Annotated in this window: 55 protein-coding genes and 1 tRNA gene (1 of these 56 cut by a window edge); 32 read left to right on the top strand and 24 right to left on the bottom strand. The window is 72.7% G+C overall.

Features of this window, described 5'->3' with window-relative positions:
- The 3 genes from LEL83_RS03435 to LEL83_RS03425 form a co-directional block, all read right to left on the bottom strand.
- On the bottom strand, window positions 1–163 hold the 5' end (the start) of the coding sequence (locus LEL83_RS03435; protein ID WP_225557779.1) for an FAD-dependent oxidoreductase. The gene continues 1031 nt to the left of window position 1, outside the view; 163 of the gene's 1194 nt are visible here — the first part of the coding sequence; the start codon lies at window positions 161–163; the stop codon falls past the left edge of the window.
- 155 nt (window positions 164–318) lie between these two features.
- Window positions 319–1509: an acyltransferase family protein gene (locus LEL83_RS03430; protein WP_225557778.1), complete on the bottom strand. Its 1191-nt coding sequence runs from the start codon at window positions 1507–1509 to the stop codon at window positions 319–321.
- Between the two features lie 64 nt (window positions 1510–1573).
- On the bottom strand, window positions 1574–2146 hold the full coding sequence (locus LEL83_RS03425) for a TetR/AcrR family transcriptional regulator (RefSeq protein WP_225557777.1): 573 nt from the start codon (window positions 2144–2146) through the stop codon (window positions 1574–1576).
- 94 nt (window positions 2147–2240) lie between these two features.
- On the opposite strand from LEL83_RS03425, the gene LEL83_RS03420 reads away from it, so the two are divergent.
- On the top strand, window positions 2241–3161 hold the full coding sequence (locus LEL83_RS03420) for an SDR family oxidoreductase (RefSeq protein ID WP_198656644.1): 921 nt from the start codon (window positions 2241–2243) through the stop codon (window positions 3159–3161).
- 265 nt (window positions 3162–3426) lie between these two features.
- Here LEL83_RS03420 and LEL83_RS03415 read toward each other — a convergent pair whose 3' ends face one another.
- On the bottom strand, window positions 3427–4725 hold the full coding sequence (locus LEL83_RS03415; protein ID WP_198656643.1) for an NAD(P)/FAD-dependent oxidoreductase: 1299 nt from the start codon (window positions 4723–4725) through the stop codon (window positions 3427–3429).
- A gap of 104 nt (window positions 4726–4829) precedes the next feature.
- Window positions 4830–5378 carry a dihydrofolate reductase family protein gene (locus LEL83_RS03410; protein ID WP_198656642.1) on the bottom strand — a complete coding sequence of 183 codons (549 nt, stop codon included), beginning with the start codon at window positions 5376–5378 and terminating at the stop codon, window positions 4830–4832.
- A 130-nt stretch (window positions 5379–5508) separates the two neighbouring features.
- Between LEL83_RS03410 and LEL83_RS03405 the strand changes: the two genes are divergently transcribed.
- A complete protein-coding gene (locus LEL83_RS03405; RefSeq protein ID WP_225557776.1) occupies window positions 5509–6282 on the top strand; it encodes an alpha/beta fold hydrolase in 774 nt (257 codons plus the stop codon).
- Window positions 6279–7070 carry an esterase/lipase family protein gene (locus LEL83_RS03400; RefSeq protein WP_308009854.1) on the top strand — a complete coding sequence of 264 codons (792 nt, stop codon included), beginning with the start codon at window positions 6279–6281 and terminating at the stop codon, window positions 7068–7070. Before LEL83_RS03405 ends, LEL83_RS03400 begins: the two co-directional genes overlap by 4 nt.
- A 69-nt stretch (window positions 7071–7139) precedes the next feature.
- On the opposite strand, the gene LEL83_RS03395 is transcribed toward LEL83_RS03400, so the two are convergent.
- From LEL83_RS03395 to LEL83_RS03375, 5 genes are read right to left on the bottom strand one after another with little or no spacing between them, the layout of a single operon-like run.
- On the bottom strand, window positions 7140–8153 hold the full coding sequence (locus LEL83_RS03395) for a LacI family DNA-binding transcriptional regulator (RefSeq protein ID WP_225557775.1): 1014 nt from the start codon (window positions 8151–8153) through the stop codon (window positions 7140–7142).
- Window positions 8154–8194: 41 nt separating this feature from the next.
- Window positions 8195–9223 (bottom strand): Gfo/Idh/MocA family protein, encoded by a 1029-nt coding sequence (locus LEL83_RS03390; protein WP_225557774.1) that lies wholly within the window; start codon window positions 9221–9223, stop codon window positions 8195–8197.
- Complete coding sequence (locus LEL83_RS03385) at window positions 9220–10242, bottom strand: Gfo/Idh/MocA family protein (protein ID WP_225557773.1); 1023 nt, start codon at window positions 10240–10242, stop codon at window positions 9220–9222. The genes LEL83_RS03390 and LEL83_RS03385 overlap by 4 nt, the downstream gene beginning before the upstream one ends.
- Window positions 10243–10281: 39 nt before the next feature.
- On the bottom strand, window positions 10282–10662 hold the full coding sequence (locus tag LEL83_RS03380; RefSeq protein ID WP_225557772.1) for a VOC family protein: 381 nt from the start codon (window positions 10660–10662) through the stop codon (window positions 10282–10284).
- Window positions 10663–10694: 32 nt separating this feature from the next.
- Entirely contained in the window at window positions 10695–11348 is a 654-nt protein-coding gene (locus LEL83_RS03375) for a CatA-like O-acetyltransferase (RefSeq protein WP_225557771.1), read from the bottom strand.
- 41 nt (window positions 11349–11389) lie between these two features.
- On the opposite strand from LEL83_RS03375, the gene LEL83_RS03370 reads away from it, so the two are divergent.
- Window positions 11390–11947 carry a YbaK/EbsC family protein gene (locus LEL83_RS03370; RefSeq protein ID WP_225557770.1) on the top strand — a complete coding sequence of 186 codons (558 nt, stop codon included), beginning with the start codon at window positions 11390–11392 and terminating at the stop codon, window positions 11945–11947.
- Here the strand turns inward: LEL83_RS03370 and LEL83_RS03365 are convergent.
- From LEL83_RS03365 to LEL83_RS03335, 7 genes are all read right to left on the bottom strand, one after another.
- Window positions 11928–12296, bottom strand: coding sequence for a VOC family protein (locus tag LEL83_RS03365; protein ID WP_198656635.1), 369 nt, complete (start codon window positions 12294–12296; stop codon window positions 11928–11930). The genes LEL83_RS03370 and LEL83_RS03365 overlap by 20 nt on opposite strands.
- 19 nt (window positions 12297–12315) lie before the next feature.
- On the bottom strand, window positions 12316–16167 hold the full coding sequence (gene hrpA / locus LEL83_RS03360; RefSeq protein ID WP_225557769.1) for an ATP-dependent RNA helicase HrpA: 3852 nt from the start codon (window positions 16165–16167) through the stop codon (window positions 12316–12318).
- A gap of 39 nt (window positions 16168–16206) precedes the next feature.
- Complete coding sequence (locus LEL83_RS03355; protein WP_225557768.1) at window positions 16207–18039, bottom strand: thioredoxin domain-containing protein; 1833 nt, start codon at window positions 18037–18039, stop codon at window positions 16207–16209.
- A gap of 91 nt (window positions 18040–18130) precedes the next feature.
- Window positions 18131–18658, bottom strand: a complete 528-nt coding sequence (locus LEL83_RS03350) for an AAA family ATPase (RefSeq protein WP_225557767.1) — start codon at window positions 18656–18658, stop codon at window positions 18131–18133.
- 4 nt (window positions 18659–18662) lie between these two features.
- Window positions 18663–19730 carry an NAD-dependent epimerase/dehydratase family protein gene (locus LEL83_RS03345; protein ID WP_225557766.1) on the bottom strand — a complete coding sequence of 356 codons (1068 nt, stop codon included), beginning with the start codon at window positions 19728–19730 and terminating at the stop codon, window positions 18663–18665.
- A gap of 153 nt (window positions 19731–19883) precedes the next feature.
- Window positions 19884–20750: a sulfurtransferase gene (locus LEL83_RS03340; protein ID WP_225557765.1), complete on the bottom strand. Its 867-nt coding sequence runs from the start codon at window positions 20748–20750 to the stop codon at window positions 19884–19886.
- A gap of 315 nt (window positions 20751–21065) precedes the next feature.
- Window positions 21066–22607, bottom strand: a complete 1542-nt coding sequence (locus LEL83_RS03335) for an MFS transporter (protein ID WP_225557764.1) — start codon at window positions 22605–22607, stop codon at window positions 21066–21068.
- A gap of 168 nt (window positions 22608–22775) precedes the next feature.
- On the opposite strand from LEL83_RS03335, the gene LEL83_RS03330 reads away from it, so the two are divergent.
- Window positions 22776–23435, top strand: coding sequence for a TetR/AcrR family transcriptional regulator (locus tag LEL83_RS03330; RefSeq protein WP_198656628.1), 660 nt, complete (start codon window positions 22776–22778; stop codon window positions 23433–23435).
- Window positions 23436–23560: 125 nt separating this feature from the next.
- Here the strand turns inward: LEL83_RS03330 and LEL83_RS03325 are convergent, their stop codons facing one another.
- Complete coding sequence (locus tag LEL83_RS03325; RefSeq protein WP_225557763.1) at window positions 23561–25192, bottom strand: dolichyl-phosphate-mannose--protein mannosyltransferase; 1632 nt, start codon at window positions 25190–25192, stop codon at window positions 23561–23563.
- Between the two features lie 65 nt (window positions 25193–25257).
- Between LEL83_RS03325 and rsmI the strand changes: the two genes are divergently transcribed.
- The 7 genes from rsmI (at window position 25258) to LEL83_RS03290 (ending at window position 31630) form a co-directional block, all read left to right on the top strand.
- Window positions 25258–26079: a 16S rRNA (cytidine(1402)-2'-O)-methyltransferase gene (gene rsmI, locus LEL83_RS03320; protein WP_225557762.1), complete on the top strand. Its 822-nt coding sequence runs from the start codon at window positions 25258–25260 to the stop codon at window positions 26077–26079.
- Between the two features lie 121 nt (window positions 26080–26200).
- Window positions 26201–27769, top strand: coding sequence for a methionine--tRNA ligase (gene metG / locus LEL83_RS03315; RefSeq protein ID WP_225557761.1), 1569 nt, complete (start codon window positions 26201–26203; stop codon window positions 27767–27769).
- Entirely contained in the window at window positions 27766–28698 is a 933-nt protein-coding gene (locus LEL83_RS03310; protein WP_225557760.1) for a TatD family hydrolase, read from the top strand. Before metG ends, LEL83_RS03310 begins: the two co-directional genes overlap by 4 nt.
- A 2-nt stretch (window positions 28699–28700) precedes the next feature.
- A complete protein-coding gene (gene rsmA / locus LEL83_RS03305; protein WP_198656623.1) occupies window positions 28701–29552 on the top strand; it encodes a 16S rRNA (adenine(1518)-N(6)/adenine(1519)-N(6))-dimethyltransferase RsmA in 852 nt (283 codons plus the stop codon).
- Window positions 29553–29919: 367 nt separating this feature from the next.
- Entirely contained in the window at window positions 29920–30456 is a 537-nt protein-coding gene (locus tag LEL83_RS03300) for a type II toxin-antitoxin system VapC family toxin (RefSeq protein WP_225557759.1), read from the top strand.
- 41 nt (window positions 30457–30497) lie between these two features.
- Window positions 30498–31037 (top strand): hypothetical protein, encoded by a 540-nt coding sequence (locus LEL83_RS03295; RefSeq protein WP_182065109.1) that lies wholly within the window; start codon window positions 30498–30500, stop codon window positions 31035–31037.
- 53 nt (window positions 31038–31090) lie between these two features.
- On the top strand, window positions 31091–31630 hold the full coding sequence (locus LEL83_RS03290; RefSeq protein WP_225557758.1) for a hypothetical protein: 540 nt from the start codon (window positions 31091–31093) through the stop codon (window positions 31628–31630).
- 15 nt (window positions 31631–31645) lie between these two features.
- Here LEL83_RS03290 and LEL83_RS03285 read toward each other — a convergent pair whose 3' ends face one another.
- A complete protein-coding gene (locus tag LEL83_RS03285) occupies window positions 31646–32386 on the bottom strand; it encodes an SDR family oxidoreductase (protein WP_225557834.1) in 741 nt (246 codons plus the stop codon).
- 101 nt (window positions 32387–32487) lie between these two features.
- On the opposite strand from LEL83_RS03285, the gene LEL83_RS03280 reads away from it, so the two are divergent.
- The 5 genes from LEL83_RS03280 to LEL83_RS03260 all read left to right on the top strand — a co-directional run bounded on the left by LEL83_RS03280 (window position 32488) and on the right by LEL83_RS03260 (window position 37814).
- Window positions 32488–33330 (top strand): helix-turn-helix transcriptional regulator, encoded by an 843-nt coding sequence (locus tag LEL83_RS03280; RefSeq protein WP_182065106.1) that lies wholly within the window; start codon window positions 32488–32490, stop codon window positions 33328–33330.
- A gap of 106 nt (window positions 33331–33436) precedes the next feature.
- Window positions 33437–34435 (top strand): ATP-grasp domain-containing protein, encoded by a 999-nt coding sequence (locus tag LEL83_RS03275; RefSeq protein WP_225557757.1) that lies wholly within the window; start codon window positions 33437–33439, stop codon window positions 34433–34435.
- 86 nt (window positions 34436–34521) lie between these two features.
- A complete protein-coding gene (locus LEL83_RS03270) occupies window positions 34522–35568 on the top strand; it encodes an LLM class flavin-dependent oxidoreductase (RefSeq protein ID WP_225557756.1) in 1047 nt (348 codons plus the stop codon).
- Window positions 35568–36872 carry an O-acetylhomoserine aminocarboxypropyltransferase/cysteine synthase family protein gene (locus LEL83_RS03265; RefSeq protein ID WP_225557755.1) on the top strand — a complete coding sequence of 435 codons (1305 nt, stop codon included), beginning with the start codon at window positions 35568–35570 and terminating at the stop codon, window positions 36870–36872. The genes LEL83_RS03270 and LEL83_RS03265 overlap by 1 nt, the downstream gene beginning before the upstream one ends.
- Before the next feature lie 9 nt (window positions 36873–36881).
- Window positions 36882–37814, top strand: a complete 933-nt coding sequence (locus LEL83_RS03260; protein ID WP_198656617.1) for a 4-(cytidine 5'-diphospho)-2-C-methyl-D-erythritol kinase — start codon at window positions 36882–36884, stop codon at window positions 37812–37814.
- A 42-nt stretch (window positions 37815–37856) separates the two neighbouring features.
- Here LEL83_RS03260 and LEL83_RS03255 read toward each other — a convergent pair whose 3' ends face one another.
- A complete protein-coding gene (locus LEL83_RS03255) occupies window positions 37857–39509 on the bottom strand; it encodes a glycosyltransferase family 39 protein (RefSeq protein WP_225557754.1) in 1653 nt (550 codons plus the stop codon).
- Between the two features lie 95 nt (window positions 39510–39604).
- On the opposite strand from LEL83_RS03255, the gene LEL83_RS03250 reads away from it, so the two are divergent.
- From LEL83_RS03250 to LEL83_RS03225, 6 genes are all read left to right on the top strand, one after another.
- Window positions 39605–40660, top strand: coding sequence for a HesA/MoeB/ThiF family protein (locus tag LEL83_RS03250; protein ID WP_225557753.1), 1056 nt, complete (start codon window positions 39605–39607; stop codon window positions 40658–40660).
- A 65-nt stretch (window positions 40661–40725) separates the two neighbouring features.
- The gene (locus LEL83_RS03245; RefSeq protein ID WP_198656614.1) at window positions 40726–41142 is read left to right on the top strand and encodes a TOBE domain-containing protein; all 417 of its coding nucleotides are present in this window, start codon (window positions 40726–40728) and stop codon (window positions 41140–41142) included.
- A complete protein-coding gene (modA, locus tag LEL83_RS03240; RefSeq protein ID WP_225557752.1) occupies window positions 41139–41945 on the top strand; it encodes a molybdate ABC transporter substrate-binding protein in 807 nt (268 codons plus the stop codon). The genes LEL83_RS03245 and modA overlap by 4 nt, the downstream gene beginning before the upstream one ends.
- Entirely contained in the window at window positions 41942–42748 is an 807-nt protein-coding gene (locus LEL83_RS03235) for an ABC transporter permease (protein WP_225557751.1), read from the top strand. The genes modA and LEL83_RS03235 overlap by 4 nt, the downstream gene beginning before the upstream one ends.
- Complete coding sequence (locus LEL83_RS03230) at window positions 42745–43827, top strand: ABC transporter ATP-binding protein (RefSeq protein WP_225557750.1); 1083 nt, start codon at window positions 42745–42747, stop codon at window positions 43825–43827. The genes LEL83_RS03235 and LEL83_RS03230 overlap by 4 nt, the downstream gene beginning before the upstream one ends.
- Before the next feature lie 12 nt (window positions 43828–43839).
- Window positions 43840–44940, top strand: coding sequence for a calcium:cation antiporter (locus tag LEL83_RS03225; protein ID WP_198656611.1), 1101 nt, complete (start codon window positions 43840–43842; stop codon window positions 44938–44940).
- A gap of 74 nt (window positions 44941–45014) precedes the next feature.
- On the opposite strand, the gene LEL83_RS03220 is transcribed toward LEL83_RS03225, so the two are convergent.
- The 3 genes from LEL83_RS03220 to LEL83_RS03210 are packed head-to-tail and all read right to left on the bottom strand — an operon-like array spanning window position 45015 to window position 47646.
- Window positions 45015–45254 (bottom strand): MoaD/ThiS family protein, encoded by a 240-nt coding sequence (locus LEL83_RS03220; protein WP_225557749.1) that lies wholly within the window; start codon window positions 45252–45254, stop codon window positions 45015–45017.
- Window positions 45255–45257: 3 nt separating this feature from the next.
- Window positions 45258–46391, bottom strand: coding sequence for a GTP 3',8-cyclase MoaA (gene moaA, locus LEL83_RS03215; RefSeq protein ID WP_225557748.1), 1134 nt, complete (start codon window positions 46389–46391; stop codon window positions 45258–45260).
- A 1-nt stretch (window position 46392) separates the two neighbouring features.
- Window positions 46393–47646, bottom strand: coding sequence for a glycosyltransferase 87 family protein (locus LEL83_RS03210; RefSeq protein ID WP_225557747.1), 1254 nt, complete (start codon window positions 47644–47646; stop codon window positions 46393–46395).
- 63 nt (window positions 47647–47709) lie between these two features.
- Here LEL83_RS03210 and LEL83_RS03205 point away from each other — a divergent pair, with 63 nt between their 5' ends.
- The 4 genes from LEL83_RS03205 (at window position 47710) to pheA (ending at window position 51340) form a co-directional block, all read left to right on the top strand.
- Window positions 47710–49269 carry a molybdopterin-dependent oxidoreductase gene (locus LEL83_RS03205; protein ID WP_225557746.1) on the top strand — a complete coding sequence of 520 codons (1560 nt, stop codon included), beginning with the start codon at window positions 47710–47712 and terminating at the stop codon, window positions 49267–49269.
- Window positions 49266–49718, top strand: coding sequence for a hypothetical protein (locus LEL83_RS03200; RefSeq protein WP_225557745.1), 453 nt, complete (start codon window positions 49266–49268; stop codon window positions 49716–49718). The genes LEL83_RS03205 and LEL83_RS03200 overlap by 4 nt, the downstream gene beginning before the upstream one ends.
- A gap of 29 nt (window positions 49719–49747) precedes the next feature.
- Window positions 49748–50293 (top strand): MarR family winged helix-turn-helix transcriptional regulator, encoded by a 546-nt coding sequence (locus LEL83_RS03195; protein ID WP_198656605.1) that lies wholly within the window; start codon window positions 49748–49750, stop codon window positions 50291–50293.
- Window positions 50294–50383: 90 nt separating this feature from the next.
- Window positions 50384–51340 carry a prephenate dehydratase gene (gene pheA / locus LEL83_RS03190; protein WP_225557744.1) on the top strand — a complete coding sequence of 319 codons (957 nt, stop codon included), beginning with the start codon at window positions 50384–50386 and terminating at the stop codon, window positions 51338–51340.
- 81 nt (window positions 51341–51421) lie between these two features.
- On the opposite strand, the gene LEL83_RS03185 is transcribed toward pheA, so the two are convergent.
- The gene (locus LEL83_RS03185; RefSeq protein ID WP_198656603.1) at window positions 51422–52507 is read right to left on the bottom strand and encodes a diacylglycerol/lipid kinase family protein; all 1086 of its coding nucleotides are present in this window, start codon (window positions 52505–52507) and stop codon (window positions 51422–51424) included.
- Between the two features lie 142 nt (window positions 52508–52649).
- On the opposite strand from LEL83_RS03185, the gene serS reads away from it, so the two are divergent.
- The 5 genes from serS to LEL83_RS03160 all read left to right on the top strand — a co-directional run bounded on the left by serS (window position 52650) and on the right by LEL83_RS03160 (window position 56029).
- The gene (serS, locus tag LEL83_RS03180; RefSeq protein ID WP_225557743.1) at window positions 52650–53918 is read left to right on the top strand and encodes a serine--tRNA ligase; all 1269 of its coding nucleotides are present in this window, start codon (window positions 52650–52652) and stop codon (window positions 53916–53918) included.
- Window positions 53915–54778: an HAD family hydrolase gene (locus LEL83_RS03175; RefSeq protein ID WP_198656601.1), complete on the top strand. Its 864-nt coding sequence runs from the start codon at window positions 53915–53917 to the stop codon at window positions 54776–54778. Before serS ends, LEL83_RS03175 begins: the two co-directional genes overlap by 4 nt.
- A 72-nt stretch (window positions 54779–54850) precedes the next feature.
- Window positions 54851–54935 (top strand) — tRNA-Ser (locus LEL83_RS03170).
- A 2-nt stretch (window positions 54936–54937) separates the two neighbouring features.
- On the top strand, window positions 54938–55456 hold the full coding sequence (locus LEL83_RS03165; RefSeq protein ID WP_225557742.1) for a GNAT family N-acetyltransferase: 519 nt from the start codon (window positions 54938–54940) through the stop codon (window positions 55454–55456).
- A gap of 138 nt (window positions 55457–55594) precedes the next feature.
- Complete coding sequence (locus tag LEL83_RS03160) at window positions 55595–56029, top strand: GrpB family protein (RefSeq protein ID WP_308009853.1); 435 nt, start codon at window positions 55595–55597, stop codon at window positions 56027–56029.
- The last annotated feature ends 42 nt before the right edge of the window (window positions 56030–56071 follow it).

Below are 56071 nucleotides of genomic sequence, written 5' to 3'. Positions count from 1 at the left end.
CGAGCGATGGCGGGTGGATGCCGATCGCACGCGAACCGACGGGCGGATCGGTGCGGCGTTCCCAGACCCGGACGTCGATCCCGCGTTCGGCGAGCAGTGCCGCCAGGAACAGCCCGACCGGGCCGCCACCGACGACCAGGACGTCCGTCCGTTCCGTGTGCACTCCGGTGAGCCTACGGTCGGCGGGCGTCGTGGCACTCAGTGAGTGTCACGTGGTACCGAGCCGCCTGGCACCGAGCCGCGAGGCGCCCGACGTGCCGCGGGGCACCGAGTGAGCAGGAGACGACGGGTGCGGGCGGTCGACCCGGCGTCGTCTGCTCACTCGGTGCGCTGCGCGGAGCGTGCCGCTCGGGCCCGGGCACGGAACCGTTCGACCGGCACCTCGACGGCGTACGCCGCTCCGACGGACACGACCAGCACGGCCGCGACCAGACCGACCGTGCCCCACGGCCCGATCGCGAAGGTGCCGAGCAACGCGATGACGAGCGGGTGCCACAGGTACGCCGAGTACGACACCCGGCGGCCGAACCACGACACCGGCGTCCACGCGAGCACGGCGGACACCGGGGAGCGGACCGAGACCAGCCCGCCGATCAGGACCGCGGACACGAGCCCGGTCAGCGGCAGCACGACGCCGAACGTCGACGCGTGCCGGGTCCAGTCGTCGTCGATCCAGAGCAGCACCCCCACCAGCAACCCGAGGCCGAGCCAGGTGGCCACGCGCCCCAGCACACCCGCGGCGAGGACCCGCACCCGCTCGTCGTCCAGCAGCAGTGCCAGTGCGCAGCCGATCGCGAGCGGCACGACGCCCAGCACCGGCGAGAAGTAGACGTCCGGGGTGGCACCGCCGCTCGGCGTGCGGTAGCTCGCCCACGACAGCGCGGAGGCGCCCACGACCAGCACGCCGAGCCCGGTCAGGAGCCAGCGCCGCCGGACCCGGAGCGCCGCCAGCAGCACCAGGACGGGCGGCCACACCAGGTAGAACTGCTCCTCCATCGACAGGCTCCACGTGTGCGCGAAGACGCCCTGCGTGGTGTCCCAGAACGCGCGGAACAGGTTGCCCGTGTAGGTCAGCGCGATGAACGCCGCCTCACCCGCCGAGAACGACGCCCCCTTGTAGTCGCCGACCCAGTTCCAGAGCAGGAGCCCGACGACGACGAACGCGAGCAGCGCCGGGTACAGGCGCAGCAGGCGCTTCACCCAGAACGACCCGAGGCGCACGCGTCCGGTCCGCCGTCGTTCACCGAGCAGCAGCGTGGTGATGAGGAACCCGGACAGCACGAAGAACACCGTCACGCCGGTGAAGCCGCCCTCGAACTGCGGCACGTGCAGGTGGTACAGGACGACGGCCAGGATGGCCACGGTGCGCAGGCCGTCGAGCGCCGGCGCGCGGTGCGTCAGCGGGGGCGGTGGGGCCGGCGACGCGTGGTCTGCGCGTCCCGTGGTGGTGGCGGTGCGGAGCTGCGGCCGGTGCTGCGGCTGCGCGTGTGTCAGCGTGGTCGTGGCCATGGTCCCTTCCCCGCGGTGCTCGGATCGTGTGGACCCAGGCTGCTCCTCGTGGGTAAGAGCCGTCTCAACGAGCGGGGTGCACCAGGTTCGTCAGGGCGTCGACCCGCTCGTGCGCGATCTCGGCGAAGGGCCGGTCCTCGTCGGCGGCGATCCACCGGGCGAACGACAGGTGGAACACGGTGACGGCGGTCTCGGCGGCCATCGTCGCGACCGGCTCGGGCACCGCTCGGCCGCGCAGGACCTCGCCGAGGCGGGCTTTCAGGGTGGCGAGCTTGCCGAGCTCCCGCTCGCCGAGTGCCGCGTTCCCGTCGATGATCTCCTGCCGCGCGCGGGACCACGCCCGCCGCTCCTCGGGGAAGAACGCAGCGCTGGCGTCGAGCGCGAGGCGGACCAGGTCGAACGGCGGTGTGCCCTCGGGAGCGGCCACGATCGGGTCGGTGAACATCGCGAGGAACCCGTCCTGTCCCGCGAACAGCACCTCGGCCTTGTCGGGGAAGTGCCGGAAGAACGTCCGCTCGGTGACCTCGGCGGCTGCGGCGATCTCGGCGACGGTGGTCTGGTCGTAGCCGTGCGACGCGAAGCGCTGCAGGGCGACGGCCTGCAGTCGTTCTCGGGTGCCGGGTTGCCAACGAACCATGTCCGCAGTCTACTGATGACAGCGACTGACATCGAGTGCTACGGTGACGTCAGTCCATGACATCACCGTCGTGGACCACGCGAAAGGAACGCACATGCACGTCTTCGTCACCGGGGCCTCCGGCTGGATCGGCTCCCACACCGTCGACGACCTCCTCGCCGCCGGACACACCGTGACCGGGCTGGCCCGCTCCGACGCCTCGGCCGCCGCACTCGGGTCGAAGGGCGTGACCGTCCTCCGTGGCGACCTGGACGACCTCGACACCATCCGCCGCGGCGCCGACGAGGCCGAGGGTGTCCTGCACCTGGCCAACAAGCACGACTGGGCGAACGCCGCGGCGACGAACGCCACCGAGCGGGCGGTCGTCGAGACGATCGGGTCGGCGCTCGTCGGGTCCGGGCGGCCGTTCGTCCTGGCCTCCGGCATCGCGGCACTCGCGCCGGACCGTGCTGCGACCGAGCAGGACCCGTCGCCGTTCACCGGCCCCGACAGCGCTCGGGGCGGGAGTGAGAACCGCGGGTTCGACTTCGTCGAGCAGGGCGTCCGCACCGTCGCCGCACGGTTCAGCCCCACCACGCACGGCACGGGGGACCACGGGTTCATCGCGTACCTGACCGAGGTCGCCCGACAGCACGGCGTCTCCGGCTACGTCGGCGAGGGCACGAACCGCTGGGCCGCCGTGCACGTCACCGATGCCGCACGCCTGGTGCGACTCGGGCTCGAGCAGGCCCCGGCCGGCGCCAGGCTGCACGCGGTCGCCGAGTCCGGCCTGTCCACGCGGGCGATCGCCGAGGCCATCGGTGCCGCGCTCGGGCTGCCCGTCACGTCGATCGACCCCGCGGACGCACCCGCGCACTTCGGGTTCATCGCGACGTTCTGGGGCATGGAGATGTCCGGCAGCTCGGACGCGACGCGCGGACTCCTCGGCTGGGAGCCGACCGGCCCCACCCTGTTCGAGGACATCGCCGCCGGTGCGTACACGACGGCGGGGAGCGCGGGGGAGCGCCGCCGCTGACGGTCGTCCGTCGTCCTGTGCGCAGGTGGGACCCCGCGCCGGGTGCGGGACGACGATGTCGCCGTCGTTTGACAGCGACATCGTCGTGCCGCGTCGGTGACGGGCAGGACACCCCGCCTGCGCCACCACCCGCCGGACGGGAGGCCCGTGGCGGCCCCGCCCCGGGCCTCCCGGCCGGCGCGCCCCGCGCCCACCGCACCCACCCGCAACGCAGGAACGGTCGGGTCCGACGTACGGACCCGACCGTTCCTGCGCAGCGCAGCCGCTACTCGGCCTTCTGCATCTGCCACGGCTCCGGCTCGCGGTCGCCGTTCGGGCGCACCGGGCGGACGTCGCCCACGATCGGGATCGAGCGCTTCCGCATGAACCACACGTAGCGCACGAAGAAGTGGGTCAGGGTCGACATCCGGTTGCCGGAGCCGAGCAGGCTCGTGATGTGCACGAACACCCACGCGAGCCAGGCGACCGGCCCGACCATCGTGATCCCACCGCGCAGCTGAGCGACCGCGGCGTTCGTGCCGATCGTCGCCATCGTGCCCTTGTCGAAGTACTTGAAGCGCTCGGTGGCCTTGCCCGCCACCAGTCGCTTGACCTGCGCCGCGACGTGCTTGCCGCCCTGCAGCGCGGGCTGTGCGAGCTGGGCGAGGGCGTCGTCCTGCGCGGCGATGTCGCCGGCCGAGAAGATGCGCTCCGCACCCTTCACGCTCAGGTCGTCGTTCACCTGGATGCGACCGCCGGAGGTCTGCGGCAGGCCCCAGCCGGCGACCTCCTTGTGCGCGGCGACACCGGTCGCCCAGACCACCTGCGACGCCGGGATGAACTCGCCGTCCGCCGTCACGACGCCGTCGGGCTTGACCTCGGCGACGCCCGTGTTCAGCCGGAGCACGACGCCGCGCTTGCGCAGGACCTTGGCGGCGTAGCGGCGCAGGCGCGGGGCGAAGGGCTTGAGCAGTTCGCCGCTGCGGTGCACGAGGGTGATCGAGATGTTGCCGCGCTCGATCTCCGGGTAGGCGCCGACGAGCGCCTGGTCGCGGAGCTCGGCGAGCGCCCCGGCCATCTCGACGCCGGTCGCCCCACCGCCGACGATGACGATCCGGATCTCGTCCGGGCCCTGGTTCGCCGCGGCCTCCTCGAGGCGGGTGAACAGCTCGTCGCGGATGCGGAGCGCCTGCGAGCGGGAGTACATCGAGTACGCGTACTCGTACGCCCCCGGGGTGCCGAAGTAGCTCGTGTTCACGCCGTTGGCGAGGATCAGGTAGTCGTAGTGCAGGTGCTCGCCGTCGGACATCTCGGCGATGCGCTCGTCGGTGCGGATGCCGGTGAGCAGGCCGTGGCGGAACTCGGCGTTGGCCTGCCGTGCCCGCAGCGAGCGCAGGAAGTAGGTCACGTCACCCGCGTTCAGGCCACCGGTCGCGACCTGGTACATGAGCGGCTGGAACATGTTGTAGACGTGGCGGTCGACCAGGGTCACCCGCACCGGTGCGTCGGCGAGTTCGCGCATGGCTGCGACACCGGCGAATCCACCGCCGACGATGACGACGTGCGGGCGGGTGTCCTGCGGCATGGTGAGCTCCGGGTTCGTGCGGTCTGGGCCACCCAGAAGGGTACGCCGATCACGGGACCCCGCCGTCCACCTGCACGCCGGCCGGGAGGTCCGGATCGCCTCCGTCAGTCCGCGAACCGCCCGTAGGTGTTCAGCACGTTCCCCCGGCTCGTCACGGTGCTGTCGACCAGCCGCAGCCGCGTGGCCGGGTCCGTCGGCTCGAAGAGCCGCCGACCGGAGCCCGCGATCGCGGGGTGGATCATCAGCTGGAGCTCGTCGAGCACCCCGGCGAACAGCAGGCTGCGGACGAGCGTGACGCTCCCGCACACGGCGATGTCGGCGCCGTCGCGCTGCTGCAGCTCGCGGACGAACGTGGGGACGTCGCCGCGGATCCGGGTGCTGTTCTGCCACGCCAGGTCGTCGCCGAGGGTGGTCGAGGCCACGTGCTTCTCGATCGGGTTGATCCACTGGCCGAACGGGTCGTCGGCGTGGGCGGGCCACCACTCGGACCACTCCAGGTAGCTGGTGCGGCCGAGCAGCACGGTGTCGGTCCGGGCCATCCATGCGCCCATCGCCGCGCCGAGCTCGTCGTCGAAGCTGTCGTACTGGAACTCGTAGGGGTCCTGCACGACGCCGTCGACCGACGTGAACAGACCGGCAGTGGTCTTCCGCATGTCGGGATCGTACCCGCGGGCGGTGCGGTCGTGGTGCTCTCGTGGTGCTCTCGTGGTGCGGATGTGCCGCTGCTGCGCTGGGGCGCGGCATGCTGACGTCGTGCTGCGGAGCGCCGCGTAGCCTCGGTTCGTGCGCGCCAAGGTGGAGACCGTCCGGATCGATGGCCTGCCGGTGCGCCTGTACTCCGCCGCACCGGCCGGGCAGCTCGGCCAGGACGGCAGTCCGACCGTCGTGCTGGTGCACGGCATCGGGATGTCGCACCGGTCCTTCGCCCGGTCGCAGCGTGCCCTCGCCACCACGCACCGCACCGTCAGCGTCGACCTGCCCGGCTTCGGGTGGCTGCCCGCTGCTGGACGGCGACTGTCGATCGAGGAACTCGGCGACCTGGTGGTGCGTGCCGTCCGGTCGCGGGGCCACGACGACCTGGTGCTCGTCGGTCAGTCGATGGGATCGCAGGTCGTGGTCGAGTCGGCCCGCCAGCACCCGTCGGTGGTGCGTTCGGTGGTCATGGTCGGACCGGTCATCGCGACCGGTCGTCGGACCCTCCGGCAGCAGGCGTTCGACCTGGCACGCGACGGACTGGTCGAACGCGTCCGGATGAACGCCGTCCTCGTCACCGACTACCTGCGGAGCATGCGGCAGTACCTGCACGAGCTGCGCCCCATGCTCCGGTACCGCACCGAGGACACCGTCGCCGAGGTCGCGCAGCCGGTGCTCGTCGTCCGCGGCGACCGGGACCCGATCGCACGGCGCGAGTGGTCCGAGCGCGTCGCCGCGGCGGCGCCCGACGGCACCTTCGTCGAGCTGGCCGGCCCGCACCACGTGCAGGAGCGTCAGCCGGAGGCGTTCGCCCGGCTCGTCGACGCGTTCGAGCGCGCCCACACCCCGCAGGCGTCACCATGACCGGGTCGCTCCCCGCCGGCGCGGCCGGACCACCGCTGGAGCGTCCGTCCGGTGCGGGCGGCGTGGACCCGGGCCGTGTGCCGCTGGTGCGTCGGGCGTGGTGGGCCGCACTCGACTGGGCGTACGCCGCCCGCTGGCAGGTGCGGAGCCTGGGCCCGACCACCGCCGACGACTACCGGACCGGCAGCGGTCAGCCCGTCGTCGTGATCCCCGGGGTCTACGAGACCTGGCACTTCATGCGCCCGCTGATGGACGCCCTGCACGACCGCGGTCACCCGGTGCACGTGCTGCCCGTGCTCCGGCACAACCTGCGGCCGGTGCCGGCGTCGGCGCGCGACGTCGTGGCGTACCTGCACGAGCACGACCTACGGAACGTCCTGGTCCTCGCACACAGCAAGGGCGGGTTGATCGGCAAGTACGCGATGAGCCAGCTCGACGCCGACGGGCGCATCGACCGGATGGTGGCGGTGTCGACGCCCTTCGCCGGCTCGGTGTACGCGCGGCTCGCGCCGGTGCCGCACCTGCGTGCCTTCCGGGCGGCCGACCCGGTGCTGGCGGGGCTCGCGCGGGAGCTCGGCGCCAACGCGCGGATCACGTCGGTGTACGGCGTCTTCGACACGCTCATCCCGGAGGGCAGCGAGCTCGCCGGGGCGACCAACGTGCGGCTGCCGGTCGGCGGGCACTTCCGGATCCTCGGCGATGCGCGGACGCGGTCCGCGGTGCTGGCGGCCGCGGACCCGGGCGGCGGCGACCCCAGCGGCGAACCGGCTGGCGGTCTTTCGCGCTGAGCGACACTTCGTGGGCGCGCGACCGCGTGAGGTGTCGGTCAGCGCGAAACGGCGCGGCAGCGGTCAGCGTCAGCGCGCGCGGTCGGCGACGCTCGCGCGCTCGACGATGCGGTGCGGCACCACGACGGTCTCGGGTGGCGCCGTCCGGTCCGCGATGCGGTGGGTCAGCAGGTCGAGGGCGGCGGTGGCGAACGCCCGACGGTCGAACGACACCGTGCTGAGCGACGGGATCGCGTAGGCGGCCGCGTCGACGTCGTCGAACCCGACGACGCTCACCTGCTCCGGCACCCGGACGCCGCGGGCGGCGAGGACGTGCAGCACCCCGAACGCGATCGAGTCGGTGAACGCGAACACGGCGTCGGGCAGCGGGTGCTCGTCGAGCCAGGCGGCGAAGGTCGTCGCGGCGGCACTGGTCGTCCACGCCGGCAGCGGGACGCGCAGCGCCGGGTCGAGCGCGATGCCCGCAGCCGCCAGCGCCGCGCCGTACCCGCGCTCGCGCAGTTCGCTCGTCGCGGTCGCCGCGTCCGGCAGCGACGCCCCGACGACCGCGATGCGTCGGTGCCCGCGGGCGATCAGGTGCGCGGTGACCTGCTGTGCCGCCGCGCTGCTGTCGACGTGCACCTGATCGACGTGCTCCGGTTCGACCTCGCCGATGACGACCGTCGGGGGCAGTCCCTCGGCTCCGGCCAGGACACTCGCGCTCAGGGACACCGGGTTGAGGATGAGCCCGTCCACCAGGTGGGCGCGGGCGCGGGACACCAGTTCGCGTTCGCGGGCGGGGTCGTTGCCGGTCTGCTCGAGCTGCACCACCCAGCCGCGTTCGCGGGCGAGCTCGACGAAGGACTGCGCGAGCTCGGCGGAGTACGCGCTGCCCATCTCCGGCAGGGTCAGGGCGATCGCGCCGGACCGCCCGTTCCGCAGGCCGCGTGCCGACAGGTTCGGCACGTAGTCGAGTTCGGCGACCGCCTGCTCGACGCGCTCCCTGGTCTCCGGGCGCACGACCACACCGCCGTTGATGACGTTGGAGACGGTCTTCGGCGACACCCCGGCCAGGGCCGCCACGTCCCGCACGGTCGCGCGCATCGGGTCGAGCGTAGCGCGGGGCAGGGCGTCGCGGGCGGGGCTCAGCTCGCGACCGGCACAGGCACCGTCCTGCCCGTCCGGACCGACTCCTGCGCGGCGAGCACGATCGACAGCGTCCGCAGCCCCACGTGGACGTCCGGCTGTGGCTGCTCGCCGGACCGCACGGCCGCCAGGAACGTCCGGAGCATCGGCAGGTCGTGGTCCGGCCCGTAGCGCAGCTCGATCGGCCGACCGCTCACCGCGTCGAGCCCACGAGCAGCCGCGCCGAAGAAGTCCACCGACACCGTGCCTCCGGTGCCTGCGACGTCGAGCGTCAGCCCGCCCCACACCGGTGACGTGTCCGGCCGGCTCCACGAGCAGTCGATCGCCGCGATCATGCCGTCGTCGTAGGTGACGGTCACCAGGCCGGCGGTCTCGGCGTTCGCCCGGTCGGCGTGCAGCACCCGGTTCGCGACGGCCGTGACGGACACCGGCGTCGCTCCGGTCAGTCCGTCGACCAGGTCGGCGACGTGCACGACGTGGTCGACGAGCGCGCCGCCGCCGCTCAGCCGGACGTCGGTGAACCAGTCACGGGCGAGCGGGAGCATGCCGTTGTTCGCGCCCCGCACCGAGAACACCGTGCCGAGTGCGCCCGAGTCCCGCGTCGCGCGCAGCCGGTCGAACGCCGAGGCGAAGCGCACCGGGAACGCCATCATCAGCCGTACCCCGGCGCGGTCCACCGCATCGCGGATGGCGAGCCCGTCCTCCCACGAGGTCGCGAGCGGCTTCTCGCAGAGCACGTGCGCCCCGGCCGCGGCGGCGAGCTCCACGAACTCGCGGTGCCGGGTGTTCTCGCTCGTCACGACGACGGCGTCCGGGCCCCACGCGAGCAGGTCGTCGACGGTCTCCGCGTACCCGGCTCCGAGCGCGTGGGCCAGCTCGGCTCCGCGCAGGTCGCCGAGTCCCGTCCCCGTCGACGTCCCGCCCGGGTCCGTCCCGCGCACCTCGACGTCGGGCATCGCCGCCAGGGCGCCGAGGTAGCTGATGGCGTGCGTGTGGGCGAACGAGAGCACCCCGACCCGGAGCGTCACGACACCAGCTCCACCGGCTGACCGGACTCGATGGACGCGATGGCCGCGTTCGCGATCCGCACCGCGGCGACACCGTCTGCTGCGGTGACCCGGGGCGGCGTCCCGCCGTCGAACGCCGCCAGGAAGTCGGCGAGCTCCAGCGCGTACGGATCGTCCGCGGGGTCCACCGACGGCAGGAAGCCGTCGACGGAGGCCGGTGCCGCGAGATCGCGGCGGGTGTCCTCTTCGGCTCGCGAGGAGTGCGACAGGCTGCCGAGCGTCCCCGTCACCGCGTACTCCGTCGTGAACGCGAGGTGCTGCGGCCCCCACAGCCCGGCCACGTGACTGATCGCGCCGGATGCGTGCGTGAGCAGGACGTGCGCGGCCTCGACCGGCTCGGCCTCGGACCCCGCTCGCACGCTCACCGCCGACACCCGTGTCACCTCGCCCGCCACCCAGCGCGCGATGTCCAGGTCGTGGATCATCTGGTCCATCACGATCCCGCCGGACAGTGCGCGGTCGCCGAACCACGGGACGTGGGCAGGGAAGGCGCCGGACCGCGAGAACCGCAACACCGCCAGGTCGCCCAGGAGGCCCGTGGTCGTGGCCTCGTGCAGGCGCGCGTACGCGGGGAACCAGCGCACCACCTGGGCCGGGGAGAGCTGCACGCCCGCGTCCGCAGCGCGGGCGGCCAGGTCCGCCGCGTCCGCGTCGGTCCGGGCCAGGGGCTTCTCGCAGACGACGTCCTTGCCGGCCGCGATCGCCGCCCGCACGACCTCGGCATGGGTGTGCGTCGGGACCACCACGTCGACGACGTCGACCGCGGCGAGGAGGTCGTCGAGGCCGTCCGCCACGGTGATCGTGCTGTCCTGAGCCAGTGCGGTGTCGGCGAACGCGGCGGCGAGCTCGTGCGCACCGTCGTGCGAGTGCACCACGACGTCGCCCAGGCGGAGCAGCCCGGGCAGGTGTGCGACGGAGATCCCACCCGCGCCGACGAGCCCGATGCGTCTGCGAGGGCGCGGTGTCGACTGCGTCGTCATGGGTTCAGCGTAGGAGATGCGGTGGGACGGCGGGGCGGGTCAGCGGGGGCCTGCCACGCCGACCAGGTTGCCCGCCGGGTCGTGGAAGTGCCCGACCGTCACACCGCCGCCCTCGTTGCGCTGCGGCGGCAGGACGACGCTGCCGCCGAGCTCCTCGACGCGCTCGAGCGCCGCAGCGACCTCCTCGACGCCGACGTAGAAGACCGCGTGGGCGGTGAACCCGGGGCCGCCGCCGATGCCGCCTGCGACCGGTCCGGCGCCCGGCACCGGATCGAGGAACGAGTACGAGGACGGGTCCGAGACGGCTGCGGCGACCGGAGCGCCCGCGGGGGAGTCCCACCCGAAGAGCGCGGCGTAGAAGGCCCGGAGCCGATCCGGATCGGGGCCGATGAGTTCGACGTGCACCACCGCGTTCGTCATGCGCGCCGTTCTACTCGCACGCGACCCTGCGGTCAACCGAGCCACGAGGGGTCGGCGAACAGCTCGTCGAGCTCGCCGAGCAGCCGGGTCGTGTGGAAGCCGTCGGCGGCGGCGTGGTCGACGTGCAACGCCAGCGGCAGCAGCGTCCGTTCGCCGGCGGTCCGGTACCCGCCGAGCGTGATGATCGGCAGCAGGTGGTCCCAGCCGTCGCGCACCTGCAACGAGAACCCGGTGAAGGACGCCCGCGGCAGGGTCGAGACGTCGAACACGTTCCGGGGTCGGTCGTCCTGCGGGAACATCCGGGTGTCGTCGCGGTGCTCCGCCATCGTCGACACCGCGGCGTCGTGGAACGCGCCGAAGTCGTCGACGTAGGGCACGACGAGGGCGGAGAACGTCTCGGTGTCCGGGTGGAACACGGTGAACATCGGGTGGACGCGGTCCCACACGGCGGGCGAGCCGTCGTCCAGCAGCTGCATGCGGAACTCGTCGTGCCGGTTCACCACGGTCGCGATGGCCCAGAGCTGCGACGGGTACGTCCGCCGGCCGGTCGCGCGGACGCGCTCGACGAAGGCGGTGACGTCGAGCTCGACGGTCACCTCGTACGCGCACGGCACCCGGCGCCGGTAGTGCTCGAAGTGTTCCCGACGGGCCCACTGGTCGACGTCGATCGCCCGGAGTTCGGTCATGGCTCCACCCTCGTGCGGGATCGCTTGCCTACGGTGGAGCCATGCCGACGCTCGAACGTGTTCCTGCCCTGGTCGCCACCGGCTTCCTCGCCATCCCCGTCGCCGAAGCCCTGGTCACGCTGCCCAGCGACGTGCTCTCGACGATCGAGGGCGCGCCGATCGACGCCGACCTGGCCGACACTGCCGCGTTCTCGGAGGCCTACGGCTACCCGCTGGCAGGCGGCGCGAACTGCATCGTCGTCGCCGGCAAGCGGGGCGACGAGGTCCGCTACGCCGCGTGCGTCGTCCTGGCATCGACCAAGCTCGACGTCAACCGCGTCGTGAAGCAGCTGCTCGACGTGCGCAAGGCGAGCTTCGCCCCGATGGACCAGGCGGTCGAGCTGACGGGCATGGAGTACGGCGGGATCACCCCGATCGGACTGCCGTCGTCGTGGCCGCTCTACATCGACGCGCGCGTGCTCGACGCACCCGAGGTCGTCATCGGGGCCGGGCGGCGAGCCGCCAAGCTGTTCCTGCCCGGACGGTCGCTCACGGCCCTGCCGAACGTGACGGTCGTCGAGGGCCTGGCGACCGAGGCGGTCAGTCCGACGGCCGGATGAGGCAGAACGGGTGCCCGGCCGGGTCGAGGTAGACGCGGAACGTGTCCGTCCCCGATCCCGTGGCCGTCGCTCCGATCGCCAGCACCGCGGCCTCGCCGTCGTCGAGGTCGTCGACCTTGACGTCGAGGTGGCTCTGCTGCGGCACGGTCTGGCCCGGCCACTCCGGTGCGCGGTAGTCGTCGACCTGCTGGAACGCCAGGATCGGACGGTGGTCGGTGAACGGGAGGGCGATCTCGGCCCAGTCCTCGTCGAAGCCGACGATCTCCCCGCCGAGCAGCTCGGCGTAGAAGCGGGCGAGGGCGCGGGTGTCCGAGCAGTCCAGGACGACGACGTCGAGTGTGCCGATCATGGGCGACACGGTAGACCGATCAGCGAGCCGCCGCCAGGGCCTTCGTGATCCGCTGCAACGAGACGGTCTCGGCGGTCCCGAGCTCCTGCGCGAACAGGCTGAGCCGGAACTCCTCGAGCATCCACCGTGCGTGCACGAGCTCCGGGTGCGCCCCGACCGCGGGCGGGAACGTGCCGCCGGCATCGGTGTAGCGGTCGGTCGCCACGGTGACCTCGCGCATCCAGGTGGCGTCGCGTCCGGGGTTCTGCAGCAGCTTCTGCACGCGGGCCTCGATGCCCTGCAGGTACACGCGGATGCGGCGCAGTCGGTCGAGCCCCGCGACGGCGACGAACCCGGGGAACACGAGGCGCTCCGTCTGCTGGCGCATGTCCGTCAACGCGGCGAGCAGGGACATGGAGTTCGCCTGCTTCAGTGCACGCTCCGCCGACCGTTGGGCGGCCAGGACCGCTGCGACCTCGGACACCGCGGTGAACATCGTGTCGACGACGGTGGCCGACACGGCGTCGCGGACGGACTCGAACTCGGCCTTCGTGAAGACCAGACCGTCGGGGTGGGCACGGCGGATGCCCGAATCGACCACGGCGGCCAGGACGTCGTCGAACAGGGCGGCGGTCGACGGGTACGGGCTGGCGGCGAGCGCGAGCTTCTCCTGCGCGGTCAGGTGCGACTGGATGTACGACACGGGGGAGGGCACCGCGTGCATCACCAGGCGACGCACTCCGGCCGGCATCGTCACCGCCCGGTCCGACGGGGTGGCGAGGAGCTGCACGCCGACGGTCGCCTTCGGGCCCGAGCCCTCCTCCACCAGGGACGGGTACGCGCGGATGATGCCGCCCGCCTGCTCGGTGTCGAGGGTCTGCGGCAGGTCCTGGTCGGGCCAGGCGCTGAGGCCGGACTGTTCCAGCGGACGACCGACGCCGGCGGACGCGACGCGAGCCGCGCCTCCTGGCCGTCCCGCGCCCTTCGCCGTCGCGGAGGCGACGCTCTGCCGGGTCCGGTCCTTGAGCTTGGTCTGCAGGGCCGACAGGTCCTTGCCGGTCTCGACCCGGCGGCCGCGCTCGTCGACCACGGCCCACGTCGGCAGCAGGTGCGCGGGGACGCGGGACAGGTCGAAGTCGGACTCGGTGACCGGGACGTAGGTCATGCGCTGGATCGCCTTGGCGAGGGTGGCGCGGAACGACTCGGTCGGCTCGGTCGGGGCGTCGTCGGGCAGCTCGGCGACGATCTTCTCGGCCCAGTCGGCGGCGGGCACGACGTTCTTGCGGATCTGCTTCGGCAGCGACTTGATGAGCGCGGTGACGAGCTCCTTGCGCAGCCCGCGGACCTGCCAGTCGAACCCCTCTTCGCGCATGCGGGGGAGGAGCGCGAGGGGCACCTGCACGCTGACGCCGTCGTCCTGGGCGCCCGGCTCGAAGCGGTACTTGATCGCCAGCCGCTGGTCGCCGCTCCGCCACTGGGTCGGGTACTCCTGCTGGTCCTGCGCCGCCTCTGCCGCGTCCTCGTCCAGCAGGTCCGACCGGCGCATGGTGAGCAGGTCCGGCTGCTCACGACGGGTGGCTCGCCACCAGCCCTCGAAGTCGCGGGTCGTCGTGATGTCCGCCGGGATGCGGGCGTCGTAGAAGTCGAAGACGCGCTCGTCGTCGAACAGGATGTCGCGGCGGCGTGTGCGTTCCTCGAGCTGTTCGAGTTCGCGCCGGAGTCGACGGTTGTCGCGGTCGAACGCCTGCTGCGAGTCCCACTCGCCCTCGACGAGGGCGTGCCGGATGAAGAGCTCGCGGGAGTGCTCGGGGTCGACGCGCTTGTACTGCACGCGGCGGCGCTCCACGATCGGGACGCCGAACAGGGTCACCCGCTCGTAGGCGACGACGGCGCCCTGCTTCTTCTCCCAGTGCGGCTCACCGTAGGTGCGCTTGAGCAGGTCACCGGCGAGCGGCTCCACCCACGCGGGGTCGATGCGGCCCACCGTCCGCGCGAACAGCCGGCTCGTCTCGACGAGTTCGGCGGCCATCACGGCGTCGGGCTGCTTCTTGGCCAGGACGCTGCCCGGGAACACCACGAACCGGGTGTTGCGGGAGCCGAGGTAGTCGCGCTTCTCGCGGTCGCGCAGACCGATCTGGCTGAGGAGCCCGGACAGGAGTGACCGGTGCACGGCGTCGCCGTCGTCGGAGCGGGACTGCCCGACCCGCACGTCGACCTGCTTGGCGGCGCGGGAGAGCTGCCGGTACAGGTCCTGCCACTCGCGGATGCGCAGGTGGTTGAGGAACTCCGCCTTGCACAACCGGCGGAACGCGCTCGACGACAGTTCCTCCTGCTTGTCCTCGAGGTGGTTCCAGAGGTTGAGCAGGGTGAGGAAGTCGCTCGTGGGATCGGCGAACCGGGCGTGGAGCTGATCGGCGTGGGCGCGCTTCTCGAGGGGGCGCTCCCGCGGGTCCTGGATGCTCAGGGCGCTGACGATCGCGACGACCTCGCGCCCGACGCCCTGCCGACCGGCCTCGAGCACCATCCGCCCGAGTCGCGGGTCGATGGGCAGCCGGGTGAGCTGCCGCCCGGACTTCGTGATGCGGCCGTCCTTGTCGACGGCACGGAGTTCGCGGAGCAGGTCGAGGCCGTCCTTCACGCCCCGGCTGTCCGGCGGCTGCAGGAACGGGAACGACTCGATGTCCCCGAAGCCGAGGGAGATCATCTGCAGGATCACCGCGGCGAGGTTCGTGCGGAGGATCTCGGGGTCGGTGTACTCGGGGCGGCGGCCGAAGTCGTCCTCGGAGTAGAGCCGGATGGCGATACCGGCGCTGGTGCGTCCCGCGCGCCCGGAGCGCTGGTTCGCACTGGCCTGCGAGATCGCCTCGATCGGCAGACGCTGCACCTTGGCGCGCGGGGAGTACCGCGAGATGCGCGCCGTGCCGGTGTCGACGACGTACTTGATCCCCGGCACGGTGAGCGAGGTCTCGGCGACGTTGGTCGCCAGGACCACACGCCTGCGGATGCCCGGCGTGCTGCGGCGCTCGAAGACCCGGTGCTGGTCGGCGGCGGACAACCGCCCGTACAGCGGCAGGACCTCGGTGCCCGGGTAGCGCTTGCCCTCGATGGCGTCCTGGGCGTCGCGGATCTCGTTCTCGCCGGACAGGAACACCAGGACGTCGCCCGGGTCCTCCTGCGCCAGCTCGTCGAGGGCGTCGGTGATCCCCTGCAGGGTGTCGCGGTCGTCGGCGGCGTTCCCGCTGTCGCCGGTCCGGGAGTCGGACTCGTCGTCGGCGTCGTCGCCCTGGTCCTCGGCGACGAGCGGACGGTACCGGACCTCGACCGGGTAGGTGCGGCCGGACACCTCGATGATCGGCGCGCCCCCGAAGTGCTTCGAGAAGGACTCCGGATCGATCGTCGCACTCGTGATGATGAGCTTGAGGTCGGGGCGTCGGGGGAGCAGTCGCTTGAGGTAGCCGAGCAGGAAGTCGATGGTCAGCGACCGCTCGTGCGCCTCGTCGATGATGATCGTGTCGTACCGCTTCAGGTCGCGGTCGAAGTGGATCTCGTTGAGCAGGATGCCGTCGGTCATCAGCTTCACGCGGGTCTCGGAGCTGACCTTGTCGGTGAAGCGCACCTGGTAGCCGACGAGTCCGCCGAGCTCGCCGCCGCCGAGCTCCTCGGCCACCCGCTCGGCGATCGTGCGCGCCGCGATCCGACGGGGCTGCGTGTGCCCGATGTGCTCACGCCCGAGCTCGAGGCAGATCTTGGGCAGCTGGGTCGTCTTGCCGGAACCGGTGGCGCCGGCGACGATCACCACCTGGTTGTCCCGGATGGCGGCCGCGATGTCGTCCCGCCGCTGCGAGACCGGCAGCTCGGGCGGGTAGGTGATGGCGGGCAGCGTGGGAGACATGAGCATTCCAGGATACAGGCTGCGCGGAGCAAGCGGTGGTCAGGCGATCTGCTCGGCGAACGCGTCCGCCGTGCGGGCCGGCAGTGCGCACACCCGGTCGTGGCAGACGTAGGCGGCGGGGTCCAGGTCGTCACGCCCCGCGAACAGTGAGAAGCCGACGTCGCTCCACGCACGGGCCTGCTCGGGCGTGACCACGGCGACGACGGTGCCCGGCTGCCGTGCGCTCCGCGCGACGGCGCGCAGTGGGTCGTCGGCGTCGCTCGTGACGACGACGACCTCGCGGGACGGACGCTGCAGCGCGAGCGCCACCCCGAGGGCGTCCGCGTGGCCGAGTGGTCGCTCGGTACCGGTCAGCGCGCGTGCCGCGACGAGCCGGGCCGCGGCGTCACGGAGTGCACCGTCACCGGTCAGGGCCGCGAGGATCGCCGCCGCCGATGCCAGCCCGACCGTGCCGGAGCGCATCGCGGTCTGCGGCTGTTCGCCCGTGGCCGTCCCCGCCGAGGCCAGCACGGGGTCGACCTCGAAGCGCTCGGCCAGCCCGTCGTCGACGAGCGATCGAGCGACGGTGGCGTACGACACCTCGCCCGTCGCGAGCGCGAGTTCCAGCAGCCCTTCAGCGAGCAGGCCGACGTCCTCGATGGTGGCCGGCGCCGAGGATGCCCCGGCGGGTGTGCTGGAGCGGACCGTCACGTGTCCGGCCTGCACGTGCGCGGCGAGGACGGCATCGGCCGCACCACGAGCCAGGGCCACGAGTTCGGGATCGCCGTGCCGCGCCCCCGCGATCGCGAGCCCCCGGATCGCGAGCCCGTTCCAGCCGGTCAGGACCTGGTTGTCGAGCGGCGGCGGGTCGAGCCGGGAACGTTCTGCGAGGGGTCGCCGGTACCACTCGCCCTCGACCCGGCGGCCGTCGATCGTCGACTCGCTGTCCTGGGCGGCGACGAAGGCGCCGTCGGCGCGGCGCAACGTGTCGCGCAGGAACTCTGCGATGCCGCGTGCCTGCTCGGCCCCCGCCACCGCGAGCAGTCCGGCGTTGTCGTACAGCATGCGCTCGTAGTGCGGCACGCTCCAGTCGCGCCGGGTGGCGTACCGGAAGACCCCGCCGTCGGCGTCGGTCAGCTCGGACGCGCGGATCGCGTGCAACGACCGGTCGAGCAGCCCGTCGGCCTCGGCGTCGCCATCGGCTGCCGCATCGGCGAGGAACTCGAGCAACGGGGTGCTCGGGAACTTCGGGGCACCGCCGAAACCGCCGTGGGTGGTGTCCTCAGCCGCGGCCAGCTGGCCCGTGACGGCACGGATGGCGTCGACGGACGGGAGGCCCGGGTCGGCCCCGTCACCGCCCTCGCCGGAGCGTGCGGTCGCGTCCGCCGCCGCGCCCTGCCGGATCGCCGTCGCGATGGCCGACGCGTTCGCGTCCACCTCGTGCCGCCGCTCCGTCCAGGCGTCGAGCACCGCCGCGAGGATCTGCCGGAACGCCGGGACCTGGCCGACCGGGGAGGGCGGGAAGTACGTCCCCGCGAAGAACACGTGCCCGTCCGGCGTGAGGAACGTCGTCAGCGGCCAACCGAGCTGCTGCGTGAAGGCGCTCGCCGAGGCCATCAGGCTGGCGTCGACGTCCGGACGTTCTTCGCGGTCGACCTTCACCGACACGAAGTCCCGACGGAGCAGCTCGCCGATCTCCGGGTCCGCGAAGCTCTCGCGCGCCATCACGTGGCACCAGTGGCACGTGGCGTAGCCGACCGACACCAGGACGGGGACGTCGCGCTCGCGGGCCTCGGCGAACGCCTCGGGCCCCCACTCGCGCCAGTCGACCGGGTTGTCGGCGTGCAGGCGCAGGTAGGGGCTGACCGAGGTGCCGAGGCGGTTGTCGTCCATGCCCCCAGCGTGCCCCCGGGCGACTGGACGGACCACCGCCCCGGGGCGATTGTGGACGGGAGGACCACTGTGCACAGGCGCCGTGGGGCGATCAGCCCGGGAGCCACCCCGTGATCGACGCGAGCTGCGCGGCGACCTGGGCGGGGGTCAGACCCGCCGTGTCCACCCGGGTGACCGTGTCCGGGGAAGCCGCGTCGAGCCTCCCGGCCGTCCGCGTGCTGTGCGCGAGCTGCGCCTGCGGGAGGGCGCCGCCCGCCCGACTCGCCAACCGGTCGGCGGTGGTGCGGTCGTCGGCGCGGAGCAGGACGGCCGTGACGAGTGGGTCGTCGCCCATCGCGGCTGCGAGGCGGCGGTGTTCGAGCACCGACACGGTGTTCGTGTACACGAGCCGGTGGTGACCGAGTCCCCGGAAGCCGGACCACATCGTCGCGAGGTTCCGCTCGGCCAGGTGCACGTCGGGATGCTCGACGTGCGGGGCAGGGTGGGCCAGGTCGAGCAGGTCGCCCTCGATCACGGCATGGCGGACGTCGGCGGCGACCAGCAGGTCGTGCAGGGCCAGCGCTGCGGTCGACTTGCCGACGCCGGAGCGCCCGCCGATGAACAGGACCTCCGAGCGCACGGCGTCAGCCGAGACCGAGTGACAGGAGCGCCAGTGCGGCGTCCTCCGGGCCGTAGTCGAACATGCGGTCCCAGAACGGGTCGTCGGCCCACGGCACGTCGCCGCCGGCCGGGACCGCGTGCGCGGTCTCGACCAGCCAGTCGAGCTCCGGGACGACCGCGGTGGCGAACGCCGGGGGTTCCCAGCCGAGCGAGCGCGCCGCGGCGGTGTCGAGCACGAACGGCGACGGCGTCGACCACGGCGTCGTGCCGACGAAGGCGGGGGCGTCCTCGTCGAGCAGGACCTCGTCGAAGCGGTGGCCCAGGTGCGCGCCGATGGTGCGCACGATCTCGAGGACGGTCGGGGCGGTGGCGTCCGCGACGTTGAGGATCCGGCGATCGGGTGCGTCCGCCACCAGGCGCACGAGCGAGCCGACGCCGCTCGCCGCGGTGGTGTGGTCGACGCCCCGGCCGTGGTCGGCGAGGAGCACGCGCTCCCGGCCGTCGAGCACGCGGCGGACGACGAACCACTCCCGCGGGCGACCGATCCCGACGCCGTACACCTTCGACGGGCGGAGCACGGTGACCGGGGCGCCGTGGTCGAGCAGGACCTGCTCGGCCGCGACCTTCGCGGCACCGTAGCCGTCCCGACTCGTCGGGTCGCCGTCGCCCGCGGTGACGGTCGGCTGCAGTTCGGTGACCGCGCCGCCGAAGACCGGCTTGTCGAGCGAGTTGGCGTGGCGGCCCTGCTCGTCGGCGTAGACGGCCTTGGACGAGACGAAGACCGTGGAGCCGACGTCGTCGAGGAAGGGCTGGAGCTGCAGGGCGTCATCGCGCGTCACGCCGACGGTGTCGACCAGCAGGTCCGCACCGGGGCGCAGCAGGTCGCGCAGGACGGAGCGGTCCCGTCGGTCGCCCGGCACGAACGAGGCCCCGGCCGCGGCGAGTGCGTCGGCCACGGGGCCGCCGGTGCGGGCAACGACGTCGACCTGCCAGTCGTCACCGCCCCGGCCCGATGCGTCGAGGAGTGCACGAGCGACGGCTGAGCCGATCCCGCCGGTACCGCCGAGGATGACCGCGCGTCTGGTGCTCATGGTGCAACGGTAGTCGTGCTGCGAGCGGGTGCGGCCGGACGCCGGTGGCTGGTGGCCGGTGCGGCTGGACGCCGAGGTGCGGTGGCCGGTGCGGCTGGACGCCGAGGTGCGGTGGCCGGTGCGGCCGGCGGCCGGCCTCCGATGGCCGGTGTGTCAGGACGTCAGTGCCCGGTCGTCGTGCCGCCACCAGTCGGCCAGGGAGCCGTCGTACACCTTGACCCGGTCGTGCCCGAGCACCGTGAGCGCCAGGGCATCGACGCACGCCGCGCTGCCCACCCCGCAGTACGTGACGATCTCGTCCGCTCCGATGACCTCGGCGAAGGCCCGCTCGAGTTCGGCGCCGCGCAGGAACGTGTTCGTCTCGGGGTCCAGCAGGGTGTCCGCCGTGATCGGGGTGCTGCCGGGCACGATCGGCGGGTGGTCGTCGCCGAGCGCGGACCACGGCGCGGCGAACACGAGCGAGGCGGGTTCCTCGCCCGAGACGGCACGGGTGACGCGGTCGTGATCGGCCCACAGCGCGCGTTCCTCGCCCGCCAGGAACGCCCCGGTGTCGGGCCTGGTCGCCGCCGGCGGGGTGTTGAGCGCCCCGACGCGGACCGGTCGGCCCTCGTCGCGCCACTTCGTGAAGCCGCCGTCGAGCACGGCCACCGAGTCGAACCCGAACGAGCGGAAGATCCACCACAGCCGCGCTGACCACTCGCCGTCGCCGTCGTCGTAGACCACGACGGTCGACGTGTTCGTCACGCCGAGCTGCCCGGCGGCGGCTTCGAACCGCTCCGCGCCCGGGCGGGTGAACGGGACGGGGGCGTCCGGCGTCGAGAACGCATCGATCAGGTCGGCGAAGCGGGCTCCGGGAACGTGACCGCGCTGCTCGTGGGCGTCCTGCCCGGAGTGCCACGCGGTCTGGAAGCCGGTCCCCGCCGTGTGCACCGAGGCGTCGAGCACGACGAGCTCGTCAGCACCGAGGTGGTCTGCGAGCCACTGCGTCGACACGAGTGGTGAGGTCAGGACGGGGGCCATGCCGGACACCATAAACCGAGCCCCTGACGTGGGCCAGGAGGTGCGAAACACGGCGCAAACAGGGCGGTGGGAAGTGGGTGGCGTGCGGTTGTGGCCGTCGCATACGTGTGCATCCGTCGACCGTGCACTTGATCTTCGACACGTGGATCGTCGGTACATGCACACGCAGGGGTTGCGTGTGCATGCATCGACCGTGCACAGCGTGTTCGACGCGTGGATCGTCGCAGAACGCGTGCGCCGGGCATGCGTCCACCCACCCGCACGCACAACGGCCCGCCCCCACAGAACGGGGACGGGCCGAGGGTGCGCCGGGGCTCAGTGCGCCGCGGCGGGGATGCTCCCGGTCGTCGCGGAACCGGCACGGGCGAGCCGCTCGAGCCGCACCGCCTGCCGGTTGATGAGCAGCCCGCCGGCGAGGGCGACGAGCACGAGCACGCCGGCCGAGATCGCGAACGCCGCGTGGTACCCGTCGAGCACCGCCTGGGCCTGCTGCAGCTTCGTGGGGGCGCCGGACGATGCGGACAGGCTGTTCGACACGACGTCGGCGAAGATCGTCGACAGCAGCGCCGTGCCGATCGAACCGCCGATCTGCTGCATCGTGTTGACCGTCGCCGAGGCCACGCCGGCGTCGGCGCGGTCGACCCCCGTCGTCGCGGTGTTCATCGCGGACGAGAAGATCGTGCCCATGCCGAGCCCGATCACGATCAGCGCCGGCATGACGGTGCCCGCGTAGGAGCTGTCGAGGTCGGTGCGCAGGAGCAGGAGCAGTCCGGTCGCGGCGACCAGGCCACCGGCGAAGATCAGGACCTTCGGGCCGACGCGGGGCAGCAGGCGTCCACCGATCTGCGTCGCCGAGATCATGATCGACAGCGGCATCGGCAGGAACGCCAGACCGGTCTGCAGCGAGCTGAACCCGAGGGTCTGCTCGAGGTAGTAGGTCAGGAACAGGAAGATGCCGAACATCCCGATCGCGACCAGGCCGATGGCGATGAACGATCCGCCGCGGTCACGGTCGAGCACGACGCGGAGCGGCAGGAGCGGGTGGGCGACCCGCGTCTCGATGACCACGAAGGCGGCGATCAGGACGACCCCGGCGGCGAGCATGGCGATCGTGACGGGGGAGTCCCAGCCGTTCGTCTCGGCGTTCGAGAACCCGTAGACGACCCCGACCAGGCCCGCGGTGATGGTGATGACGCCCAGGACGTCGATGCGCGGACGCTCGACCTTCGGCGGACGCTCCATGAAGACGAGGGCGCCGATCACGCCGAGCACGGCGAACACGACGTTGACGTAGAGGCACCAGCGCCACGAGGCGTACTCGGTCAGCACGCCGCCGAGCAGCAGACCGATGGCCGCACCCGATCCGGCGATGGACCCGAAGATGCCGAAGGCCCGACCGCGTTCCTTCGGGTCACGGAACGTCGTGGTCAGCATGCCGAGCGCGGACGGTGCGAGCAGGGCACCGAACACGCCCTGCAGCGCACGTGCGGCGACGAGCAGGCCGAACGAGTCGGCGAGGCCGCCGAGCACCGAGGCCACGGCGAAGCCGACGAGCCCGACGATGAACGTGTTCTTCCGACCGAACAGGTCGCCGAGGCGCCCGCCGAGCAGCAGCAGGGACCCGAACGCCAGCGAGTACGCGGTGACGATCCACTGCCGCTGGTCGGTGCCGAAGTCGAGGTCGGCCTGGGCCGAGGGGAGCGCGATGTTGACGATGGTGGCGTCGAGCACGACCATCAGCTGCGCGAGGGCGATGACCGCCAGGGCGATCCAGCGACGGTTGCTCGGGGCGGGGGTGGTGCCGGGAGTCGTGGGCGCCGCCCCGGTGGGGGTCGGCGCGGTGTGTTCTGCCGTCACGGCAGCCTCCTTCGAGAAGGTTGGAGGGGGAGGTGGAGGGCGCGCCGTCGAGCCCTCCGGAGAGCGGTGTTCCGGAACCGGATGCGTGGCATCCGGTTCGCACCAGTGTAGACCGAAACGGAAGAACCGCATCCACTTGTTCCCAGAAGGTTCAACTAGATTCGGACCGTGAGCAGCACCGACTCCGCGTCCGACCTCGACCGACCGCTGCGCGCCGACGCCGCTCGGAACCGCGAGCTCATCCTGCAGACGGCTCGCAAGTGCTTCGCGGAACGCGGTCTCTCGGTCACCCTGAACGACATCGCGCACGAGGCGGGCGTCGGCGTCGGGACGGTCTACCGCCGGTTCGCCGACAAGGACTCCCTGATCGAGGCGCTGCTCGCCACCAAGTTCGAGGCCCTGAACGACGCTGCGGCCCGCGCCGCCGACGAGATCGACCCCCGCGAGTCGCTCCGGGTCTACCTGATGGGGGTGTTCGAGTTCCGTGCGCGCGACCGCGCCCTGGCCGACGCGATCGTCCGGGCCGGCAGGGCACGCCCGTCGGTCGTGCACGAGCGCGACCGCCTCGAGACCCAGGTGTCCGAGATCATCCGACGGGCGCGCGACGCCGGGGTGGTCCGCAGCGGGTTCGACTCCCGAGACCTCCCCATGCTCACGTCGATGGTCGGAGCGGTCGCCGACACCACGCGCGCGCACGACCCCGACGCCTGGCGCCGGTACGCCGAGGTCCTGATCGAGGGCGTGCTGCCCGGCGGGACGACCGCCCCGATGCTCGGGGAGCCCCTGGACCGCGAGTCGATCGAACGGGCCCTGCACGCGCAGTCCTGACGCGGGGCGTCACGCCGGCACACGGACCGAGCGGCGGACGGGAGGCCCGTGGCGGGCCCGCCACGCGCCTCCAGTCCGCGCCGGGTCGCGACCACCGCACCCGGCGCGCGGTCGCGCCGGGTGGCCTACAGCCAGCTCGGCAGCCAGTAGTGGGACCGGACGAAGTCCCACGGAACCTGCACCGCCGTCCACATCGGGTACCAGTACACCGTCGCGAGCACGACGATCCCGAGGTACACGCCCACCCACACGATCGCGCGCGTCCGCCGGCGGCGGTCGTCGTCGCGTGACCCGAGCACCAGGCCGATCGCGGCCGCCAGCGCCATCACCATGAAGGGCTCGAAGGCGATCGTGTAGAACTGGAACACCGTGCGGTCCAGGTAGCCCAGCCAGGGCAGGTACCCCGCAGCGACGCCGAGCAGGACGAAGCCGTACTCCCACCGCCGGCGCAGGACCCAGAGCACGAGCAGGGCCACGACGGCGACGACCGAGGCGTACCAGATGAACGGGTTCGCGACGCCGGTGATCGCCTCGCCGCAGCGCGAGGCCCAGCAGCCGTCCTGGCCGGCGTCGGTGCCGACGTAGTACATCGACGTGGGTCGCTGCATCAGGAGCCAGAGCAGCGGGTTCGCCTGGTACGAGTGCGGGGTGTGCAGCCCGATGTTGAAGGCGTAGATCTCGGACTGGTAGTGCCACCAGTTCTGCAGGCTGTCCGGCACCCAGGCGAGCACGCCGGTCCACCGCTCGCCGCCGGAGGCCAGCCAGTTGCGGTCCCAGCCGTCCTTCGAGACGAACCAGCCGGTCCACGACGCGACGTACGTGACGGCCGCGATCGGCACCGTCAGCAGGAACGACACCGGTGCCTGCTGCAGCAGCGCGCTCGACGCCCAGAACTCCACACCGGCACGACGCCGCATCAGCATGTCGCTCAGCACCGAGTACAGGGCGAAGAACGCCAGGAAGTACAGCCCCGACCACTTCGTCGCCGCCGCGAGCCCCAGGGTCAGCCCCATCGCGAACAGCCACGGCCGCCACCACAGCACCGGCCCCCACAGGGTGTCCCGGCCCGCGGCGGCCCGCGCGGCCACCCACTCGTCGAGCTTCCGCCTGGTCCGCCGGCGGTCGAGCAGCAGCGCGCCGGCACCGAGCACGACGAAGAACGTCAGGATGCCGTCGAGCAGCGTGACCCGGGACATCACGATGGCCTGCCCGTCGATCGCGAGCAGGAACCCGGCGAGCGTGCCGATCATGGTCGAGCGGAACAGCGAGCGGGCGATGACGGCCGTCAGGAACACCGTCGCGATGCCCAGGACGGCGACCGTGAAGCGCCAGCCGAAGGCGTTGTCCGCCCCGAACAGCAGCATGCCGAGGCCGATCAGGTACTTGCCGAGCGGCGGGTGGGCGATGAACTCCGCCGCGCTCGTGAAGATGTCGGTCTCGCCGCGGACGAAGCGGTCGTCCGTCGTCGGGGCCGAGTCGCTGCTCGGGTTCGCCGGCCAGGTGCCCTCGTACCCCAGGTGGACGATCGACCAGCCGTCCTTCACGTAGTACGTCTCGTCGAACACCAGGGCGTGCGGGGTGCCGAGGTGCACCAGGCGCAGGACCGCGGCGAGCAGCGTCACCGCGAGCGGTCCCGTCCAGCGCCACACCGCGACGCGCCGTGACGAGGAGAGCACCCGCCCCCACCAGTCGTCGAGACGCGAGCCGACGGGCCCCTCGGGCACGGCCGTGCGGTCGTCGGTCAGCTCGCTGGTCATCGCTGAGCATCCTACGGATCGCGGTCATGTCCGCGCTGGCCGGGTGCTGCGACGACAATGGGTGCGTGATCGTCCTCGCTGCAACGCCCATCGGCAACCTCGGGGACGCCTCGCGCCGTCTCGTCGAGACCCTCTCCAACGCCACCGTGGTCGCTGCGGAGGACACCAGGACCGCCGTGCACCTGATGCGCGCGCTCGGCATCGAGAACCGTCCGCGGCTCATCGCCCTGCACGAGCACAACGAGCGGGCGAAGGCGTCCGAGGTGATCGAGCTCGCCCGCGACGAGGACGTCGTGGTGCTGACCGACGCCGGCATGCCCGCGATCAGCGACCCGGGCTTCCCCCTCGTCGAGGCCGCTGCCGCGGCCGGGGTCACCGTCACCGCCCTGCCCGGACCGTCGGCGGTGCTCATGGCGCTCGCCGTCTCGGGCCTGCCCACCGACCGCTTCACCTTCGAGGGTTTCCCGACCCGCAAGGCCGGGGAGCGCCGCCGGGCGTTCCAGGCGCTGGCGGGGGAGCAGCGGACGATGGTGTTCTTCGAGTCGCCGCACCGACTGGCCGAGACCCTGGCCGACATGGCCGTCGGGTTCGGTGGCGACCGCCGCGCTGCGGTCTGCCGCGAGCTGACGAAGCTGTACGAAGAGGTGCGTCGCGGGCCCCTGGACGAGCTGGTCGCGTGGGCGTCCGACGGTGTCCGCGGCGAGATCTGCGTCGTCGTGGCGGGCGCGGCCGAGGCGACCGAGGAGGCGACGCTCGACGACGGCGTCCGGCTGGTGCTCGAGCGGGTCGCCGCCGGCATGCGCATGAAGGAGGCCGCCGCGGCGGTCGCCGACGCGACCGGGCTGTCGAAACGGGACCTGTACGAGGGCGCGCTCGCGGCGCGGTAGACCGCCCGGCCTGCGGTCTGGAGGCGCGGGACGGGCCCGCCACGGGCCTCCCGTCCCGTTTCTCCACAGGTTGCGCGCGGGGCGCGTCATGCCGCTCCTGCCCGCCCGTAGGATGGTCGGCATGTCCGACGGGTCCTCGTTCAGCATCACCACGCCGATCTTCTACGTGAACGACGTGCCCCACATCGGGCACGCGTACACCGAGGTCGCCGCGGACTTCCTCGCACGCTGGCACCGGCAGCGCGGTGACGATGCCTGGCTGCTCACCGGCACCGATGAGCACGGGCAGAAGATCCTGCGCACCGCCTCGGCGAACGACGTCACCCCGCAGGAGTGGGCGGACCGGCTGGTCACCGAGTCGTGGAAGCCGTTGCTCGACACCGTCGACGTCGCGAACGACGACTTCATCCGCACCACCGACGAGCGGCACGAGCGCGGCGTGACCGCGTTCCTGCAGAAGCTCTACGACGACGGCTTCATCTACGCGGGCGAGTTCGAGGGCTTCTACTGCGTGGGCTGCGAGGAGTACAAGCAGCCGAGCGACCTGGTCCCCGGGACCGGCGCGTACGAGGGCCAGCAGGTCTGCGCGATCCACTCGATCCCGGTCGAGGTGCTGTCCGAGCGCAACTACTTCTTCCGGATGTCCGACTTCGAGCAGCGCCTGCTCGACCTGTACGAGTCGAACCCGCTGTTCATCCAGCCCGAGAGCGTCCGCAACGAGATCATCTCGTTCGTCAAGCAGGGGCTGCGCGACCTGTCGATCTCGCGGTCGAGCTTCGACTGGGGCATCACGATCCCGTGGGACCACGACCACGTGCTGTACGTGTGGTTCGACGCGCTGCTCAACTACGTCACGGCGCTCGGCTACGGCACGGACGACGACGAAGCGTTCCGCCGCCTGTGGCCGAGCGTGCACATCGTCGGCAAGGACATCGCCCGCTTCCACGCCGTGATCTGGCCCGCGATGCTCATGGCCGCGGGGCTGCCGGTGCCCGAGCGCGTCTTCGGCCACGGCTGGCTGCTCGTCGGCGGCGAGAAGATGTCCAAGTCGAAGCTGACCGGCATCGCGCCGTCCGAGATCACCGACACGTTCGGGTCCGACGCGTTCCGCTACTACTTCCTGCGCGCCATCACCTTCGGGCAGGACGGCAACTTCAGCTGGGAGGACATCTCGGCCCGGTACCAGGCGGAACTCGCCAACGGGTACGGCAACCTGGCCTCCCGCCTGGTCGCGATGCTGCAGAAGTACTTCGACGGCGCGGTCCCGACCCGGGGTGCGCTGACCGAGTCCGACCAGGCGATCGACGACCTGGCGATCTCGGTCACCGAGCGTGCCGACGCCGCGGTCGCCGCCTTCGCCCCGCACGACGCGATCGCCACCGTCTGGGAGCTCGTCGACGCCCTGAACGGCTACATCACCGAGCAGGCGCCGTGGACCCTGGCGAAGGACGACGCCGACCGCGAGCGGCTCGGCACGGTCCTGACCACGGCACTCCGCGGCCTGGGCACCGTCACCGTCCTGCTCTCCCCGGTCACGCCGAAGGCGACCGAGAAGCTCTGGGCCTCGATCGGTGCCGGCGGCTCCGTCGCCGAGCAGCGGGTCGACCGCGCGTTCGAGTGGCAGGGCGCAGCGAACGTCGTGCCGCTCGAGAGCGGGCTGTTCCCGCGCATCGAGCAGGTCTCCGCGTGACCGACGCGGAACCGCACGTCCGGGCACGTGGTGACGGGTCGTCCGGCGGGTCGAAGCGCGACCTGACCTACCCGCCGCTGCCCCAGGCGCTCGTCGTGCCGGTGTACGACAACCACACCCACATGGAGATCGCCGACGGCGTGGGCGACGGCGGCGACGGGCCCCTGGAGTACCGCGAGCACCTCGACCGCGCGTCGAGCGTCGGGGTGCGCGGGGTCATGCAGGTCGGCACCGACCTCGCCACCTCGGAGTGGTCCGCCGCGATCGCCGCCCGGGAGCCCCGCGTCCTGGCCGCCGTCGCGCTGCACCCGAACGAAGCCCCCGTGCTGCAGGAGCAGGGGCTGCTCGACGAGCACCTCGCCGGCATCGAACGGCTCGCGGGGCTGCCGCGGGTCCGGGCGATCGGTGAGACCGGCCTCGACTTCTTCCGCACCGGCGAGGACGGCCGCGACGCCCAGGTCCGGTCGTTCGAGGAGCACATCCGCATCGCCAAGGAGCACGACCTGGCGCTGACCATCCACGACCGCGACGCGCACGACGCCGTGGTCGAGGTGCTCGACCGCGTCGGCGCCCCCGAGCGCACCGTCTTCCACTGCTTCTCCGGCGGCCCCGACCTCGCCCGCCTGTGTGCGGAGCGCGGCTGGTACATGTCGTTCGCCGGCACCGTCACGTTCAAGAACGCGGAGTCCCTGCGCGAGGCCCTCCGGGTCGCGCCGCGGCACCTGGTCATGGTCGAGACGGACGCCCCGTTCCTCACGCCGACACCGTTCCGTGGCCGCCCGAACGCGCCGTACCTCATCCCGCTCACGCTGCGGTCGATGGCTGAGACCCTCGGCACCGACGCATCGATGCTCGCGGCCCAGATCGCGTCGAACACCGAGCTCGTGTACGGCGCGTGGGACGCCGAGCCCGTCACGGTGGACGAGTAGGCGTGGGCGCGCTGCTCGGCCCGGCGGAGATCCGGGAGCTCGCGGCCGAACTCGACGTCACCCCGACGAAGAAGCTCGGCCAGAACTTCGTGCACGACGCCAACACCGTGCGACGCATCGTGGCCGTCGCCGGCGTCACCCCGACCGCACGGGTGCTCGAGATCGGGCCCGGCCTGGGCTCGCTGACGCTCGGGCTCACCGAGACCGGCGCACCCGTCACCGCGGTCGAGATCGACAAGCGCCTGGCCGCCAAGCTGCCGTCGACCGTCAGCACCATGCAGCCGGACGCGACGCTCACCGTCGTGCAGCAGGACGCCATGACCGTCGCCGCGTCGGACCTCGACACCGCACCCACGCACCTGGTCGCGAACCTGCCCTACAACATCTCCGTCCCCGTGCTGCTGCACCTGCTCGCGACCTTCCCGTCGATCGAGCGGTCCCTCGTCATGGTGCAGGCCGAGGTCGGGTACCGGCTCGCCGCCACCCCCGGCAGCAAGGTCTACGGGTCGCCGAGCGTCAAGGCCGCCTGGTACGGCGCGTGGAGCACCGCGGGACTCGTCAGCCGCCAGGTCTTCTGGCCGGTGCCGAACGTCGACAGCGTGCTGGTGGCGTTCGACCGGCACGAGCCCCCGGGCGACGAGGCCCTGCGGTCGCAGGTGTTCGCCCTGGTCGACGCGGCGTTCCAGCAGCGCCGCAAGATGCTGCGGCAGAGCCTGTCCGGGGTGCTCGGCGGCAGCGCGCACGCGTCCGAGGTCCTGGCAGCGGCGGGCATCGACCCGACCGCTCGGGGCGAGGCGATCGGTGTCGACGACTTCGTGCGGCTCGGGCGGACGGTCCTCGCTGCTGCCGAGTGACGTCTGGCCGACGGACACGCAGCGAAATACGGAATGTTCGGTGGCGTCCGTTCGGCGCTCCTACGGTTGACTCCATCGACCAAGGAGGCAACGTGCGACCAGCCGAACCACCCCACCCGCTCCGCCGTGTCCCGACCGAGGAACGGCTCACGGCGGGACATCGTCCCACCGTCCTCAGCGCGGATCCTGCTGGGCCGCCCGAGCCGAGAGTCGCCACCGAGGCCGAGCGCCAGGCGTTGTTCGCTCGGACACCACGGCCGGCCGGGACCTTCGAAGAACGCCGCGCGCGACGGCAGCGCGCGATCGAGTCGATCGATCCGGATTGCCGGGTCGAGCCGATCGAGCGCCTGCTCCGGGCGTCCTGACCGTGTTCGAGCCGCTCGGCTCCGATGACTTCGACGAGCATCGGGTTCTGGAGTTCGACCGATGCTCGGGCCGACCGGGCGCGGTCCTCGTAGAGACGAGTTTCATCCAGTGCGTCCTGCATCGTGCGGAGCCGAACCATGCCCGTGCGTCAGCGTTCTGGGATCACCTCGATCTTGCCGACACGAGCATCGTGTACAGCGGGTTCACGGAGTTCGAGCTCTTCGAATCAGCTCAGCGCAAGGGGCCCCAGGCGGGGCGTCACCACAGATCGGCGTGGCAGGACCTGTTGCGTTCGACCCGACTGCACTGGGCCAGTATCGATGCGGTCGCCGATGACGTTCCCGATCTCATGGAGGAGTTCGGGCTGACCGCTGCAGGTGCCGTGCACGTCGCGACGGCTGCCCACTGGGAGGTCGACGGCTTCGTGACCGTTGATCCCTCGTTCGGCGTGGTGGACAAGGCTCGGCTCCCGTTGATCATCGACTCCGAGGGTGCTCAGCTGGCGCGACGTGTGCGGGCAAGAGCCTCCACGAGCTGACCTGACGGTGCTCCGCGCGCTCTGCGCCCTACGATGACGGCATGACCGACGGCACGGTTCGCTCGCACGCACAGGGGATGGCGCCCGACCGCGTCCTCGCAGCGACGGGCAGGTCACCGGACGAGTGGCACGCCCTGATCGACGGCGCAGACGGGACCACCATCGGGCACGCGGCGATCGCGTCCTGGCTGATCGACCAGGGCGTCGAACCGTGGTGGGCGCAGGGCATCACCATCGGCTACGAGCAGGCCCGCGGACTCCGCATCCCCGGTCAGCGCACGGACGGCACCTTCGCGGTGTCGGCGTCACGACAGGTCCCGGGTGAACGCGAGGCGGTGCTCGACCGGATCGTGCCGGTGTTCACGGCCGCACTCGGGTCGGCGCCGACGTCCGGACGCCGCGGCGGCAAGCGCCCGTCGGCACGGTGGACCTTCCCCGACCGCGAGTCCGTGCTGCTCACCACCGAGGACGGTCCCCGGCCGGACACCGTCCGCATCTCGGTGCAGCGGGAGCGGCTCACCGGCCCCGAGCGGATGCCCGACGCCAAGGCCGAACTGCAGCGGCTCCTCGCCGGGCTCTGACACCGCGAACGGGGGTGCGCGGGCCGAGCGCGGACGCCCCTACGATCGACTCCGTGCCCCGTCGACCCGTCAGCCGCCTCGCCATCGCCATCACCCTGATCGCCGTCATCGGTGGCATCGCGATCATCGTGCTCTCGGTGCGTGACCTCGTGCAGCGTCCGACCGACGACGTGGTCTGGGTGCGACTGCTGGCAGGTGCAGCGATCATCGGCTGGGGCGTCGCCTTCAGCACGCTCGGCCGGTATGACGCGAATGCCGACGACGACGACGCCGCCGACTCGCGCGGCGCCGACGACGCCGCCGACTCGCGCGGCGCCGACGACGCCGCCGACTCGCGCGGCGCCGACGACGCCGTCGCGCTCGGCTCCACGCCCGTTCGTCCGGTCCAGCGAGCGACCACGGTGTTCATGTGGATCGCACTCGGGGCGTGGGCCTACGAGGTCCTCCGGTCGTGGTTCGGATGGACCGTGTGGGGATCGGCGCTCGGCCTCGTCGTGGTGTGCGGCCTCCCCGTGCTCAACCAGTTCCTCGATCGGGTCATCGCCCGCCGCGAGGCCGGCGACGCCCCCGGTCCGGAGAACGCCGCCGGCTGAACCTGCTCGCCGGGCTCAGTGTCCCGCGCCGGCCATCATCTCGAGGATCTGCTGGTGGTTGCCGTTCCGCTCGGCGAACCGGAGCGGCTGCACGTTCTGCACCAGGATCTCGGTGTCGGTTCCCGAGGCCACGAGCTCGATGACCTCGTCGGCGAAGGCGTCGAGCGGCATGCCGCCGAAGTCCGCGCCACCCATCAGGTCGGTCATGACGGCCGGCGGCGCGAGTTCGAGCACCTCGACCGGCGAGCCGACGAGCTGCTGGCGGAGCGACTGCGTGTAGGAGTGCACCGCGGCCTTCGTCGCGTTGTAGGTCGGCGTCGCGGTGAGCGGCACGAAGGCCAACCCGGAGGTGACGGTCATCACCGTCGCCGCGGGGCGGGTGAGCAGGTGCGGCAGGAACGCGTCGATGAGCCGGATCGTCCCGACCAGGTTCGTCTGGATGGTCTCGATCGCGTCGGCCATGTGGTCGGAGGAGCGCAGGTCCTCGTTGCGCATGATCCCGGACATGGTGATGAGTGCGTCCAACGACGGGTACGCGTCGAGCACCGAGGCGGCGGCCGCTGCGATGGAGGCCGCGTCGGCGACGTCGATCTGCACGGTGCCGAAGCCGTGCTCGGCGGCGAGGGAGTCGAGCAGCGCCTGACGACGCCCGCCGATGACGACGGTGCTGCCGGCGGCCTGCAGGCGCTGCGCGAGGGCGAGACCGATGCCGGAGGTCGCGCCGGGGATGAAGACGGTGGAGTTCGTGATGTCCATGACGACGACGATGCCCGGCGGTCGCAGCGGCAACCAGAGCGCGGACATCGGGGGATCGGCGATCCCTGGCATCCGCCGACGAACCGGACCATGATCGAGCCATGGACCGCGCCGCACTCGCTGACTTCCTCCGTCGTCGCCGCGAGCTGCTGCGCCCCGAGGACGTGGGCCTCGGGCAGGGCCCGCGGCGCCGGACCCCGGGACTCCGCCGTGAGGAGGTCGCCGCCCTCGCCGGGATGTCCGTCGACTACTACACGCGGCTCGAACAGCAGCGCGGTCCGCAGCCGTCCGAGCAGATGATCGCGGCGATCGCCCGCGCCCTGCGCTGCAGCCTCGACGAGCGCGACCACCTGTTCCACCTCGCCGGGCAGAACGCCCCGACCCGCATGCACCGCGCCGACCACGTCGACCCGGCGATCCTGCGCGTGCTCGACCGGCTCGAGGACACCCCGGCGATCGTCGTGAGCCACCTTGGCGAGACCCTGGTCGAGAACCGGCTCGCTGCGGCACTCCTCGGCAGCTCGGTCGGCCTGGCCGGCAACCAGCGGTACCAGGCGTGGCGGTGGTTCGTGACCGGCGAGGAACGCGCCAAGTACGCACCCGAGCAGCACGGACGACTGGGCCGGACCGTCGTCGCGTCGCTCCGCGCGACCGTCGGCCTGGCCGGGCCCGGCGACCGCCGTGCCGCCGAGCTCATCGCCGAGCTGGAGGCCCGCAGCCCCGAGTTCCGCGAGCTCTGGGCGAAGCACGAGGTCGCCACGCGCTGGTCGGACAACAAGACGATCGTGCAACCGGAGCTCGGCCGCATCACCGTCGACTGCCAGGTGCTGCACACCGACGACCAGGCGCAGGCACTGCTGCTGTTCACGGCGCCGCCGGGGTCGGAGGACGCGCAGAAGCTCGAGCTCCTCGGCGTCGTCGGTCAGCAGACCTTCGCCGGCTGACCGGCGCAGCGACAGACCCGCCGGCGGACACCTCGTCGCCGCACCGCGGAGCAACGCCGCGTCACACACCTGGCTCCCGCACCGACACCGTGCCTAGGGTGGGGCCGTGAGCTCTCCCCGCGTGTACGTCATCCACGAGAACCCCGAGTGGTTCCCGCCGCTCGCCGCCGCCTTCGAGGCCGAGGGCGTGCCGGTGCAGGAGGTCCTGCTGACCGACGGACAGATCGACCTCGGGGCCGAGCCGGAGCCGGGCGTGTACTGGTCCCGCATGTCGGCGAGCTCCCACACCCGTGGCCACGAGCACAGCAAGGAGTACACCCGCGCGGTCCTCGGCTGGCTCGAGCGAGCCGGTCGTCAGGTCGTCGGCGGCAGCCACGTGCTCGAGCTCGAGGTGTCGAAGGTCGCCCAGCACGGGCTCCTGCAGCAGGCCGGGTTCGACGTGCCCCGCACCACCGCCGTGTTCGGCACGACGACCCTGAAGGACGCCGCCCGGACGTTCACCGACGGGCAGGACGTCCCCTTCATCACGAAGCACAACCAGGGCGGCAAGGGCCTGGGCGTCCGCCGCTTCGACTCGCTCGCCGAGTTCGACGCGTACGCCGACAGCCCCGAGTTCGAGGCGCCGGTCGACGGCATCACGCTGCTGCAGGAGTACCTGACCGCGCGCGAGCCGTTCATCACCCGCGTCGAGTTCGTCGGCGGCGAGTTCGTCTACGCCGTCCGCGTCGACACCAGCGCCGGCAGCTTCGAGCTCTGCCCCGCCGACGCGTGCGAGGTCCCGCAGACCATCGCGGGAGCGGTCTGCGACGTGCCCGGCACCGAGACCGCCGGGGCACCCCCGGCGTTCAGCGTCCGCACGGAGATCACCGCCGAGCACCCGCTGGTCCAGCAGCTGCGCACGTTCCTCGCCGACCAGCGCATCACCATCGCGGGCGTCGAGTTCATGGAGACCACGGACGGCCGCACCGTCGTCTACGACATCAACACGAACACGAACTACAACCCCGCGGTCGAGGAGTCCGCGCCGGCCTCCGGCCCGCGCTCGATCGCCCGGTACCTCGGCGGTCTCCTGACCGACGAGTACGCGGCGCAGCTCACGGCCTGAGCACGCAAGACCCACCGGACTGGAGGGCCGTGGCGGGCCCGCCACGGGCCTCCCGTCCGCCTTTCCCACACCCCCAAGGAACACACGTGCGATTCGGATACTGGACCCCGCTCTTCGGCGGCTGGCTGCGCAACGTCGACAACGAGAACATGCCGGTCACCTTCGACTACGTGAAACGCCTGGCGCAGCGCGCCGAGCGGATCGGCTTCGACCTGACGCTCGTGCCGGAGCTGAACCTCAACGACATCAAGGGCACGGCGGCGCCCTCGCTCGAGGCGTGGTCGCTCGCAGCGGCCATCGCGGCGACGACCGAGCGGCTCGAGATCATGGCGGCCATGCGTCCCGGGTACCACCTGCCCGCGGTGACGGCGAAGCAGGCCGCGACGATCGACGACATCTCGTGCGGCCGCTTCACCTTCAACGTCGTGAGCGCCTGGTGGGCGGAAGAGGCGAAGCAGTACGGCGGGATCTTCTCGGAGCACGACGACCGCTACAAGCGCACCGCCGAGTTCGTCGAGATCATGAAGGGGATGTGGCGGGAGACGCCGTACTCGTTCTCGGGCGAGTACTACGACGTCGAGAACGCGCACCTCGAGCCGAAGCCGCGCGTGACGCCGCGCATCTACGCCGGCGGGGAGAGCGAGGCCGGCAAGGCCGCGATCACCGGGTACGCCGACGCGTACGTGACGCACGGCGGCACCGTCGACGAGCTCCGCGCGAAGATCGACGGCATGAAGCAGCGCCGTGTCGACGCCGGACTGCCGCCGTTCGAGGCGTTCGGCATGGCCGCCTACGTCATCGTGCGCGAGACCGAGGAAGCGGCACAGGCCGAGCTCGCCCGGATCACCGACGTGCAGCACGGCCGGGCGTACGAGTCGTACCAGGACTTCATCTCGAAGTCGCAGCTCGAGCACGTGCCCTCGCTCGAGGACTACTCGGTGTCGAACCGTGGGCTGCGCCCCGGGTTCGTCGGGACGCCGGAGCAGGTGGCCGAACGCATCCGCGCGTTCGAGGACGCCGGGGTCGACACGCTGCTGCTGCAGTTCTCGCCGCAGCTCGAGGAGATGGAGCGCTTCGGCGAGCAGGTCATCCCGCTCGTCCGCGCGTCGGTCCCCGCCGAGGCGGCGTCCTGATGGCCGCCGAGGACGACTGGGCCTTCGAGACCCGGCAGATCCGCGCCGGCTTCACGGCCGACCCGGGCTTCGGCGGCAACGTCCCGCCGATCGCGCAGACCGCCGCGTTCGTGTACCCCTCGGGGGAGGACGCCGCGGCCCGGTTCCTGCTCGACGCGCCCGGTCACACCTACTCGCGGGTGAACAACCCGTCGGCCGCGGCGCTCGAGCGCCGGATCGCCGACCTGGAGGGCGGGATCGGCGCCCTGGCCCTGGCGTCCGGGCAGGCGGCGACGTCGCTGGCCGTGCTCGGGGTCGCGCGTGCTGGCGACCACGTCGTGTCGAGCGCCTCGCTGTACGGGGCGACGTACACGTTGTTCGCGTCGACGCTCCGCGACCTCGGCATCGCGTTCACGTTCGTGCAGGACCCGACCGACCTGTCGGAGTGGGCCGCGGCGGTGCGCCCGGAGACCAAGGCGTTCTTCGGCGAGTCCATCCCGAACCCCCGCGGTGACGTCCTGGACTTCGCCGGGGTGGCCGGGGTCGCACACGAGGCCGGCGTGCCGCTCATCGTCGACAACACCATCGCGACGCCGTACCTGGTCCGGCCGATCGAGCACGGCGCCGACATCGTCGTGCACTCGGCGACGAAGTACCTGGCCGGGCACGGCAGCGCCATCGCCGGACTCATCGTCGACAGCGGGAACTTCGACTGGGCGGCGCACGCCGACGCCTACCCGCAGCTGGCGACGACCGAGCAGTCCGGGTTCGCGAACACGAACTTCGCCGAGAAGTTCGGCCGCCGTGCGTTCATCCAGCGCACCCGCTCGAAGCTGTCCGCCGACCTCGGCCCGGCCATCGCGCCGTTCAACGCGTTCCTGGTGCTGCAGGGCATCCAGACGCTGTCGCTCCGCATGGACCGGCACGTGTCGAACGCGGCCGCCGTCGCGACGTGGTTGGACGCACACGACCAGGTGCTCGGCGTGCACTACGCCGGGCTGCCGTCGTCGCCGTGGCACCACCTGCAGCAGCGGTACGTGCCCGCCGGTCCCTCGGCGGTCCTGGCGTTCGACCTGGACGGCGGGGTCGACGCCGGACGGCGGTTCGTGGCCGCCCTCGAGCTGTTCGACCACGTCTCGAACATCGGTGACGTCCGCTCGCTCGTCGTGCACCCGGCGTCGACGACCCACGTGCAGATGACGTCGTCGGAGCGGGCCGCCGCCGGTGTCGGTGACGGGCTCATCCGGTTGTCGATCGGGCTCGAGCACATCGACGACATCACGGCCGACCTGGTCCGGGGCTTCGCGGCAGCCGCAGCGGGATAGGTTGGGGGCATGACCACGTTGGCCGCCCCGACCCGCGTGCGGACGCGCGCCCCCGGCAAGATCAACGTGTTCCTGTCCGTCGGGGCGCTGCAGGACGACGGGTACCACGACGTCGCCACCGCGTACCAGGCGGTGTCGCTGTACGAGGACGTCACGGCCGAGGTCGCCGACGACTTCTCGGTGACCTTCACCGGGCCGATCGACACGAGCGCCGTGCCGGTGGACGAGTCGAACCTGGCGATCCGCGCGGCCCGGCTGGTGGCCGACGCCGCGGGGCACCGGGGCGGGGTCCGGCTGACCATCGACAAGCAGGTGCCGGTCGCCGGCGGCATGGGCGGTGGCTCGGCGGACGCCGCGGCCACCCTGCTCGCCGTCGACACGCTCTGGGGCACCGCGCTCGGGCGCGAGGAACTGCTCCGGCTCGCCGCGCAGCTCGGCGCCGACGTGCCCTTCGCGTTCGCCGGCGGCACCGCCGTCGGCACCGGTCGCGGCGACGAGCTCAGCCCGGCCCTGGCGAAGGGGGAGTTCCACTGGGTCCTCGCCCTGAGCGACGACGGCCTGAGCACCCCCGCCGTCTACCGCGCGCTCGACGAGCACCGGGAGCGGTACCGCGCAGACATCGCGCCGGCCCCGTCGCACCCGGTGGTCGAGGCGAACGTGCTGCAGGCCCTGCGGGCGGGCGACCCCGACCTGCTGGCCGACTGCGTGCACAACGACCTGCAGGCCCCCGCGATGCGCCTGCAGCCCCGGCTCGCGGCGACGCTGGAGCTCGGCGAGAAGTCCGGTGCGCTCGCGGGCCTGGTGTCCGGCAGCGGCCCGACCGTGGCGTTCCTGGTGGGCGATCGCGACGCCGCGCTCGAGCTGCAGGTCGAGCTCAGTGCCGCCGGCCTCGTGGCGCTCCGCGCGACCGGACCCGTGCACGGCGCGCGCGTCCTGCACTGACCTCGCAGGCGGGGACGGCAGGGCAGGCCGAGCGGGGAACGGTCAGCGGCTGTACTTCCACAGGATCACGGTGCCGGTGTGCCAGTACCGCACGACGTGGAACCCCTGGCCCTCGAGCGTCTCGGTGACCTGCGGGCGGATGTTCCGCGACTTGCCGCCGACGAACCACACCGTGTCGATGCCGGACAACCGGGCGGGCACGGTCGTCGCGACGTCGCCGTTGACGTCCCAGAGCTGGCCGCGCTCGGCACCGGTCTCGGCGACGGCGAGGTCCCGCATGCCCGTGAAGGCGTCGGGGTAGGTGTCGGCGATGACCTGCGCGGTCGTCGTGGGGTGCCCCCAGACGCTGCCGAAGACCACGCCCTCGCCCTGGTCGGTGCGCCGGTCGCGTTCGCGCTCGATGATCGCCGCCGCGTTCGCCCAGTGCGAGTCCTGCTTGGCGTGCGGCAGCCGCACCGTGGTGCTCGTCGGCGCCGACACCAGCAGCATCGCGACCACCGTCAGGGCGAGCCAGCGTCGGGGACGGACGGCGGTGAGGGCCAGACCGATCAGCAGTGCGACGAACGGCAGGCTCAGGCTGGCGTACTTGGGGGAGTACAGGTGCTCGCCCGCTGCGGTCGCACCGACCAGCACCGCCGTGGGCAGGACCGTCAGGGGCACGGCGACGCGGACCGCCTGGGCGCGCAGCACGTCACGAGCAGCGGGCGAGGGGCGGCGGGCCGCACGGAGCGCGAGCACCACGCCGACGACCATGAGCGTCCACCCGAGCACGGCGTAGGGCCAACGGGCACCGAACCAGGCCGTCGCGACGACCTGGCGCACGGTCGCCCAGCCGACGCCGGTGATCCAACCGACCTGCTGCGTCTGACCGGCGGCGAGCAGGACGAACGGCGACACCACGACCGCGGCGCCGACGGCCGCGACGGCCCAGTGCACGAGCACCCGGCGGTCGACCATCGCCTCGGACACCGGGCCGGTGCGCTCCGACAGGGCCGAACGTCGGCGGGCAGCGCGGTCGGACGCACCCGTCCAGACGAGCACCACCCCGTGCGCGACGACGGCCAGCGACAGGTAGACGTTGAACAGGACCGCGACGGCCGCGAGCACGCCGTAGACGACCCACCACCGGGTCGCGTGGTGCCGAGCGCGGGTGCGTCGGACGGCGGTCAGCCCGACGAGCGTCAGGGCCGCGGCGAAGGTGGTGACGGTGGCGTAGGGGCGGCCCTCGGTGCCGGCCCAGGCGACGCGCGGCAGCACCAGGAACACCATGCCCGAGACGACCCCGAGGCGGACCCCGCCCAGGCGCCGACCGAGTGCGACGACCAGACCGGCGGCGACGCCGATCGCCAGGGCACTCGGGAACCGCAGCGCGAACGGGGAGTAGCCGACCAGGGCGAACCAGACGTGCATGACCGCGTAGTACAGGCCGTGCACCGCGTCGACGTTCTGCAGCTCCGCCCAGAGCGCCGGCCAGCTCCGCTGCGCGCTCGCGACGGTGGCGGCTTCGTCGTACCAGACCGACGGCACCCAGGTGAAGGCGGCCGCGACGAGGACGCCGAGCGCGCCCACGCTGATCTCCGGCGTCCGGGCGAGCGTGTGCGTGACCGCGTGGGCGACGCCGAGGAGTCGTGCGCGCACCGAGCCGTCCGACGTCGGACGTCGGACCGGGACGGTACCGGTGCGCGGGGAACTCACGAGCGCGACCGTACCGGCCCGCACTGGGGATCTGCCGCGTCCGGCCGGAGGGTGTCCACGTGCAGGAGTTCGGTGCCACGGGCCAGAATGACGGGATGCAGCCCCTCGTCGAGCCCGTCGCCGTCCTGTCGCCGTGGCGGACGCAGCTCGGATCCCGCACCGCGGCGCTCGCCGACGTCGGCCTGACCGGTCTGCGTCGCCTGGCCGGTGCCCGCGTGCTGGTGGTCGGGGCCGGTGGTCTCGGCGCACCGGTCGTCGCCCACCTGGCCGGCATCGGGCGGCTGACGGTGGTCGACCCGGACGTCGTCGACGCCTCGAACCTGGCGCGGCAGACCCTGTTCACGGCGGCGGACGTCGGGTCGTCCAAGGCGCAGGTCGCGGTCGACCGGGCCCACGCCGTCGACCCGGAACTCGACGCGGTCGCGGTCGTCGGGTCGTTCACGCCGGACCTGGTGCCGGGCCACGACGTCGTGGTCGACGCGGCCGACTCGGTCGTGGTCACACGCGAGGTCTCGGACGCCTGTGCCGCAGCCGGGGTGCCCTTCGTGTGGGGGACGGTGCTCGGGCACGACGGACAGGTCAGCGTCTTCCGCGACGCCGGTCCCGACGGCGTGGACTTCCACGACCTGCACCCGGAGGCCCTGCCCGACGAGGGGTCCTGCGCCCTGGACGGCGTGCTCCCCGCGCTCTGCGGCGCCGTCGGTGCGGTGATGGCCGGGCAGGTGTCCGCGCTGGTCACCGGTGCCGGCGACCCGCTGCTCGGCCGTGTCCTGACGGTCGACGCCCGCCGGTGGCGCTGGACCGAGAGCCCGCTCCGTCGCGGCCCGGCTTCGCAGCGTCCCGTGCCCGTCCCCGCGTCGACGGTCCCACGCATCGCCCCCGCCGCGCTCGCCGCCCGGCTCGCCGACCCGGCCGACCCCCTGGTGGTGGTCGACGTGCGGACCGACGAGGAGCGCGCTGCCGGCGTGGTCAGCGGCGCGGTGACCGAGGACACCGCGGCGGACGACGTGGTCGTGTACTGCGCCCGCGGTCCGCGCGCCGACGCCTGGGCGGCACGGCAGCCGGCCGGGAGGCGCGTGGCGGTCCTGGACGGCGGGTTCGAGGCCTGGCGACGCGAGGGGTTGCCCGTGGCGCACGAGCACAGGCCCTGACCCGGGGCGGTCGGCTCCACCTCGCTCCACCCACGAGCCGCAGGTGCGGCTAGCATCGGGGCATCATGACGCAACTGCGGATCAGGGATGCAGCGGTCTTCCTCGGGGTGAGCGACGACACCGTCCGGCGGCTCGTCGACGGTGGGACCCTCACCCGTGCGGTCGACGACGCCGGGCGCGCGGTCGTCGACGGTCGCGAGGTCGCCGAGCACGCCCGTGCACGGAGCACGGAGCTCGCCGGACCGTCCACCGGCGTTCGGAGCTCGGCCCGCAACCGCTTCGTCGGCATCGTCACCGACCTCGTCGTCGACACGGTGATGGCGCAGGTCGAGCTGCAGTGCGGTCCGCACCGCGTCGTCTCGCTCATGAGCGCCGAGGCGGTGCGGGACCTCGGGCTCGAGGTCGGGTCCGTCGCCGTGGCGTCCGTCAAGGCCACGATGGTCGCCGTCGAGGCGCCGACGCCCCAGGAGGACCCCCGATGACCGCTCGTCGATCCGTGGTGGCCGGGCTCGTCGCGGTCGCCGCCCTCGTGCTGACCGCCTGCTCCGGCACGGACACGCCGGTGGGCTCGTCGTCGCAGTCCGGACCGTCGGACCCCGAGTCGGACGTGACCGGGTCGATCACCGTCTTCGCGGCGGCGTCGCTCCAGCAGCCCTTCACCACGATCGGCAGGCAGTTCGAGACCGCGCACCCGGGGGCCTCGGTCGCGTTCTCGTTCGCCGGGTCGAGCGACCTCGTCACCCAGATCCGCAACGGTGCCCCCGCCGACGTCTTCGCCGCGGCCGACGCCGCGACCATGGCGGAGCTGTCGTCCGCCGACCTGGCCGACGGGTCGCCGCGGGACTTCGCCACGAACACGATCGAGATCGCGGTCGCCCCGGGCAACCCCCTCCGGATCGCCGGCCTCGACGACCTGACCGACCCGGACGTGCAGCTCGTCACCTGCGCCCGTCCGGTGCCGTGCGGCGCCGCGGCGGCCGCCGTCGCGGACGCGGCCGGCGTCGACCTGCGGCCGGTCAGCGAGGAGCAGTCCGTCACCGACGTCCTGGGCAAGGTCGAGTCCGGGCAGGCCGACGCCGGTCTCGTCTACGTCACCGACGTTCGGGGAGCGGACGGCCGGGTCGACGGTGTGCCGGTCAGCCAGGCCGCCGACGCCGTCAACACGTACTCGATCGGGGTGCTGCGCGAGTCCGCCGACCCGGAGCTCGCGCGGGCGTTCGCCGCCGCCGTCCGTTCCGCCGCCGGGCAGCGCGTGCTGTCGGCGGCCGGCTTCGGGACGCCGTGAGCCGTGCACCGCGCGCCGACGGACGGCCACCGGTCGCGTGGTGGCTGCCGCTGCCCGCGGCACTCGGCGGGCTGTTCGTCGTCGTGCCGGTGCTCGCGATGCTCGGCCGGGTGGAGTGGTCGTCGTTCGTCGCCCTCGTCACCTCGACCGCGTCGCTCACCGCGCTCGGCCTGAGCCTCGGCACCGCGCTCGCCGCCACCGGGATCGCGTTCGTCCTCGGCTACCCGCTCGCCGTGCTGTTCGCGCGGTCACGGTCACGGTGGGTCGGCGTCGCCCGGGCCGTCGTGCTCCTGCCGCTCGTGCTGCCGCCCGTGGTCGGCGGCCTCGCGCTGCTCGCGGCGTTCGGACGGCTCGGCGTGGTCGGTGCGTTCCTCGACGAGCACGGGCTGCGCATCGCCTTCACCACGACGGCCGTGGTCGTCGCCCAGACCTTCGTGGCGATGCCGTTCCTGGTGTCCTCGGTCGAGGGGGCGCTCCGGGTCGAGGGGGACCGCTTCGAACGGGTCGCCGCCACGCTCGGGGCCGGGCCGACCCGGACCCTGCTGACCGTGACGACCCCGCGCGTGCTGCCCGGCATCCTGTCCGGACTCGTGCTCTGCTTCGCGCGGGCCCTCGGTGAGTTCGGCGCGACCCTGACGTTCGCCGGCAGCCTGCAGGGGGTCACCCGCACGCTGCCGCTCGAGGTCTACCTGCAGCGCGAGGTCGACCCGGACACCGCGGTGGCCCTGGCCGTCGTGCTCGTCGTGGTGGCCGTGGTCGTGATCGGGGCCTCGTCGTTCCGGACTCGGGGAGCGTTCACGTGACGGCGTCGCGCTCCCACTCGACGGCGCCGGGCGCCAGCATCGCCGCGTCGAGCGCCGCAGGCGTCCTGGCGCACGTCGTCGTGGACCACCGCGCCGTCGACGTGTCGATCGCCGTCGCAGCGGGGGAGTGCCTGGCGGTCGTCGGGCCGAACGGCGCCGGCAAGTCGACCCTCGTCGAGGCGCTGGCCGGACTGCTGCCGATCGACGCCGGCCGGGTCGTGCTCGGCGGCGTCGAGGCGTCCGGGCCCCGCCGCACGGTCCCCGCGCACCGCCGACGGATCGGACTCGTCGCCCAGCGCCCCGACCTGTTCCCGTTCCGCGACGTCCTCGGGAACGTCGCCTTCGGACCCCGGGCTGCCGGAGCCGGTCGCGCCGCTGCCCGGCGACGGGCACTGCACGCACTCGACGCGGTCGGTGTCGCGGACCTCGCCGGACGCGACCCGCGCACGCTCTCGGGCGGGCAGGCGCAGCGCGTCGCGATCGCCCGCGCGCTGGCCACCGACCCGACGGTCCTGCTGCTCGACGAACCGACCTCGGCACTCGACGTCGGTACGCGCGACGAGGTCCGCGCGGCACTGCGGACCGCGGTCGCCGGTCGCCCCGCCGTGCTCGTCACGCACGACCCGGTCGAGGTCGTCGCCCTGGCCGACCGCGTCGTCGTCCTCGAGGCCGGACGGGTGGTCGAGGAGGGCACCCCCGCCACCGTGCTCGGCCGCCCGACCAGCGCGTTCGCCGCCACGTTCTCCGGGCTGGCGCTGGTGCGGGGGACCGCCACCGCCGGTGGGATCGCGCTGGACGGCGGGGGCGAGCTCACGTCGGGGACGCACACCGTGCCTCCCGGCCGTCCCGCCCTCGCCGCGTTCCACCCGACGGCCGCCGTCCTGACGCGGGACGGAGGCGGTCCGGCGCGCACCGTCACCGCGCTCGAGGCGCGGGACGGCCTGGTGCGCGTGCACGCCGGGGAGCTGGTGGCCGACCTGACGCTCCCGGCGCTGACGGCGATGGGCGTGCGACCCGGCGACCGGGTGCACGTCGCCCTCGCCGCCGCCGAGGTGTCGGTGTACGCGCCGCGCGGTTGAGACAATGGTCGGATGACCTCCTGGTTCCCCAAGGTGTGGCCCGTGGCCACCCCGCTCGTGGCGGCCGTCGTGCTCGCGCTGTCGTACGGACGGTACGGACTCGGCACGGTGGTGGTCGTGCTCGTGGCCGTCGTGCTGGCGGTCACGATCCTGGCGGCCGTGCACCACGCCGAGGTCGTCGCGCACCGGGTCGGTGAACCGTTCGGGTCGCTCGTGCTCGCCGTGGCGGTGACCGTCATCGAGGTGGCGCTCATCATCTCGCTGTCGAGCTCCGGCGGGGCGCAGGCCGAGACGCTGGCCCGGGACACCGTGTTCTCGGCGGTGATGATCACGATGAACGGCCTGGTCGGTCTGGCGATCCTGATCGGGACCCTGCGGCACGGCACCGTGCGGTTCAACCAGGAGGGCGCGAGCGCCGCGACGATGACGGTCGCCGCGCTCGCCGTGCTGACCCTGGTGCTGCCGACGTTCACCACCGGCACCGACGACGCGTCGTTCACCGGGACGCAGCTCGTGTTCGTGGCCCTGGCGTCCCTCGTGCTGTACGGGCTGTTCGTCGTGACGCAGACCGTGGCGCACCGCGACTTCTTCCTGCCCGTCAACCGCGCCGGCGGGGTGCTCGCCGAGTCGGAGGACGTGCACGCGGCCCGACCGACCGTGCGGGCGACGATGGTGTCGCTCGGGCTGCTCGTCGTCGCCCTGGTGGCGGTCGTCGGACTCGCCAAGGTGGAGTCCCCGGCGATCGAGGCCGGGGTCGCCGCGGTCGGGTTCCCGCCGTCGTTCGTCGGTGTCGTGATCGCGCTGCTCATCCTGCTGCCCGAGGGCATCGCCGCCTCGAAGGCCGCGGCACGGAACCGGATCCAGACGAGCCTGAACCTGGCGATGGGCTCGGCGATGGCGTCGATCGGGCTGACGATCCCGTCGATCGCCGTCGCCTCGCTGTTCATGCCGGGCACCCTGCTGCTGGGGCTCGGGTCGAGTCAGATCGTGCTGCTCGCACTGACGATCGTCGCGGCGGTGCTCACGGTGCTGCCCGGACGGGCGACACGGCTGCAGGGTGGGGTGCACCTGGTGATCTTCGCCGCGTTCATCGTGCTGTCCGTCTCGCCCTAGGCGCAGGCGCAGGCGCAGCCGCAGACGCAGGCGCAGACGCCGGTCCGACCGGCGGGACCGCTGCGGAGCGCCGCTCAGCCGCCGGCGAAGGGCGGCATGACGTCGACCACCGCGACGCCGTCGAGTGCGGTGCCCCGGTCGCGCGTGGTCACGCCGTCGACCAGGTACGAGCAGCGCTCCTGCACCGCGGTCCAGCGCTCGGGGTCGGCCGCCTCGACCGCGGCGAGGGCTGCGTCGACGGTGGGCGCCGAGGTGTCGAGCGTGTCCACGCCGACGGCGGCCCGCGCAGCGGCGAAGAAGCGGATCGTGGTCACGTCCTAGCCCCCGATCGCGCTCATGCCCCGGGCCGGGTGCACGAGCTCGTCGCTGTCGTCGCCGTGGTCGCGCGGCTTCGCCCACATCGCCCGCCGCCAGGCCTCGGCGACCTCGTCGTCGGAGGCGCCCGCACGCATCGGACCGAGCACGTCGGTCTCGTCGTCGGAGAACAGGCAGCTGCGCACGTGCCCGTCGGCGGTCAGACGGGTGCGGGTGCAGTCGGCGCAGAACGACTCGGTGATGCTGGCGATGATGCCGACCGTGCCGAGCGCCTCGCCGGTGCGGGCGTCCTGCACGCGGTACCGCTCGGCCGGGGCGCCGTCGCGCGGAGCGTCGTCGGGCGTCAGCACGAACGACGACGACAGCAGGGCGCGGGTCTCGGCAGCGGTGACCATCGACGTGCGGTCCCAGGTGTGGTCCGGGTCGAGCGGCATCTGCTCGATGAACCGCAGCTCGTAGCCGCGCTCCAGGCACCAGCGGAGCAGCTCGGGCGCGGCCCCGTCGTTGACCCCGCGCAGCAGCACCGCGTTGACCTTGATGTCGAGTCCGGCATCGTGCGCGGCCGTCAGCCCGGCGATCACCTTGTCGAGGAACGGGCGGCGGGTCACGGTGGTGAAGACGTCGGGGTCGACGGTGTCGAGCGACACGTTCACCCGGCGCAGCCCGGCGTCGGACAGGGCCCGGGCGCGGTGGGCCAGCCCGATCGCGTTCGTCGTGAGGGACAGCTCCGGGGCATCAGGCAGTGCGGCGCAGCGGGCGATCACGTCGACCAGGTCGTGCCGGAGCATCGGCTCGCCGCCGGTGAACCGGACCTTGCGGACGCCGAACCGCGACGTCCCGAGGCGCACCAGCCGCTCGATCTCCGCCGCGGTCATCAGGGCGTCGTCGGGGGCGAAGGGCAGGCCGGCCGCGGGCATGCAGTACGTGCAGCGCAGGTTGCAGCGCTCGGTCAGCGACACCCGCAGGTCGATCGCCCGGCGACCGAACCGGTCCACCAGCCCGGCATGGGCCGTGCCGACGGGAGCGTCGGCCGCGCCGGTCGCGACGACGGGCGCACCGGGAGCGCCGGGAGCACCGGGCGCACCGGTCGCGCCGCCCGGACCACCGGTGGTGCCGAGCAGGATCGCGGGTGCCATGTCAGTCAGCGTACGTGGGGACCCGTCGGAACGACAGCCGCTCCCACCACCGCCGCCAGTCCGACCGGTCCGTGCGCACCAGGGTCACGACCACGATGACGACGATCGCCGCCAGCAGCCACCACCGGTAGGCGTCCACCGAGGGCCACACCCCGCGCAGGGCGATCGCCAGCCCGATCGACAGCCACTCCCACCGGCCGGACAGCACCACGAACGGGATGAGCAGCAGCGCGTACCAGGGGTAGCGGGGGGTCACGGCGAGGAACGTGACGCCGATCATCAGGACCTCGCCCGACCACGGTCGCGACGGGTCGACCAGGCGCCAGGCCACGAACGCGGCGAGCAGCACGAGCAGCCCCACCACGACGGTCCCGGCGTCCCCGGGGAACAGCAGCGAGACCAGGGCGAACCGGGACCCGTCCTCGTAGCCCTCCTCGCTCAGGTACCCGGGCAGGTAGCCGAGCACGTCGATGCCGGTCGTCAGCACGTAGGGCACGTAGAGCAGGCCGAACACGGCGATGCCGACCGGGATCGCCCACCAGCCGCCGCGCCGCCCGAGCAGCGGCGGGTACACGATCGCCGGGATGAGCTTCGTCGCGGTGGCCGCACCGAGCGCGATCCCGCCCCAGATCGGTCGCCCGAACGTCACGAGCACGACGCCCGCGGTGGCCAGCGCGGCACCGACGACGTCGACGTGCGAGTTGGTGACCGCCTCGGACGCCACCAGGGGCGACCACGCCCACAGCGCCGCCCACCAGGTCGGCCGGCCCGTGCGGCGGAGCACCGCGACCAGGCCGATCGTCACGCCGAGCGAGACGAGCAGCCCGGCGACCTGGAACGGCAGGTACTGCGCGGTCACCGGGACGAACGCGCGCACGCCGGCGAACCAGAGCTGGGCCATCGGCGGGTAGATCGTCACGACGTCCGGACGGTTGATCGCGACGCAGTGCCCGTCGGCCCCGTCGCCCAGGCCCCGGAAGCGGGGCTTCAGGGGCTCGCAGGTGCCGTCGACCTTGTCGGGGAACAACCAGTCGGGTCGCAGGCCGGACAGTGCGGAAGACTGCGGCGTGTGCGCGTACGGTGAGATGCCGGCGTGCTGCACGATGCCGTCCCAGGCGTACCGGGCCGAGTCGGTGCTCGTGTTCGGCGGGCCGACGAGTGCCGCGACGCCGATCACGACCGCTCCACCGACGACCATCGTGGTCATCCACCGGACGGGCACGAACCGCACCGCGAACACGGCGACGACGAACACGGTCCAAGCGATCAGCGTCCACGCAACGAATGCAGAACGATGGCCCGACCGGAGGAACCCCAGATGCGTGACGCCGACGGCGATGACGCCCGCGAGGGCCAGTACTCCGACGACCGCCACCACGGTGCCGATCCGCGCGGCGGTGCCGTCGGCCAGGGACGGTCGGAGGGCACGCAGTCGGTCGCTCATGGTCCGTCGAGGCTATCCGGCGTCCGGACCCTGCTGCACGACGGACGAGCAGCTCTGGCGTCCCCCAACCGCAACGCCCGCTCGGCGGTGGTGCTCGGTCGCCTGCTCGGCATCGCGTTCCTGGTCTGCTTCGGCACCGGGATCTACAGCCACCTGCTGCAGGAACCGCTCGGCTGGATGCGGTTCCCGACCCGGCCGACGCAGCTGTACCAGTTCACGCAGGGCCTGCACATCACCACCGGCATCGCGATCATCCCGCTGCTGCTCGCCAAGCTGAACACCGTGATGCCCGCACTCGTGCAGACGCCCCCGGTGCGCGGGGTCCTGCACCTGCTCGAGCGGGTGTCGATCGCGGTGCTCGTGTCCGCGTCGATCATCCAGGTGGTCACGGGCCTGCTCAACACGTACCAGTGGTACCCGTGGCCGTTCCCGTTCCGCCAGGTGCACAACGCGCTGGCCTACGTGATCATCGGGTCGCTCGTGATCCACGTCGCGGCGAAGCTGCCGGTCATCGCGCGGTACTGGCGGAAGCGCGACTCCTACGACGAGCACGGCCGGTTCATAGCGGACCCCGCGTCCGGCAGTGAACTGCTCCCTGCCGCTCAGGAGGCCCGGCCCGCGTCCGCCCCGCACGGCCTGGTCGGCCGCGTCTTCCGGTGGATCGACGGGGTCGACGCCGCCGGAGGCGGCGCCGAGGCTCGCCCCGCCGGACAGGACGCAGCCCCCGCGCGCCGAGAGGTGTCCGCCGATCCGGGTCCCGCCGGACCGGCGGCCGACCCGGACGCGGCGAGCCGGGCCTCCAGGCCGACGCCGGAGGCAGCCACCGGACGACGCGAGCGGATCGCCCGACGCGGGTTCTTCGCCGGCGTGACGGCCGCGACGGTCGGCGTCGTCGCGCTCACCGCGGGCCAGTCGTCGAAGCTCGCCGAACCGTTCAACGTGTTCGGCGCCCGCGGCCGGGGCATCGGCTCGAACGGACTGCCGGTGAACCGCACCGCGCGTGCGGCCGGGGTGCTCGCGACCGCAACCGCGGCCGACTGGACGCTGACGGTCGTCGGCCACGACGTGAGCCGGACCTTCGTCCGTGCGGAACTCGTCGCGCTCGGCACCACCCAGGTCGACCTGCCGATCTCGTGCGTGGAGGGGTGGAGCCAGATGGCGACGTGGAAGGGCGTCCGGATGCGTGACCTGCTCGACGCGGTGCAGGCGCCGCAGGGGTCGCACGTGCGGGTGACGAGCCTGGAACGGCACGGCGGCTACCGGATCATGGACATGGGCCCGGAGTACGCCGAGGACCCGACGACCCTCGTCGCGCTCGAGCTCAACGGCGCGACGCTCGACCTGGACCACGGGTTCCCGGCGCGGATCATCGCTCCCGGGCGGCCGGGTGTGCTGCAGACCAAGTGGATCGAGCGGATCGAGGTGCTCCGGTGAGGGCCGCGCGGATCGTGCTCGCGGTGATCGGCGTGCTGGTCATCGCCTTCGGTGCCTTCGTGCTGGTGACGTCGGTGTCGCCGAACCGCATCGGTGGGCTCGCGGTGTGGCTGCTCGGCGCGGTGGTCCTGCACGACGCGGTCCTGTCGCCGTTCGTGGTCGGGGCGGGACTGCTGCTGCGCCGGGCCGGTCGGACGCTGCGGGCGTGGGTGCTCGTGGTCGTGCAGGCGGCGATCGTGCTCGGGAGCGTCCTCGCCCTGGTCGTGCTACCGGAGATCGAGGCGAAGGACCAGGGGCCGAAGAACCCCACGGTGCTGCCGTTCGACTACGGCACGCGGCTGCTGCTGGTCGAGGGTGCGCTGCTGCTCGTGGTCGTGGCGGTGCTCGTGATCGGGGTGGTGCGGAGCCGGCGACCCGGACGTTCGTCCACCGCGCGCACTACTGGTTGAAGGAACAACCTCTCGGTAGGATGGACAGCATGTCCGACGACACCCCGTGGCTCACCCGCGAGCAGCTGCGCGCGTGGATGAAGCTCGTGGCGGTCATGGAGCTCCTGCCCGCCGCGCTCGACCAGCAGCTGCAGCGCGACGCCGACCTGACGCACTTCGACTACATGGTCGTCGCGATGCTCTCGGAGACCGACACCCGCACGCTCCGCATGTCGGCACTCGCCTCGGCGACGAACGCGTCCCTGCCGCGGCTGTCGCACGTGGTCTCGCGGCTCGAGAAGCGCGGGCTCGTCACCCGCTGCCCGTCGACGTCCGACCGCCGGGCCACCGACGTCCGGCTCACCGACGCCGGGTACGCCACCATCGTCGAGGCGGCACCGGACCACGTCCGCACCGCGCGACGGATGGTGATCGACGCACTGAGCGACGAGCAGGTCGCGCAGCTCGACGGCATCGCCGCGTCGCTGCTCACCCGACTCGACCCCGAGGGGCGGTTCGCCGCGCTGACCTACCCGCGCGAGGACGACGACGTCGCCATCTGCGAGGAACGGCTGACGGGCGCCGCGACCGACTGACGCGGGCGACCGACGGACGCGCCCCCGGCCTCCGGCCGACCCCCGCGTCACGCTCGCCGGTCGGCCCGACGCCTGCAATAGGCTCGCCGCATGACCGAGACCGTCGCGCCGTCCGACACGTACTCCTACCTCGGGCCCGCCGGCACGTTCACCGAGGCCGCCCTGAAGCTCGTCGAGGCCGCCGCCGGCAAGCCCTGGCGCAGCGTCAACAACGTCGGCGAGGCCCTGGACGACGTCGTCTCCGGCCGCTCGGTCGGTGCGGTCATCGCGATCGAGAACAGCGTCGACGGCGGGGTCAGCGCCACGCAGGACGCCCTGGCCCGGATCCCCGGGGTCCGCATCGTGGGGGAGTACCTGGTCCCCGTCGACTTCGTGCTCGTCGCTCGCCCCGGCACCACGCTCGACCAGGTCCGCACCGTGAACGCGCACCCGGTCGCCTACGCGCAGACCCACAACTGGCTCGAGGTGAACCTACCCGGACACGGGCACATCCCGGCGTCTTCGAACGTCGCCGCCGCCCTGGCCCTGCTCGACGAACGACCCACCGCGGACGCGGCCGTCGCCCCGCCCGGCATCACCGACCACCACGACGTCACGGTGCTCGCGTCGTCCATCGGCGACAACGCGTCGGCCGTCACCCGGTTCGTGCTGGTGTCGAAGACCCTCGCACTGCCCGAACCCACCGGCGCCGACAAGACGAGCGTCATCGTCGAGCTCCCCGCCGACCACCCCGGTGCCCTGGTCGACATGCTCGAGCAGTTCGCGACGCGGGGCATCAACATGGGCCTGCTGTCGTCGCGACCCATCGGCGACGAACTCGGCCGCTACCGGTTCGTCATCGACCTCGACGGGCACGTGCGCGACGAGCGGGTGGCCGACGCACTGCTCGGCCTGCGGCGCTTCAGCCCGCGCGTGACGTTCCTCGGCTCGTACCCGCGGGCGGACGGCGCCCGGCCCGAGGTGCCCGCACGGTACTCGGACGCCGCCTTCGTCGAGGCGCGGGACTGGCTGCGCGCGATCGTCTCGGGCGACCCGGACGCGCGCTGACCGCAGGCCGGGGCCGGGTCGAGCCCGGACGCGCGCGGACCGCAGACCCGGGGCCGGGTCGGCCCCGGGTCCGGGGCGGCGTCAGCCGCGGTGCGCTGCCCGGACCTGCCGCGTCGACCGTGTCTCGTCACGCGGCCCGGCGACGCGGACACGCAGCCCGCCCTCGTGGATCTCCGCCTTGAACGCCGAGACCTCGCCCACGGGGTCGCCGTCGATCTCGAACTCGTCCGGCCGCTCGAGTCGCGCCGTGAACTCCTGGCCGCGCAGGTAACGCAGCGGACGTTCCTCGCGGGCGAGCGAGGTGATGCGCCTGCCGACCGCGGTCCGCCCGAGAGCCGAGCGGCGGAACGAGCGCAGGATCGCGTTCTCCCACAGCATGCGGGCGGCGATGCGGACCCAGCCGAAGAACCCGCGGGGCCGCATCACGACGACGTCGAACACGCCGTCGTCGATCTCGGCATCGGGCAGCAGGGTCGCGCCGGCCTGCAGCGTGCCGCAGTTGCCGACGATCAGGGAGTGCGCGCGCACCGTGTGGGTGCTCCCGCCGTCCACGCGGTACCGGAAGTCGAAGGCGTCGGCATCCCGCAGCGACCGGACCAGCGAGTCGACGTAGGCGAGCCACCCGACCTTCTTCTTCAGCTCGGGCTTGGTGTTCGCCAGCATCCGGGCGTCCAGGCCCAGACCGGCCATCACCAGGAAGCCGAACCGCTCGCGGGAGCCGTCCGGACGCTCGACACCGACCGTGCCGATGTCGATCGTGCGGTCCTCGCCGCGGAAGATCGTGCGGACGCTCGCCTCCAGGTCGTCGATCGGCGCCGGGATGTTCCGGGCGAGCAGGTTGCCGGTACCGCTCGGCAGCAGGGCCAGCGCGGCCTCGGACTCCCACACGACCTCGGCGACCGCGCGGACGGTGCCGTCGCCGCCGGCCGCCGCGATGACGTCGGCACCCGCCGCGACCGCCTCGCGGGCCATCCCGCCACCCGGGTCCTCCTCGGAGGTCTCGAACCACAGCGTCTCGTTCCACCCGGCCTCGCGCCGGTACCGCTCCACCGTCTCCTTGAGCGAGGCGAGGTCCACCTTGACCGGGTTGTAGACGACGGCGGCGGTGCGGGGGTCCGGCGTGGGCGCGTCCGGCTGCGCAGGCGCGGTCTCCGAGGGTGATGACATGCTCCGAACGTACCGGCGGAGTCCTGTGCAGCGCGCCCGTCCCGGCCACGGTCGGACGGGAGGCCCGTGGCGGGGCCCGCCCCGCGCCTCCAGGCCGTCGACGCGCACCCGGTCCGCAACCGGCGCTGGCTAGGATGAACCGGTGATCGATCCCCAGCTGCTGCGTGACAACCCCGACGTCATCAAGGCCTCACAGCAGGCGCGTGGTGCCTCGGTGGCCGTCGTCGACGAGGCCGTCGCCGCCGACTCCGCACGGCGGAGCGCGATCACCTCGTTCGAGTCGCTCCGCGCCGAGCAGAACGCCTTCGGCAAGACGGTCGCCAAGGCCCCGAAGGACGAGAAGGCCGCGCTCGTGCAGCAGGCCCAGGCCCTCGCCGCGCAGGTCAAGGAGGCCCAGGCCACCGTCACCGCCGCCGAGGACACGTTCAACACGGTCGTCCGCGGCATCCCGAACGTCGTGCTGCCCGGTGTGCCCGAGGGCGGCGAGGACGACTTCGTCACGCTCCGCACCGTCGGCACCAAGCCCGAGTTCGACTTCGAGCCGAAGGACCACGCCGACCTCGGCGAGCACCTCGGCATCATCGACATCCCGCGCGGGGTGAAGGTCTCCGGCTCGCGCTTCTACTTCCTGCGCGGCATGGGCGCCCGCCTCGAGATCGCGCTGATGTCCCTCGGGCTCGACCGCGCGGTCGCCGCCGGGTTCGAACCCCTCATCACGCCGACGCTCGTGCGCCCCGAGACCATGGCGGGCACCGGGTTCCTCGGCGAGCACGCCGCCGAGGTCTACCGGCTCGAAGCCGACGACCTGTACCTGACCGGCACGAGCGAGGTCGCCCTGGCCGGGTTCCACGCCGACGAGATCCTCGACCTCGCCGACCCGTCCGCCGCCCACCGCTACGCCGGCTGGTCGACCTGCTACCGGCGCGAGGCCGGTTCGGCGGGCAAGGACAACCGCGGCATCCTGCGCGTGCACCAGTTCAACAAGCTCGAGATGTTCGCCTACGTCCACCCGGACCAGGCCGAGGCCGAGCACGAGCGGCTCGTCGCGCACCAGGAGCAGATGCTCCAGGACCTCGGGCTGCACTACCGCGTGATCGACGTCGCGGCGGGCGACCTCGGCACGAGCGCGGCGAAGAAGTACGACATCGAGGCCTGGGTCCCGACGCAGGGCACCTTCCGCGAGCTCACCTCGACGTCGAACTGCACGACGTTCCAGGCCCGCCGCCTCGACATCCGCTACCGCACCGAGAGCGGCAGGACTGCCCCGGTCGCGACCCTGAACGGCACCCTCGCCACCACCCGGTGGATCGTCGCGATCCTCGAGACGCACCAGCAGGCCGACGGCTCGGTCGTCGTGCCCGAGGTGCTCCGCCCGTACCTGGGCGGCGTCGAGGTGATCGAGCCCCGATGAGCACCCGCGACCGGTTCGTCGACGGCTCCTCGCAGGGTGGCGGTCCGGACGCGCCCGCCCGCACCAAGCGGTGGCTGGTCGCGCTCGACGTCGACGGCACCACCATGCGCGAGGACGGCGTCGTCACCGAGGCGGTCGTCGCCGCGGTGCGGGACGCCGAGGCCGCCGGGCACGAGGTCATGCTCTCCACCGGCCGCAGCGAGGGCATGACCGTGCCCCTGCTCGAGACGCTCGGCATCGAACCGAAGTTCCTGGTCTGCGCCAACGGGGCGCTCACCCTGGCCCGTCGCGCCGACGGCTCGTACGAGCGCCGGCACGTCGAGCGCTTCGACCCGTCCGAGGTGCTGCAGACCATCCACGGTGCCCTGGAGAACGCGGCGTTCGGCGTCGAGGACGAGACCGGACACTTCCTGCTCTCCGGCAACTTCCCCGACGACACGATGACCGTCGCCGGCGAGCACGTGCCCTTCGAACAGCTGCTCGGCGTCGAGGCCACACGCGTCGTCGTCATCTCGCCCGGGCACGACACCGAGGACTTCCTGCAGGTCGTCGAGCGGATGGGCCTGCACAAGGTCTCGTACTCGGTCGGCTGGACGTCGTGGCTCGACATCGCCCCCGAGGGCGTGACGAAGGCCACCGCGATGGAGCGCGTGCGGGAGTGGCTCGACATCCCGCGTTCCCGCGTCTTCGCTGCCGGCGACGGCCGGAACGACATCGACATGCTCCGGTGGGCGTCGACCTCCGGTCGCGGCGTGGTCATGGGGCAGGCCCCCGACGACGTCGTCGACGCCGGCAACGAGCTCACGGGCGGCGTGACGGACGACGGGCTGGCTGCGGCGCTCGACTCCCTGCCGCGCTGACGCGCATCCGGACGGGAGGCCCGGGTAGACTTCCCGGGACGCGGTCACGTCTCGCCACGTGGTCGCGTCACTGGAGGGTTGTCCGAGCGGCCGATGGAGCCTGTCTTGAAAACAGGTGGGCAGAGATGTCTCGTGGGTTCGAATCCCACACCCTCCGCGATGGACACCCGGCTGCGCCCCCTCCGCCTCGACGACGCGGCCGTGCTCGCTGCCGTCATCACCGCGAGTGCCGACCACCTGCGGCCGTGGGAACCCACGCGGGCGCCGTCGTACTACACGGAGTCCGGGCAGCTCGACGTCATCACGCAGGCCCTCGCCGCGCAGCGGTCGGGCAACGCGGTGCCGTTCGTCGTCGAGTCGACGGACGGCGAACTGCTCGGCCGGATCACCCTGAGCGGGATCACGCGCGGGGCCCTGCAGTCCTGCGCGATGGGGTACTGGATCCGGGCTGACCGCACCCGTCAGGGCCATGCTTCACGCGCTGTCCGAGCCGCCGTCGACCACGCGTTCGACGTGCTCCGACTCCACCGTGTGCAGGCCGAGACCCTGCCCGAGAACGTCGGTTCGCAGCGCGCGCTCGCGTCCGCGGGGTTCGTCCGGTACGGCTTCGCCCCGGAGTACATCCGGATCGACGGTGTCTGGCGCGACCACGTCATGTTCCAGCGGATCGCACCGTGACGGCAGCGCGGTGATCGAGGTCGTCGGGTACCGGTCGTCGTGGCCCGAGCGCTTCGCCGAGCTGCGTGCCGCCTACGCCGCAGCCCTCGTCGACGCGGGCTGCGGTTCCGGAGCATCGAGCACGTCGGCAGCACCGCCGTGCCGGGCCTCGGCGCCAAGCCCGTCATCGACGTCGACGTCGTGGTCGACGCCGAGGACGTCCCCGCCGCCGTCGTCGCACTCGAGTCGATCGGGTTCGTCCCGCGCGGTGAGCTCGGCGTGCCGGGGCGGCAGGCGTTCCACACGCCGGAGCGGTTCGCGCCCAGCAACACCTACGTCGCCACGGCCGGGTCGCTCGCGCTGCGGAACCACCTCGCCGTCCGCGACGTGCTGCGGTCCGATGCGGCGCTCCGCGACGAGTACGGCGCGGTGAAGCGCCGGGCGGCTGCGGCGGCGCAGGACATCGACGAGTACATCGAGCGCAAGAGCGCGGTGCTGGGGCGGATCCTGCGTGCCGGCGGCCTGTCCGGCGAGGAACGCGCCGCGATCGACGCCGTGAACCGTCGGATCACCGGCCGAGGCGCCGGCAGCTGACCCGGGGAGCGCCCCGCGGTGGCGCCGCCCGGACGCTCTCCG

This window comes from Curtobacterium oceanosedimentum (assembly GCF_020297365.1).
GTDB lineage: Bacteria > Actinomycetota > Actinomycetes > Actinomycetales > Microbacteriaceae > Curtobacterium.
This window is presented reverse-complemented; position numbering and strand designations above follow the sequence as displayed.

What these genes read in the sequence shown, in the direction of transcription:
- LEL83_RS03430 (WP_225557778.1), bottom strand. Translation starts at nt 1,509, where the DNA reads ATGGCCACGACCACGCTGACACACGCGCAGCCGCAGCACCGGCCGCAG.
- LEL83_RS03425 (WP_225557777.1), bottom strand. Translation starts at nt 2,146, where the DNA reads ATGGTTCGTTGGCAACCCGGCACCCGAGAACGACTGCAGGCCGTCGCC.
- LEL83_RS03420 (WP_198656644.1), top strand. Translation starts at nt 2,241, where the DNA reads ATGCACGTCTTCGTCACCGGGGCCTCCGGCTGGATCGGCTCCCACACC.
- LEL83_RS03415 (WP_198656643.1), bottom strand. Translation starts at nt 4,725, where the DNA reads ATGCCGCAGGACACCCGCCCGCACGTCGTCATCGTCGGCGGTGGATTC.
- LEL83_RS03410 (WP_198656642.1), bottom strand. Translation starts at nt 5,378, where the DNA reads ATGCGGAAGACCACTGCCGGTCTGTTCACGTCGGTCGACGGCGTCGTG.
- LEL83_RS03400 (WP_308009854.1), top strand. Translation starts at nt 6,279, where the DNA reads ATGACCGGGTCGCTCCCCGCCGGCGCGGCCGGACCACCGCTGGAGCGT.
- LEL83_RS03395 (WP_225557775.1), bottom strand. Translation starts at nt 8,153, where the DNA reads ATGCGCGCGACCGTGCGGGACGTGGCGGCCCTGGCCGGGGTGTCGCCG.
- LEL83_RS03385 (WP_225557773.1), bottom strand. Translation starts at nt 10,242, where the DNA reads ATGACGACGCAGTCGACACCGCGCCCTCGCAGACGCATCGGGCTCGTC.
- LEL83_RS03380 (WP_225557772.1), bottom strand. Translation starts at nt 10,662, where the DNA reads ATGACGAACGCGGTGGTGCACGTCGAACTCATCGGCCCCGATCCGGAT.
- LEL83_RS03375 (WP_225557771.1), bottom strand. Translation starts at nt 11,348, where the DNA reads ATGACCGAACTCCGGGCGATCGACGTCGACCAGTGGGCCCGTCGGGAA.
- LEL83_RS03370 (WP_225557770.1), top strand. Translation starts at nt 11,390, where the DNA reads ATGCCGACGCTCGAACGTGTTCCTGCCCTGGTCGCCACCGGCTTCCTC.
- LEL83_RS03365 (WP_198656635.1), bottom strand. Translation starts at nt 12,296, where the DNA reads ATGATCGGCACACTCGACGTCGTCGTCCTGGACTGCTCGGACACCCGC.
- hrpA (WP_225557769.1), bottom strand. Translation starts at nt 16,167, where the DNA reads ATGTCTCCCACGCTGCCCGCCATCACCTACCCGCCCGAGCTGCCGGTC.
- LEL83_RS03355 (WP_225557768.1), bottom strand. Translation starts at nt 18,039, where the DNA reads ATGGACGACAACCGCCTCGGCACCTCGGTCAGCCCCTACCTGCGCCTG.
- LEL83_RS03345 (WP_225557766.1), bottom strand. Translation starts at nt 19,730, where the DNA reads ATGAGCACCAGACGCGCGGTCATCCTCGGCGGTACCGGCGGGATCGGC.
- LEL83_RS03340 (WP_225557765.1), bottom strand. Translation starts at nt 20,750, where the DNA reads ATGGCCCCCGTCCTGACCTCACCACTCGTGTCGACGCAGTGGCTCGCA.
- LEL83_RS03325 (WP_225557763.1), bottom strand. Translation starts at nt 25,192, where the DNA reads ATGACCAGCGAGCTGACCGACGACCGCACGGCCGTGCCCGAGGGGCCC.
- metG (WP_225557761.1), top strand. Translation starts at nt 26,201, where the DNA reads ATGTCCGACGGGTCCTCGTTCAGCATCACCACGCCGATCTTCTACGTG.
- LEL83_RS03295 (WP_182065109.1), top strand. Translation starts at nt 30,498, where the DNA reads ATGACCGACGGCACGGTTCGCTCGCACGCACAGGGGATGGCGCCCGAC.
- LEL83_RS03285 (WP_225557834.1), bottom strand. Translation starts at nt 32,386, where the DNA reads ATGGACATCACGAACTCCACCGTCTTCATCCCCGGCGCGACCTCCGGC.
- LEL83_RS03280 (WP_182065106.1), top strand. Translation starts at nt 32,488, where the DNA reads ATGGACCGCGCCGCACTCGCTGACTTCCTCCGTCGTCGCCGCGAGCTG.
- LEL83_RS03265 (WP_225557755.1), top strand. Translation starts at nt 35,568, where the DNA reads ATGGCCGCCGAGGACGACTGGGCCTTCGAGACCCGGCAGATCCGCGCC.
- LEL83_RS03260 (WP_198656617.1), top strand. Translation starts at nt 36,882, where the DNA reads ATGACCACGTTGGCCGCCCCGACCCGCGTGCGGACGCGCGCCCCCGGC.
- LEL83_RS03250 (WP_225557753.1), top strand. Translation starts at nt 39,605, where the DNA reads ATGCAGCCCCTCGTCGAGCCCGTCGCCGTCCTGTCGCCGTGGCGGACG.
- LEL83_RS03245 (WP_198656614.1), top strand. Translation starts at nt 40,726, where the DNA reads ATGACGCAACTGCGGATCAGGGATGCAGCGGTCTTCCTCGGGGTGAGC.
- modA (WP_225557752.1), top strand. Translation starts at nt 41,139, where the DNA reads ATGACCGCTCGTCGATCCGTGGTGGCCGGGCTCGTCGCGGTCGCCGCC.
- LEL83_RS03225 (WP_198656611.1), top strand. Translation starts at nt 43,840, where the DNA reads ATGACCTCCTGGTTCCCCAAGGTGTGGCCCGTGGCCACCCCGCTCGTG.
- moaA (WP_225557748.1), bottom strand. Translation starts at nt 46,391, where the DNA reads ATGGCACCCGCGATCCTGCTCGGCACCACCGGTGGTCCGGGCGGCGCG.
- LEL83_RS03205 (WP_225557746.1), top strand. Translation starts at nt 47,710, where the DNA reads ATGCGTGACGCCGACGGCGATGACGCCCGCGAGGGCCAGTACTCCGAC.
- LEL83_RS03195 (WP_198656605.1), top strand. Translation starts at nt 49,748, where the DNA reads ATGTCCGACGACACCCCGTGGCTCACCCGCGAGCAGCTGCGCGCGTGG.
- pheA (WP_225557744.1), top strand. Translation starts at nt 50,384, where the DNA reads ATGACCGAGACCGTCGCGCCGTCCGACACGTACTCCTACCTCGGGCCC.
- LEL83_RS03185 (WP_198656603.1), bottom strand. Translation starts at nt 52,507, where the DNA reads ATGTCATCACCCTCGGAGACCGCGCCTGCGCAGCCGGACGCGCCCACG.
- LEL83_RS03175 (WP_198656601.1), top strand. Translation starts at nt 53,915, where the DNA reads ATGAGCACCCGCGACCGGTTCGTCGACGGCTCCTCGCAGGGTGGCGGT.
- LEL83_RS03165 (WP_225557742.1), top strand. Translation starts at nt 54,938, where the DNA reads ATGGACACCCGGCTGCGCCCCCTCCGCCTCGACGACGCGGCCGTGCTC.